52 protein-coding genes and 1 tRNA gene (2 of these 53 cut by a window edge) are annotated in these 56532 nt (G+C 71.8%); 20 read left to right on the top strand and 33 right to left on the bottom strand.

Going from position 1 to position 56532, the window contains the following annotated elements; translation table 11 throughout:
* The 3 genes in view from GKS42_RS19675 to GKS42_RS19685 are tightly spaced (at most 11 nt apart) and all read right to left on the bottom strand, a layout consistent with a single transcriptional unit that may run on beyond the window.
* Window positions 1–349, bottom strand: the start of a protein-coding gene (locus GKS42_RS19675; RefSeq protein WP_232847759.1) for a branched-chain amino acid ABC transporter permease. The gene continues 731 nt to the left of window position 1, outside the view; 349 of the gene's 1080 nt are visible here — the first part of the coding sequence; its start codon is at window positions 347–349; its stop codon lies beyond the left edge, outside the window.
* Entirely contained in the window at window positions 333–1211 is an 879-nt protein-coding gene (locus GKS42_RS19680; RefSeq protein ID WP_154795363.1) for a branched-chain amino acid ABC transporter permease, read from the bottom strand. The genes GKS42_RS19675 and GKS42_RS19680 overlap by 17 nt, the downstream gene beginning before the upstream one ends.
* Window positions 1212–1222: 11 nt before the next feature.
* Window positions 1223–2467 carry an amino acid ABC transporter substrate-binding protein gene (locus GKS42_RS19685; protein ID WP_154795364.1) on the bottom strand — a complete coding sequence of 415 codons (1245 nt, stop codon included), beginning with the start codon at window positions 2465–2467 and terminating at the stop codon, window positions 1223–1225.
* Window positions 2468–2864: 397 nt separating this feature from the next.
* Here GKS42_RS19685 and GKS42_RS19690 point away from each other — a divergent pair, with 397 nt between their 5' ends.
* Window positions 2865–3980 (top strand): MFS transporter, encoded by a 1116-nt coding sequence (locus tag GKS42_RS19690; RefSeq protein ID WP_290368063.1) that lies wholly within the window; start codon window positions 2865–2867, stop codon window positions 3978–3980.
* A gap of 80 nt (window positions 3981–4060) precedes the next feature.
* The gene (locus GKS42_RS19695) at window positions 4061–4879 is read left to right on the top strand and encodes an alpha/beta hydrolase (protein WP_154795366.1); all 819 of its coding nucleotides are present in this window, start codon (window positions 4061–4063) and stop codon (window positions 4877–4879) included.
* 41 nt (window positions 4880–4920) lie between these two features.
* Here the strand turns inward: GKS42_RS19695 and GKS42_RS19700 are convergent, their stop codons facing one another.
* On the bottom strand, window positions 4921–5298 hold the full coding sequence (locus tag GKS42_RS19700) for a MerR family transcriptional regulator (RefSeq protein ID WP_232847760.1): 378 nt from the start codon (window positions 5296–5298) through the stop codon (window positions 4921–4923).
* 53 nt (window positions 5299–5351) lie between these two features.
* On the opposite strand from GKS42_RS19700, the gene GKS42_RS19705 reads away from it, so the two are divergent.
* A complete protein-coding gene (locus GKS42_RS19705; protein WP_154795367.1) occupies window positions 5352–6491 on the top strand; it encodes an alkene reductase in 1140 nt (379 codons plus the stop codon).
* On the opposite strand, the gene GKS42_RS19710 is transcribed toward GKS42_RS19705, so the two are convergent.
* The 12 genes from GKS42_RS19710 to GKS42_RS19765 form a co-directional block, all read right to left on the bottom strand.
* A complete protein-coding gene (locus GKS42_RS19710) occupies window positions 6439–7479 on the bottom strand; it encodes a LacI family DNA-binding transcriptional regulator (RefSeq protein WP_210769223.1) in 1041 nt (346 codons plus the stop codon). The two genes, GKS42_RS19705 and GKS42_RS19710, sit on opposite strands and share 53 nt — an antisense overlap.
* Window positions 7476–8933 carry an NAD-dependent succinate-semialdehyde dehydrogenase gene (locus tag GKS42_RS19715; protein ID WP_154795368.1) on the bottom strand — a complete coding sequence of 486 codons (1458 nt, stop codon included), beginning with the start codon at window positions 8931–8933 and terminating at the stop codon, window positions 7476–7478. Before GKS42_RS19715 ends, GKS42_RS19710 begins: the two co-directional genes overlap by 4 nt.
* 46 nt (window positions 8934–8979) lie before the next feature.
* Complete coding sequence (locus GKS42_RS19720) at window positions 8980–10215, bottom strand: M24 family metallopeptidase (protein ID WP_232847761.1); 1236 nt, start codon at window positions 10213–10215, stop codon at window positions 8980–8982.
* Window positions 10216–10281: 66 nt separating this feature from the next.
* Window positions 10282–11211: an NAD(P)-dependent oxidoreductase gene (locus GKS42_RS19725; protein WP_154795370.1), complete on the bottom strand. Its 930-nt coding sequence runs from the start codon at window positions 11209–11211 to the stop codon at window positions 10282–10284.
* 503 nt (window positions 11212–11714) lie between these two features.
* Window positions 11715–12722, bottom strand: coding sequence for a DMT family transporter (locus GKS42_RS19730; RefSeq protein ID WP_154795371.1), 1008 nt, complete (start codon window positions 12720–12722; stop codon window positions 11715–11717).
* Window positions 12719–13705, bottom strand: coding sequence for a Ppx/GppA phosphatase family protein (locus GKS42_RS19735; RefSeq protein ID WP_290368032.1), 987 nt, complete (start codon window positions 13703–13705; stop codon window positions 12719–12721). The genes GKS42_RS19730 and GKS42_RS19735 overlap by 4 nt, the downstream gene beginning before the upstream one ends.
* A 25-nt stretch (window positions 13706–13730) precedes the next feature.
* Entirely contained in the window at window positions 13731–14210 is a 480-nt protein-coding gene (locus GKS42_RS19740) for a DUF501 domain-containing protein (protein ID WP_354002673.1), read from the bottom strand.
* Between the two features lie 98 nt (window positions 14211–14308).
* Entirely contained in the window at window positions 14309–14929 is a 621-nt protein-coding gene (locus GKS42_RS19745) for an FtsB family cell division protein (protein ID WP_154795374.1), read from the bottom strand.
* A 282-nt stretch (window positions 14930–15211) separates the two neighbouring features.
* Window positions 15212–16501, bottom strand: coding sequence for a phosphopyruvate hydratase (eno, locus tag GKS42_RS19750; protein WP_154795375.1), 1290 nt, complete (start codon window positions 16499–16501; stop codon window positions 15212–15214).
* 74 nt (window positions 16502–16575) lie between these two features.
* A complete protein-coding gene (locus GKS42_RS19755; RefSeq protein ID WP_154795376.1) occupies window positions 16576–17295 on the bottom strand; it encodes a nucleoside triphosphate pyrophosphohydrolase in 720 nt (239 codons plus the stop codon).
* Window positions 17292–17834, bottom strand: a complete 543-nt coding sequence (locus GKS42_RS19760) for a SurA N-terminal domain-containing protein (RefSeq protein ID WP_154795377.1) — start codon at window positions 17832–17834, stop codon at window positions 17292–17294. The genes GKS42_RS19755 and GKS42_RS19760 overlap by 4 nt, the downstream gene beginning before the upstream one ends.
* Before the next feature lie 157 nt (window positions 17835–17991).
* A complete protein-coding gene (locus tag GKS42_RS19765; RefSeq protein WP_154795378.1) occupies window positions 17992–18642 on the bottom strand; it encodes an FMN-dependent NADH-azoreductase in 651 nt (216 codons plus the stop codon).
* A 105-nt stretch (window positions 18643–18747) separates the two neighbouring features.
* Between GKS42_RS19765 and GKS42_RS19770 the strand changes: the two genes are divergently transcribed.
* Window positions 18748–19107, top strand: a complete 360-nt coding sequence (locus GKS42_RS19770) for a winged helix-turn-helix transcriptional regulator (protein ID WP_154795379.1) — start codon at window positions 18748–18750, stop codon at window positions 19105–19107.
* Window positions 19108–19174: 67 nt separating this feature from the next.
* Here GKS42_RS19770 and GKS42_RS19775 read toward each other — a convergent pair whose 3' ends face one another.
* A complete protein-coding gene (locus tag GKS42_RS19775; RefSeq protein WP_154795380.1) occupies window positions 19175–20161 on the bottom strand; it encodes a nucleoside hydrolase in 987 nt (328 codons plus the stop codon).
* Between the two features lie 132 nt (window positions 20162–20293).
* Between GKS42_RS19775 and GKS42_RS19780 the strand changes: the two genes are divergently transcribed.
* From GKS42_RS19780 to GKS42_RS19815, 8 genes are all read left to right on the top strand, one after another.
* Window positions 20294–21025, top strand: a complete 732-nt coding sequence (locus GKS42_RS19780) for an NUDIX hydrolase (protein WP_154795381.1) — start codon at window positions 20294–20296, stop codon at window positions 21023–21025.
* Window positions 21022–22314, top strand: a complete 1293-nt coding sequence (nadA, locus tag GKS42_RS19785; RefSeq protein ID WP_154795382.1) for a quinolinate synthase NadA — start codon at window positions 21022–21024, stop codon at window positions 22312–22314. Before GKS42_RS19780 ends, nadA begins: the two co-directional genes overlap by 4 nt.
* Window position 22315: 1 nt before the next feature.
* Complete coding sequence (nadB, locus tag GKS42_RS19790; protein WP_154795383.1) at window positions 22316–23866, top strand: L-aspartate oxidase; 1551 nt, start codon at window positions 22316–22318, stop codon at window positions 23864–23866.
* Window positions 23860–24711 carry a carboxylating nicotinate-nucleotide diphosphorylase gene (gene nadC, locus GKS42_RS19795; RefSeq protein WP_154795384.1) on the top strand — a complete coding sequence of 284 codons (852 nt, stop codon included), beginning with the start codon at window positions 23860–23862 and terminating at the stop codon, window positions 24709–24711. Before nadB ends, nadC begins: the two co-directional genes overlap by 7 nt.
* A complete protein-coding gene (locus tag GKS42_RS19800) occupies window positions 24711–25856 on the top strand; it encodes a cysteine desulfurase family protein (RefSeq protein WP_154795385.1) in 1146 nt (381 codons plus the stop codon). Before nadC ends, GKS42_RS19800 begins: the two co-directional genes overlap by 1 nt.
* A 66-nt stretch (window positions 25857–25922) precedes the next feature.
* Window positions 25923–26117: a FitA-like ribbon-helix-helix domain-containing protein gene (locus tag GKS42_RS19805; RefSeq protein ID WP_154796856.1), complete on the top strand. Its 195-nt coding sequence runs from the start codon at window positions 25923–25925 to the stop codon at window positions 26115–26117.
* 9 nt (window positions 26118–26126) lie between these two features.
* Window positions 26127–26558 carry a type II toxin-antitoxin system VapC family toxin gene (locus tag GKS42_RS19810; RefSeq protein ID WP_154795386.1) on the top strand — a complete coding sequence of 144 codons (432 nt, stop codon included), beginning with the start codon at window positions 26127–26129 and terminating at the stop codon, window positions 26556–26558.
* Window positions 26559–26624: 66 nt separating this feature from the next.
* Window positions 26625–27107 (top strand): nitroreductase family deazaflavin-dependent oxidoreductase, encoded by a 483-nt coding sequence (locus GKS42_RS19815; RefSeq protein WP_154795387.1) that lies wholly within the window; start codon window positions 26625–26627, stop codon window positions 27105–27107.
* 412 nt (window positions 27108–27519) lie between these two features.
* On the opposite strand, the gene mfd is transcribed toward GKS42_RS19815, so the two are convergent.
* Window positions 27520–31230, bottom strand: coding sequence for a transcription-repair coupling factor (gene mfd / locus GKS42_RS19820; protein WP_154795388.1), 3711 nt, complete (start codon window positions 31228–31230; stop codon window positions 27520–27522).
* Window positions 31231–31407: 177 nt separating this feature from the next.
* Between mfd and GKS42_RS19825 the strand changes: the two genes are divergently transcribed.
* Window positions 31408–32523 (top strand): LCP family protein, encoded by a 1116-nt coding sequence (locus tag GKS42_RS19825; protein WP_154795389.1) that lies wholly within the window; start codon window positions 31408–31410, stop codon window positions 32521–32523.
* 265 nt (window positions 32524–32788) lie between these two features.
* On the opposite strand, the gene GKS42_RS19830 is transcribed toward GKS42_RS19825, so the two are convergent.
* The 7 genes from GKS42_RS19830 to GKS42_RS19860 all read right to left on the bottom strand — a co-directional run bounded on the left by GKS42_RS19830 (window position 32789) and on the right by GKS42_RS19860 (window position 39654).
* Window positions 32789–34744: a hypothetical protein gene (locus tag GKS42_RS19830; protein ID WP_154795390.1), complete on the bottom strand. Its 1956-nt coding sequence runs from the start codon at window positions 34742–34744 to the stop codon at window positions 32789–32791.
* A gap of 47 nt (window positions 34745–34791) precedes the next feature.
* Entirely contained in the window at window positions 34792–35388 is a 597-nt protein-coding gene (gene pth, locus GKS42_RS19835; protein WP_154795391.1) for an aminoacyl-tRNA hydrolase, read from the bottom strand.
* 16 nt (window positions 35389–35404) lie between these two features.
* A complete protein-coding gene (locus tag GKS42_RS19840) occupies window positions 35405–36058 on the bottom strand; it encodes a 50S ribosomal protein L25/general stress protein Ctc (protein ID WP_154795392.1) in 654 nt (217 codons plus the stop codon).
* 231 nt (window positions 36059–36289) lie between these two features.
* The gene (locus tag GKS42_RS19845; protein WP_154795393.1) at window positions 36290–36931 is read right to left on the bottom strand and encodes an SIMPL domain-containing protein; all 642 of its coding nucleotides are present in this window, start codon (window positions 36929–36931) and stop codon (window positions 36290–36292) included.
* 19 nt (window positions 36932–36950) lie between these two features.
* A complete protein-coding gene (locus tag GKS42_RS19850; RefSeq protein WP_154795394.1) occupies window positions 36951–37928 on the bottom strand; it encodes a ribose-phosphate diphosphokinase in 978 nt (325 codons plus the stop codon).
* A 42-nt stretch (window positions 37929–37970) separates the two neighbouring features.
* A complete protein-coding gene (gene glmU / locus GKS42_RS19855; RefSeq protein ID WP_154795395.1) occupies window positions 37971–39524 on the bottom strand; it encodes a bifunctional UDP-N-acetylglucosamine diphosphorylase/glucosamine-1-phosphate N-acetyltransferase GlmU in 1554 nt (517 codons plus the stop codon).
* A gap of 58 nt (window positions 39525–39582) precedes the next feature.
* Window positions 39583–39654: transfer RNA gene (locus GKS42_RS19860), tRNA-Gln, on the bottom strand.
* A gap of 141 nt (window positions 39655–39795) precedes the next feature.
* On the opposite strand from GKS42_RS19860, the gene GKS42_RS19865 reads away from it, so the two are divergent.
* The 5 genes from GKS42_RS19865 (at window position 39796) to GKS42_RS19885 (ending at window position 45166) form a co-directional block, all read left to right on the top strand.
* Window positions 39796–40416, top strand: a complete 621-nt coding sequence (locus tag GKS42_RS19865; protein ID WP_154796857.1) for a TetR/AcrR family transcriptional regulator — start codon at window positions 39796–39798, stop codon at window positions 40414–40416.
* Between the two features lie 92 nt (window positions 40417–40508).
* Entirely contained in the window at window positions 40509–41441 is a 933-nt protein-coding gene (locus tag GKS42_RS19870; RefSeq protein ID WP_154795396.1) for an ABC transporter ATP-binding protein, read from the top strand.
* Window positions 41438–42622, top strand: coding sequence for an ABC transporter permease (locus tag GKS42_RS19875; RefSeq protein WP_154795397.1), 1185 nt, complete (start codon window positions 41438–41440; stop codon window positions 42620–42622). The genes GKS42_RS19870 and GKS42_RS19875 overlap by 4 nt, the downstream gene beginning before the upstream one ends.
* An 89-nt stretch (window positions 42623–42711) precedes the next feature.
* Window positions 42712–43206: a MarR family winged helix-turn-helix transcriptional regulator gene (locus GKS42_RS19880; RefSeq protein WP_154795398.1), complete on the top strand. Its 495-nt coding sequence runs from the start codon at window positions 42712–42714 to the stop codon at window positions 43204–43206.
* Between the two features lie 175 nt (window positions 43207–43381).
* Window positions 43382–45166: an ABC-F family ATP-binding cassette domain-containing protein gene (locus GKS42_RS19885; protein WP_154795399.1), complete on the top strand. Its 1785-nt coding sequence runs from the start codon at window positions 43382–43384 to the stop codon at window positions 45164–45166.
* A 150-nt stretch (window positions 45167–45316) separates the two neighbouring features.
* On the opposite strand, the gene GKS42_RS19890 is transcribed toward GKS42_RS19885, so the two are convergent.
* Complete coding sequence (locus tag GKS42_RS19890; RefSeq protein WP_232847762.1) at window positions 45317–46378, bottom strand: sigma-70 family RNA polymerase sigma factor; 1062 nt, start codon at window positions 46376–46378, stop codon at window positions 45317–45319.
* Between the two features lie 75 nt (window positions 46379–46453).
* Here GKS42_RS19890 and GKS42_RS19895 point away from each other — a divergent pair, with 75 nt between their 5' ends.
* Window positions 46454–46744 (top strand): DUF1905 domain-containing protein, encoded by a 291-nt coding sequence (locus tag GKS42_RS19895; protein ID WP_154795400.1) that lies wholly within the window; start codon window positions 46454–46456, stop codon window positions 46742–46744.
* A gap of 12 nt (window positions 46745–46756) precedes the next feature.
* Here GKS42_RS19895 and GKS42_RS19900 read toward each other — a convergent pair whose 3' ends face one another.
* Entirely contained in the window at window positions 46757–48970 is a 2214-nt protein-coding gene (locus tag GKS42_RS19900; protein ID WP_232847763.1) for an MMPL family transporter, read from the bottom strand.
* A 143-nt stretch (window positions 48971–49113) separates the two neighbouring features.
* Here GKS42_RS19900 and GKS42_RS19905 point away from each other — a divergent pair, with 143 nt between their 5' ends.
* Window positions 49114–49740: a TetR/AcrR family transcriptional regulator gene (locus GKS42_RS19905; RefSeq protein WP_154795402.1), complete on the top strand. Its 627-nt coding sequence runs from the start codon at window positions 49114–49116 to the stop codon at window positions 49738–49740.
* A 116-nt stretch (window positions 49741–49856) separates the two neighbouring features.
* Here the strand turns inward: GKS42_RS19905 and GKS42_RS19910 are convergent, their stop codons facing one another.
* The 6 genes from GKS42_RS19910 to metG form a co-directional block, all read right to left on the bottom strand.
* Complete coding sequence (locus GKS42_RS19910; RefSeq protein ID WP_154795403.1) at window positions 49857–50789, bottom strand: 4-(cytidine 5'-diphospho)-2-C-methyl-D-erythritol kinase; 933 nt, start codon at window positions 50787–50789, stop codon at window positions 49857–49859.
* Entirely contained in the window at window positions 50786–51676 is an 891-nt protein-coding gene (gene rsmA, locus GKS42_RS19915; protein WP_154795404.1) for a 16S rRNA (adenine(1518)-N(6)/adenine(1519)-N(6))-dimethyltransferase RsmA, read from the bottom strand. Before rsmA ends, GKS42_RS19910 begins: the two co-directional genes overlap by 4 nt.
* 85 nt (window positions 51677–51761) lie before the next feature.
* Window positions 51762–53237 (bottom strand): resuscitation-promoting factor, encoded by a 1476-nt coding sequence (locus tag GKS42_RS19920; RefSeq protein WP_154795405.1) that lies wholly within the window; start codon window positions 53235–53237, stop codon window positions 51762–51764.
* Between the two features lie 263 nt (window positions 53238–53500).
* Entirely contained in the window at window positions 53501–54550 is a 1050-nt protein-coding gene (locus GKS42_RS19925) for a resuscitation-promoting factor (protein ID WP_154795406.1), read from the bottom strand.
* A gap of 161 nt (window positions 54551–54711) precedes the next feature.
* Window positions 54712–55617: a TatD family hydrolase gene (locus GKS42_RS19930; protein WP_154795407.1), complete on the bottom strand. Its 906-nt coding sequence runs from the start codon at window positions 55615–55617 to the stop codon at window positions 54712–54714.
* 10 nt (window positions 55618–55627) lie between these two features.
* Window positions 55628–56532, bottom strand: the 3' portion of a protein-coding gene (gene metG / locus GKS42_RS19935; protein ID WP_154795408.1) for a methionine--tRNA ligase. It continues 892 nt past the right edge of the window; 905 of the gene's 1797 nt are visible here — the last part of the coding sequence; the start codon falls outside the window, past its right edge; its stop codon occupies window positions 55628–55630.

Here is a 56532-nt window from a genome sequence, read left to right on the forward strand (position 1 = left end):
GCACCGCGATCACCGCAACGATCAGCGCCGCCAGGGCGAGGGCCAGGAACGGCGAGAGGCCCGCCTTCACCACGAGGATCCCGGTGCCGTACGCGCCGAGCCCGAAGTAGGCGGCGTGGCCGAGCGAGATGTACCCGGTGAACCCGCCCATGAAGTTCCAGCCGGTCGCCGTCACCGCGTAGTTGAGGATGACCACCCCGGTGGAGAGCAGGTACCCGACCTTGGTGGTCTGCGGGAACACCACCAGCACCGCGGCGAGGGCCAGGAGGGCGATCACCCTCGCCGCGGTCAGCCAGCGGGCCCCCGTCAGGGCGCGCTCGAGCTCCAGAGTCTCAGAAGCGTTGCGCAAGGCGACCTCCGAAGAATCCTTGCGGGCGGACCATCAGCGTCACGAACAACGCCACGTAGAACACGGTCTGCGCCCAGGTGGTCCCGAGCGGGATCTGCAGCAGTGACTGCGCGACCCCGAGCACCATCGCCGCGATCGCAGCCCCCGGCACGGACCCGAGCCCACCGACCACGATGATCGCCATCAGCGGACCGATCCAGTGCCAGTGCAGGGACGGGTAGATCGTCGCGTCCATCGCCAGCGCGGTGCCACCGACGGCGGCGGTCGCCAGCCCCAGCCCGAAGCCGTAGCTGGCGACCCGGTCGGTGTTGATGCCGATCAGCTGCGCCGCCTCCTTGTTCTGGATCGTGGCGCGCAGCGCCTGTCCGAACTCGGTCCTCTTCAGGATCAGCCACAACCCACCCAGCGCGAGCACGGCCAGCGCGAACGCGACGAGCTTGACCACCGGCACCTCGGCCCCGAACAGGGGCACGCTCGCTGAGCCGTAGCTGAAGTGGATCCGGCGCTGCACGCCCGTGAACACGAACCCGAGCATGCCCTCGATGATCAACGCGATCGCGAACGTGAGCAGCACCGACATCATCGTGAGCGTGGCGGGCTTCAGCCGGGTGATCAGCAGCCGCTGCAGGCCGACCCCGACCACGAAGAACAGGGGAACTGTGATCACGAGCGAGAGGAGCGCGTCCAACCCGGTGCTGGTCGCGAAGAACCAGGCCAGGTAGGCCGCGAGGATCAGGAATGCGGAGTGGGCGATCTGCACCACCCGCATCACCCCGAAGTACAGCGTCAGTCCCGAGGCCAGCAGGGCGTAGAGCCCACCCAGCAGGATCCCGAGAATGAGGCTCTGGACGAAGAGCGACATGGGGCCTCAGGTCACCATTCCGGCTTGACGTTGATGAACTCCGCCGTGGACTGGTCGACCGGGAGCACGATCTCCGGTTGGCCGGCCACGTACTGCTGGATGAAGTGGGCCCCGTTCGGGCGGCCGGCCTCGTCCCAGGCGAGGTCACCGACCACGGTCGGCACCGTGTTGGAGTGCAGCCAGTCGATCAGTTCCTGCTGGCACTCGCCCTGTTCGGCGCACCCGACCGCCTCGACCGCCGCCTGGACCACCTGCCCGGCGGTGTAGGCGTTGGCCTCGTCCTCGCTCGGCTCGCGGTCGTACAGTTCCGCGATCGCCTCGACGAACTCGGCGTTGCCCTCGTAGTCCGCGGTCGGCGAGTACCCGGTGGGGGCGAGCACACCCTCGACGCCGGCACCGAGTGCGTCCACGAACTCGGGCAGCGTGGGTGCCGTCGTGAACGCGGCCATCCGCGGCTGGTAGTTCAGCTGCTGCACCGCGACGATCATGTTCACGCCGTCCTGGTACTGCGTGCCGCCGACCATGAGGTCCGCATCGGCCTCGGCCAGCGCCGCGGCGATCCCGGAGAAGTCGGTGGTGTTCGGCGGGTACACCTCGTCGACGAGCGTCGTGATGCCGGCCTCCTCGAGCTTGTCCTTGAGTCCGTAGGCAGCGCCCTGGGCGAGCGGGTCGTCCATCGTGGCGTAGGAGGCCGTCTGCGGCCGCTCGTCCTCGGGCATCTCCATGATGTAGTCGAAGAGGTAGTTGTAGTGGTCGTCGGCGATCGCCGGCGCCGCGTAGAAGAGGTTGCCGTAGCCCGCCTCGAAGATGTTCGCGGCGGCACCGGCGGGCTCCACGAAGAGCATCCCGTACTCGTCGACCACGCGGGCCGAGGCGAGTACCAGGCGGCTCGAGAACGGGCCGATCACCAGGTCGACCTCGTCCTGGGTGATCAGCGCCTCGTAGTCGGCGACGACCCGGTCCGCGTTGGACTGGTCGTCCACGATCTTCAGCTCGATCTGGCGCCCGAGGAGGCCGCCGTTCGCGTTGACCGTATCCGCCCAGAGCTCGTAGCCGCGCTGCACGCCCTGGCCCGGTTCGGCGAAGTCACCGGTGAGCGGTAGCGAGATCCCGATCAGGATGGGGTCGTCGCCACCTTCGCCGCCGTCGTCGCCCTCGTCGCCACCGCCACTGCACGCGCTCAGGATCAGCGCCGTGGCACCGATCCCGGCGATCAACGCCGAGGTCCGGCGCCGTCGTGAGGTCCACCTGCTCATCAGTTCCTCCTGTGCATCATTGCCATCGACCGAGGTACTTCGCACTCGAGAGCGCGGAATCATCTGCAATCGTTTGCCGTTCTAGCTACAGTGCTGCGGCGGCGGATCCAGATGTGTTGGAGTGACGCTATCCGACCCCGGCGACATCCGTCAATGAATCGGCCACCCGACTTCGAAGCGGTGTTACCCCTGACATCGCGCCGTTTGTCGACGTCTCCGACGCCGGCGGTGGCGCTCGCGTCGGCAGGTCCGGGTGCGCCGCGCCTGAGTATCGTTCGCCTTGACGAGGGCACACCCCCAGCCTAGATTCAAGCAACCGTTTGCAGTCCGTCGGGGTCGGCGATGACCCAGAAACGAGGCCGCCATCACCGCACCGGGGCGCTCCCTGCGCCTGCTCCTGGCGGCCGCGTTCCTGAGCTCCGTCGACCGGATGCTGATCGCGCCGCTGCTGCTGCCGATCGCCGAGGGCCTGGGCACGACGGTCGCCGCGGTCGCGACCACGGCGACCGTCTACTTCGTCGGTTACGGCTGCACGCAGGTGCTGTGGGCGTTCGTCGCGGACCGGATCGGTCGCGTGAGTGCGCTCCGGTTGGCGCTGACCCTTGGTGGCCTGGCCACGCTCGCCTCCGCGGCGGCGCCCACCATCGAGGTCCTGATGGTGTTGCGGGCGCTGGCCGGGGCCTCGTTCTCGGCGGCCGTGCCGACGGCGCTGACCTACGTCGGGGACTCGGTCGAGTCACGGGACCGGCATGGCCCGCTGGCGGACATCATGACGGCCACGGCGCTCGGCATGGCCGCCGCGACGCTCGGGGCCGCAGCGCTCGCCGACCTGATGTCCTGGCGGCTCCCGTTCGCCGTCGGCGGTGTGTTCGTCCTCGGCCTGGTCGTGGCGCTGCGGCGACTGCCCGAGCCGGAGCGGACCGGCCCGCGACTGCCGATCGGTGCCTCGGTGCGGCGGGTGGTCACGAACACCTGGGCGGTCGCGGTGATCGTCCTGGTCACGGTCGAGGGTGCCCTGTTCCTCGGCGCGCTGCCGTTCCTGCCGACACTGCTGCAGGCCGGCGGGATGAGCACCGCGCTGTCCGGCGTCGTCACGGCCGCGTACGGGGCGTTCATCGTCGTCTTCGCGGTCCTCGTGAAACGCCAGGCCCGACGGCGCAGCCCGGCCTTCCTGATCGGCGTGGGCGGGGCGAGCGCCACGGCGGCGTTCGCCGCGCTCGTCGTCGATCAGGGCGCCGCGGGCGTGTTCGCGGCGTGCGCACTGCTCGCCGCCGCCTGGGCGTTCGCGCACTCCACCATGCAGAAGTGGATCACCGAGGTGGTCCCGGCGGCGCGGGCGGTCGCGGTGAGCCTGTTCGCGTCCGGGCTGTTCCTGGGCAGCGCGCTCGGGACCGCCCTCGGCTCTGGCGCGGTGGCCGGGGGCCACTACCAGTCGTTCGCGTGGGGGTTCGCCCTCGCGACGGCCCCGTTCGCCGTGGCCGTCACGGCTGCCCGGCGGGCGTACCGGGACTGACCCCCAGCACGCCGAGGAGATCCTCTTCCATCCGGCGCCGGAGAGGTGTAGAAAACGAGCACTGAGCATAGGAGCGAGACATGTCGACACCGGCTTCGGAGACCGCCCCGGACACGATCGTGCTGATCCACGGATTCTGGGTCACGCCACGGAGCTGGGAGCACTGGAAACGACATTACGAGGCCAAGGGCTTCACCGTGCTGACGCCCGCCTACCCGGGCTTCGAGGTCGAGGTCGAGGCGCTCCGCGAAGACACGACGCCGATCGTGCAGCTCGAGGTGTCGGAGATCATCGGCTCGTTCGAGAAGCTGATCGGTGAACTCGACCGGCCGCCGATCATCATGGGTCACTCGGCCGGTGGTGCGTTCACGCAGATCCTGCTCGACCACGGATTCGGCGCGGCAGGGGTGGTGATCAACTCGGCGCCCACCGAGGGTGTGAAGGTGATCCCGCTCTCCCAGATCAAGTCCTCGTTCCCGGTCCTGAAGAACCCCGCGAACCGCCATCGCGCGGTCGGTCTGACCCCGGAGCAGTGGTACGAGGTGTTCGCGAACACGTTCGGCGAGGAGCGGTCGCTGGAGCTGTACGAGCGGTACCACATCCCCGCCTCCGGCAGGATCTTCTGGGGAAGCGCCCTCGCGAACATCCACCCCGGCAAGGACGACACGTACGTCGACTATCACAATGACGCCCGGGCGCCGCTGCTGTTCATCTCGGGCAAGCAGGATCCCCTCTTCCCGCCGAAGGTGGGCCACTCGAACGTCAAGCACTACGAGTCGAACACCGTGACCGAGATCGTCGAGTTCGACGGACCCCACCTCCTGCCTGCGATCCCGGAGTGGGAGGACCTCGCGGACTTCGCGCTCGACTGGGCCCTGAAGCACGCGACGTCCGGCTGACGTCCAGTTGACCTGCGGCCCGGCCCGTCCGGACGGCGACGTCAGCTCCCCGACGCGGCCTCGATGACCTCGTCGAGGACCTCCCGGGAGGACGCCAGCTGCGCGATCCGGGCGTCGATCCGGGCCCGCTCGCCGAGCAGGGTCTCCACCAAGGAGGGCGTCGCCACCGCCGCGGGACCGCCGTCACAGTCACGCATGCACGGCAGCACGTCCGCGATCGTCCGGCTGGACAGCCCGGCGGCGAACAGCTCCTGGATATGGATCACCCGATCGACGGCGGACTCGGTGAACTCCCGGTGCCCACCGCCGGTGCGGCGGGCCGCGAGCAGCCCCTGTTCCTCGTAGTACCGCAGCGACCGTTCACTGACCGCGGTCCGTCGCGCCAACTCCCCGATCCGCATCACGCCTCCTGCCGACATCGGCCAACCTCGCACTTGAATCTGACACCAGTGTGAGGCCTTACCGTTCCGACATGTCGAACGACCTGCTCCTGAGCCCGTATTCCCGTGGCCGCCTCGACCTGCCGAACCGGCTCGTCATGGCGCCGATGACACGCTACCGCGCGGCCGAGGACGGCACCCCGCTGCCGATCGTCGCCGAGCACTACGCCCAGCGCGCCTCGGCCGGGCTCATCATCAGCGAGGGCATCTACCCCGACCGTCGCGGCCAGAGCGGGTGGCGGCTGCCGGGACTGACCGACGCCGCCCACGTGGCCGGGTGGCGGCGGGTCACCGACGCGGTGCACGCCCGGGGCGGTCGGATCTGGGCGCAGCTCATGCACGGCGGCCGCAACGGACACCCGCTGGCCGGGTTGGCAGGAGCACTGCCGATCGCGCCCAGCGCCGTGCCGGCGGCCGCCGCGGTGCACCTGCCGGACGGCACCAAGGCGGCGCCGGTGCTCCCCCGGGTCATGTCCGAGCGGGACATCGCGGACACGGTCGCGGCGTACGCCACCTCGGCCCGGCTCGCCATCGACGCCGGGTTCGACGGCGTCGAGCTGCACGGGGCGAACAACTACCTCATCCACCAGTTCCTCGCCGACAACACGAACCTGCGCACCGACGACTACGGCGGCGGACCGGAAGGCCGGGCGCGGTTCCCGCTCGAGGTGACCGCCGCCGTCGCCGACGCCGTCGGTGCGGACCGCACCGCGATCCGGCTCTCCCCCGGGAACCCCCAGTTCGGGATCGTCGAGGCGGACCCGGGGCCGGTCTACCGGCCGCTCGTGGACCGGCTGGACCGCCTCGGCCTGGCCTACCTGCACCTCACCGACGGCGACGCCTACCCGGCCCTGGCGGACCTGCGCCCGCGCTGGCACGGCACCCTGATCGCGAACATCGGGGAGAACCGGGACCAGACGACCCGCGACGCCGGCGAGGAGACGCTGCGGTCCGGGCTCGCGGACCTGGTCTCCTACGGCCGGGCGTTCCTGGCCAACCCGGACCTGCCGGCCCGGTTCGCGGTGCGGGCGCCGCTCAACCCGATCGACCACGCCCACCTGTACACGCCGGGCCCGCGCGGGTACCTGGACTACCCCACACTGAACCGCACCACACTGGTCAGCGCGGCGGCGCCGTCGAGCCCCGCACCACCAGCTCGACGGGCAGACTGATGACGGACGTCGCCGTGTCCTCGCCGGTGAGCAGGCGCAGCATGATCCGCGCCGCCTCGGCGCCGAGCAGGGGGTGCGGCACCCGGATCGTCGTCAGCGGCGGGGCCAGCTTGTCCACGTAGGGCATGTCGTTGTACCCCACCACGCTCACGTCCTCCGGGCAGCGCAGGCCCCGCTCGCGCAGGACGTCGCAGGTGCCGATCGCGATCTGGTCGTTGCCGCAGGCGATCGCGGTCGGCGCGCTCGCGGCATCGGTGGCGTCGAAAAGGGCCGCGGCCGCGGCCGCACCTGCCTCGACCGAGTAGGTCGCGCACTCCAGCACGAGCCCCGGGTCCACGGTCAGCCCGAACTCGTGCATGCTCTGCCGGAACGCCCGCGCCCGGGCTCGGCCGGTGGACAGGAACTGAGGGCCGGCCAGGTGCGCGATCCGGGTGTGCCCGAGCTCGGCGAGGTGCCGCACGGCCATCTCCATGCCGCCGGCGTCGTCGCCGACCACCAGCGGGATCCGGGCACCCTCGACCCGCCGGTTGACCAGCACGAGCGGGCGATCCCCCTCGGCCGCGCGGGCGAGCACCGTGTCCTCGAGCTGCGCGCTGGCCACGATCAGCCCGTCCACCTGGCGGCCGATGAAGGCCTCCAGGACGTCCCGCTCCCGGTCGATGTCGTTGTCGGTGTTGCCGATCAGGCAGGTGTACCCGGCCTCGGTGAGCACGGCCTCGGCGCCCTTGACGATGGGCGGGAACAGCGGGTTCGTGATGTCCGGGACGATGATGCCGACCGTCATGCTGCGTGAGGTCTTCAGGCCACGGGCCATCGGGTTCGGCCGGTAGGCGAGCTCCTTGGCGGCCCGCTGGACCCTGCGCACCGTGTCCGGGTTGACCATGCCCTGGGTGGCCGGGTTGAGCGCGCGCGAGACCGTGCCCGGATGCACCCCGACCCGGTCCGCGACGTCCTTGAGGGTGGCGCCCCGCGCTCCCGGTGGCCTCACCAAGCCACCGCGATGTACTTCGACTCGGTGTACTCCACCATGCCCTCGTGACCTCCCTCGCGCCCAAGACCGGACTGCTTCACCCCACCGAACGGGGCCGCCGGATCAGAGACGAGGCCTCGGTTCAGGCCAACCATGCCAGACTCCAGGGCCTCGCTGACCCGAAGCCCGCGGGCGAGGTCGCCGGTGTACACGTAGGAGACGAGCCCGAACTCGGTGGCGTTCGCCAGGGTGATGGCCTCCGCTTCGGTCTCGAACGTCACCACGGGTGCGACCGGTCCGAAGATCTCCTCCTCGAGCAGCTGCGATCCGGCCGGCACGCCGGCCAGCACGGTCGGTGCGTAGAAGTAGCCGCCGCCGGTGATCGGCCCGCCGCCGGTGCTCACCGTGGCACCGCGTGAGACGGCGTCGCCGACGAGTTCGCTCACCTTGTCCACGGCGGCCTGGTTGACCAGGGGCCCGACGGCGTTGGTCCGGTCGGTCCCGGGGCCGACCGTGAGTGCGCCCATCCGCTGGGCGAGCCGCGCGGTGAACTCCTCGGCGATGCCCGCCTGCGCGTAGAACCGGTTCGCGGCGGTGCAGGCCTCGCCGCCGTTGCGCATCTTGGCCACCATGGCGCCGTCGAGCGCGGCGTCCAGGTCCGCGTCGTCGAACACCAGGAACGGCGCGTTCCCACCGAGCTCCATGGAACTGGAGATGACCTGCTCGGCGGCGGTCCGCAGCAGCGCCCGGCCGACCTCGGTGGAGCCGGTGAAGGAGAGCTTGCGCACCCGCGGATCGCCGAGGATGGCCTCGCCCACGGGACCGGAACGCCGCGACGGCAACACGTTCACCACGCCGTCGGGCACTCCGGCCTGCGACAGCAGGGCGCCGATGGCGAGCGCCGTGAGCGGGGTGTCCGAGGCGGGCTTGAGGATCACCGTGCAGCCGGCCGCGAGCGCCGGGCCGATCTTGCGGGTCGCCATCGCCGCCGGGAAGTTCCATGGGGTGATCAGCAGTGCGATGCCGATCGGCTGGCGGACCACCAGGATCCGGTTCGAGCCCGACGGCGCGGTGGTCAGTTCGCCGTGCAGGCGCACCGCCTCCTCGGCGTACCAGCGGAAGAACTCGGCCGCGTAGCGCACCTCGCCGAGGGCGTCGGCGAACGCCTTGCCGTTCTCGCGCACGATCAGCTCGGCGAGCTGCTCCTCGCGCTCGGTCATCAGGTCGAACGCGCGCCGCAGGATGCTCGAGCGTTCCCGTGGGGCGGTCGCGGCCCAGCCGGCGGCCGCTGCCGCGGCGGCGTCCACGCACCGGCCGGCGTCGGCGACGGTGCCGTTCGCGACCGTCGCGATCACCCCGGCGGTGGCGGGGTCGATCACGTCGAACGTCGAGGCGTCGTCGGCGGGACTCCACCTCCCGCCGATGAGGAGGTCGGTGGGTACCTCGAGTCCGGTCACCAGGTCGGTCAGCATCTGTCGGTCCTCCGTCGGGTCCACGGGCGTGCGTGGGTCTTCGTCCTCAGTATGGGTTCGTCACGAACAGTTCGTCCGCCGGGAACAGGGTGATCACCTTGGGGCCGTCGGCGGTGACCACGATCTCCTCCTCGATCCGGGCGGCGGACACCCCGTCCGAGGCCGGGCAGTACGTCTCGAGGGCGAACACCATCCCCTCCTGGAGCTCCATCGGGTGCTCCAGGGAGTTCAGTCGGGAGATGATCGGCCGCTCGTGCAGGGCCAGTCCGAGTCCGTGCCCGAACTGCAGCCCGAAGGCGGCCATCTCGGAGGCGAAGCCGAAGTCCTCGGCCTTCGGCCACACCCGGGCGATCTGGTCGGTGCTCACGCCGGGCCGGACCAGGTCGATCGCGGCGTCGATCCACTCCCGGCACTGGGCGTAGGCGTCCCGCTGCGGCGTGGTCGCGCGGCCGACCACGAAGGTGCGGTAGTAGCACGTCCGGTAGCCCATGTAGGACTGGATGATGTCGAAGAACGCCTGGTCGCCGGGCCGGATCAGCCGGTCGGAGAAGTTGTGCGGGTGCGGGTTGCACCGTTCCCCGGAGACGGCGTTGATCGCCTCGACATCGTCCGAGCCCATGTCGTAGAGCTGCTTGTTCGCGATCGCGACGAGCTCGTTCTCCCGGATGCCGGGCTTGAGGGCCTCGGACAGCGTCTGGTAGACGCCGTCCACCATCGCGGCGGCCGTGCTGAGCAGGGCGATCTCGTCCGCGGACTTGATCTGCCGGGCGTCCAGCATGACCTGCTGGCCGTCCCGGACGTCGAGCCCGACGCGCTGCAGCTCCAGCACCATCGGCAGCTCGGCGATGTCCACCCCGATCGGCAGGTCCGCGACGCCGGCGGCACCGAGCTCACTGCGGATCTCGGCGACCGCGCGCGCGATCAGGCCGGCGTCCGGGGCCACGGAACCGCGCAGGCCGAGCATGCCCGGCCGGGAGTTGCCCGGTTGCAGCCAGGGCGCGTAGATCTCGTGGTGCAGGGCGGCCGAGCCGAAGTCCCAGACGATCGGCTCGCGGTCGCGCATCAGTAGCGCGTACCGGGCGACCTTGTCCCTGGCCCACTCGCCGATCATCGTCGAGGTGAGATATCGGATGTTGTTGACGTCGAAGACGAGCAGCGCGCCCAGCTCCGAGGCGTCCAGGGCGGCGCGGGCACGGGTCAGCCGGTAGTCGCGCAGCCGGTCGTAGTTGACCCGCTCCTCGAAGTCGACGGCCATCCGGCCGGGGGACGGGGTCAGGCTCATGGTCACCATGTCAGGCCTTCCGTTCGCAGTTGCTGGCAGGTACGCGAGGGATCGGTTCCGCTGGGGTCAGGTGAGGCCGTCGGAGACGGCGGCGTCCTCTGGCTCGAGGGTGAGGCCGGCGGCCCGGGCCTGCAGCTCGAGCAGCACCGCGAAATCCTCGCTGACGTGTCCCTCCCCCACGGCGGCCGAGACGAGCTGGTGCACCAGGGCGGCCACCGGCATCGGCGCATCGAGGCGGCGACCGGCGGCGAGACCGAGGTCGAAGTCCTTGCGCAGCAGCACCGGGGTGAACGTCGGCGTCAGGTCGAGGTTCACGAACGCCGGCGTCTTGTACTTCGTGAAGGTCGAACCCAGCACCGAGTCGTTCAGGAACGCCAGGAAATCGGCCCGGCTGATCCCGCCCTTCTGGGCGAGCACGGTGATCTCCGCCAGGGACTGGGTCACCACGCCGAGGAACAGGTTGTGGCAGATCTTGACCAGTCGTGCCCGCTCGCCTTCGCCGACGTAGGTGACGGCGCGGCCGATGGTCCGCAGCTGGGCCTCGACCTCGTCGTGGACCGGCCGGGGTCCGGAGGTCACGATGGTGAGCCGGCCGGCGTCGATGACCTTCGCGTTCCCGGACACCGGGGCGGCGAGCATCTGGGTGCCGCGCGCGGTCACCTCCGCCCGGATCGCCTCGCCCTCGTCCGGGTCGACGGTCGAGGAGTCGACGAGCAGGCGAGGTCCGGCGCCGGCTGCGAACAGGCCATCCTCACCGAAGAGCACCGCGTGCAGGTCCGCGCCGGTGGAGACCATCGTGTAGACGACGTCCCGGTCCGCGAGGTCCGCGGGCCGGTCGACGACGGTGGCGCCGTCCGCGACCAGCGCCTCGGCCTTCGCCCGGGTCCGGTTGTACACGGCCACGTCGTGCCCGGCGGCGAGCAGGCGCCTGGCCATGGCGGCGCCCATCCGCCCGGCACCGATCCACCCGATCCGCGCTTGTGTCTCCTGGGACATCGTCGTCTCCTGCAATCGTTTGTTGGCTTGCGCCGAAAGTACCAGAGTGGGAATCGAGATACTAGCGACGCAATCCATTGCAGTCGAGCAGGAGTGTCCATGCGGTCGGCCACCGCACGCCCGCGCTCGACTCCGCTGACCCGAAGTGCGGGTCAGCGCCAACGTGACCCGCAACTCGCGCCAGTGGAACGAGGGTGGGCGAACCCGTCGCGACTCCACTGACCCGAAATGTGGGTGAGCGCCTACGTGACCCGCAACTCGGGTCAGTGGAACGAGGGCCACTTTGGGGTTCCGAGCGTGGGGAGCCCGTCGCGACTCCACAGACCGGAAATGTGGGTGAGCGCCTACGTGACCCGCAACTCGGGTCAGTGGAACTAGTGCGACTCGTGGAACGTGGGCGAGACCATCGCGACTCCACAGACCCGAAGTGCGGGTCGGTGTGCGCGTAACCCGCAACTCGAGTCAGTGGAACGAAAGGCGACTCGTGGAAGTCGGCGAGAGTGTCACTTGCCTCTCGAGCGACGTCGGGCGGTGACCAGGGCCACCGTGACTCCGACGACGACGAGCAGGGTGGCGAGCGCGCTCGCCGGCGTGATGGAGCCGCCCGGGGTGAGCGCGTTGAGGACCTCCGCGGCGATCACCTGGCCGGCGATGGTCAGCAGGGCGAGGGTGAGCACGCCGTGCACGTGCACGAGCGCGGCGGCCAGGAAGATGAACGTGATCCCGATGAGCCCGGCCAGGTACATCCACCACTGCGTGGGCCACGCCCCGAGCTCCTCCCCAGGTGCGATCAGGCTCACGGCCAGGAACACGACCACCACCGTGGTCGCGAGGGTCACGTTCAGCACGGTCGACGGGACCGGCCCGGCGATCCGGGCGACCCGGCCGTTCACGGCCTGCTGGAACGCGTTGCCCGCTCCACCGAGGAACGGCAGCAGCACCAGGACCACCACCTCCCAGGAAGCGTCCGGTCCGGTCGCGACCCCGCCGAGGGAGGCGATCAGCACCGCCGCGACGGCCGACCCGGCGGCGACGACGCGGCCCGGACTCAGGGGTTGCGGGCCGCCCGGGGCCAGGGTGGTGCGATCGACCAACAGGGCCGCCGTGGTCTGGCCCGCGACGGCGGCGACGGCGAACAGGGCCACCCCGATCACGCTCACCGACAGCGCCTGGCTGAGCACGAACACACCGCCGACGCAGCCGCCGACGAACGTCCACCACGGGTAGGAGCCGGACCGGATGGCGCGCGCGAGCGTGACCACGCCCCGCCGGGCCGTCGGGATCGAGACCGCGATGATCAGGATCGTCGTCAGCCCGCCGAGCATCGAGATGGTCGCCGCCACTCCGGCCGCACGCATCCCGGTGCCGAGCTCGGCGCGGAACGTGCCGTTGATGAGGGCCTGCACCGACGTCAGCGCCCCGGCGATGACCATGACCGGGATGCTGGCGATCCGCACCCAGCGCGGTGTGGACGCGTAGTCGACGCCGGGCGGACGCCCGCCCGCCGTCATCGCGTATCGGGCGTGGCGGTGTCAGTGGTGTCGGGCGGGCCGGCCGTGAGCGCGATGCCGTCGAGGATGTCGTGCTCGCTGGCCCGCACGTGGGTGAGCGATCCCCCGGCGGCGGCGACCTCGGCGGCCACCCGCGAGATCACCTCGAACCAGATCAGCGCACCGGCGGCGATCACGTCCACCCGGCCGGGGTGCAGGTAGGGCAGGGCGACCCGTGCGGCACGGTCCATCGCGACCAGGTCCTGGCAGGCCGCCAGCGCCTCGTCGACCGGCAGCACGGCCCCGTCGATCCGCTCCGGGCGGTAGGTGTCCAGGCCGAGGGCGTGGGCGGTGACGGTGGTGACGGACCCGGCGACGCCGACCAGGGTGGCCACCTGGCCGAGCGGCACCCGTGCCGCGGCATCGTCGAGGAGCGTGCGGATGACCGCCGCGGCCGCCTCGACCTGCCCCGGGGTGGGCGGGTCGTCGCGCAGGTGCCGCTCGGTCAGCCGCACCGATCCGATGTCCAACGAGATGGACGCCGTCGGGCTCGTCCGCCCGAGGACCAGCTCGGAGGACCCACCGCCGATGTCGACCACGAGGTAGGGGGCCTCGGCCCGCGGCCCGATCCCACTGATCACGCCCGCGAAAGAGAGGGAGGCTTCCTCGGACCCGGAGATCACCTCCGCCGGAACGCCGAGACGGTCCCGGATGCCGTCGAGGAACTCGTCCCGGTTGCTCGCGTCACGGGTCGCCGAGGTGGCCACGAACCGGATCGCCTCGACGCCGTGTTCCCGGCACAGCTGCGCATAGGTCTCGGTCGCGGTGAGGGTGCGAGCCAGCGCGACCGGGTCGAACCGGCCGGTCGCGTCCACGCCCTGCCCGAGCCGGACCATCTCCAGCCGCCGGACCACATGCGTCAGCGAGCGCCGGTCCGGGGATCGGTCCGCGATGAGCAGCCGGATGGAGTTCGTTCCGCAGTCGATGGCAGCCACACGAGTCACCCCCACAGCCTCCCACCTCCGGGCGTCAACAGGTGCAGCGATCCGGTCTCCAGACATCCGCGATGAGCGCGAGGGCCTCGTCGCCGAGCGGATTCACGCCGGGCCCGGCTGCGAGCGAGTGCGCAACGAGCACGTGCAGGCACTTCACCCGGGTGGGCATGCCGCCGGCGGAGATGCCGTCGATCTCGGGGACCTCGCCCAGTTCGGCCCGCTGGGCGAGGTAGTGCTCGTGCGCGCGGCCGTACGCGGCAGCGAGGTCGGAGTCCTGGGTGAGCCGCTCGGACATCTCCCGCATCACCCCGCTCGCCTCCAGGGTGCTCACGGCGGCGACGGCACCCGGGCTGGTCAGGTAGAACGACGTGGGGAACGGCGTGCCGTCCTCCAGGCGGGGGGCGGTCCGGACCACCGTCGGGCGACCGCACACGCACCGGGCCGCCACGGCCACGACACCCCGGGCGGGGCGGCCGAGCTGCTCGGCGAGCACGTCCAGGTCGGCGGCGCTCACGCCGTCCGAGGTCGCGGCAGCAGGTGTCGCGACAGCAGGAGACACAGCGGCAGGGGTCACATCGTCAGGAGACACACGATCACTTTCGGGGCCGGTCATCAGTCGGAGACCTCCCCGGCCACCTGGACGGAGTCCCACACGGTCAGATACCACGGGCCGGTCGGGGGCACGCTCACGGGTCCGTTCTCGGCAGGGTCGGCGGCCGGCTCCTCGCCGGTGATCGTCTCGGGGTCGACCACCCGGTAGGGGGTCTCCCCCGGCATCACGAAGCCGAGCCGGTCGCGCGCTCTTGCCTGCACGTAGGCGTCGTCGTTCCACTGCTCGACGGCGTCGGTCAGTTCGGCGTTGCGCTGCTCGGCGGCCACGATCTGGGCGCTCAGCTCACGGTGGCGTTCCTGCTGGGTGATGTACGCGCGCAGCGTGGGGGCGAGCACGATGAAGGCCATCAGGATCACCACGAACAGCACGAGGGTGCGGACGGTGATCTGCCGCGGCGCCTTGTGCACCTCGGTGGTGGCGCCGGCCTGCTTCGCCGCGCTCGCCCGGCGGGCGGCCGTCGGCTTCGCGGCCGGCTTGGCGGCGGGCTTCGCGGCAGACCTCGTTGCGGGCTTCGCGCCGGACTTCGCGGCGGCCGACCCCGACCGCGGCGTGCGCGCGGAGGTCGCACGCGCACCCGTGGCGGCGCGGCTCGACGTGGCGGGCCGATTCGTCGTCGCCACGGACCCGCTCGAGCGCGGGGCGGCTGGACGTCGGGGACTCACTCCCTCATGTTCTCTCACGGCGCGGGGTTTTCGGCGGAGCAGCAGGGCGTGAGTCGTGCCACAACAGGATAGGGATGCCCACCGACATCGGCCCGGCGTCGGCCCGGCATCGGCCCGGCATCGGGCCGTGAACGCCGACGGCGGGCGGCCCCTCCAGAGGGGACACCCGCCGTCGTTCCGCCTTGCCGGCGGTGCGAACCGAAGCAGCAACGCGCCGCTGCGGCTCAGCCGCGCTGTGACTCAGGCGCTCGGGCCGTTCCAGCGCGGGAACGCCGAACCACCCGCGTACCGGCCCGAGCTGTCCAGCTCGTCCTCGATACGCAGCAGCTGGTTGTACTTGTTGATGCGCTCGCCGCGGGCGGGCGCACCGGTCTTGATCTGGCCGGCGTTCACGGCCACGGACAGGTCCGCGATCGTGGTGTCCTCGGTCTCGCCGGAGCGGTGCGAGACCATCGCGGTGAACCCGTTGCGCTGGGCCAGGGTCACTGCGTCCAGCGTCTCGGTCAGGGTGCCGATCTGGTTCAGCTTGACCAGCAGCGAGTTGGCGGAGCCGAGCTCGATGCCCTTCGCGAGGCGCTCGGGGTTCGTGACGAACAGGTCGTCGCCGACGAGCTGGACCTTGTCGCCGACCTTGCCGACGAGCTCGGCCCAGGAGTCCCACTCGTCCTCGGACAGCGGGTCCTCGATCGAGACCAGCGGGTACTCCGCCACGAGGGTCTCGTAGTAGGCGACGAGGTCGGCCGGCGAGGTGGCCTTGCCCTCGAACTGGTAGGCACCATCGGAGAAGAACTCCGTGGCCGCCACGTCAAGGGCGAGCGCGACGTCCCGGCCCGCGGTGAAGCCGGCCTTCTCGATCGCGACCAGGATCAGGTCGAGCGCGGCGCGGTTGGAGTCGAGGTTCGGCGCGAAGCCGCCCTCGTCGCCGAGGCCGGTGGCCAGGCCGCGGTCCTTGAGCACGGACTTGAGTGCGTGGTAGACCTCGGTGCCCCAGCGCAGGCCCTCCTTGAAGGTGCCCGCACCGATCGGGGCGACCATGAACTCCTGGATGTCCACGTTCGAGTCGGCGTGCGAGCCGCCGTTGAGGATGTTCATCATCGGCACCGGCAGCACGTGTGCGTTCGGCCCGCCGATGTAGCGGAACAGGGACAGGTTGGCGCTCTCGGCGGATGCGCGGGCGGCGGCGAGGGAGACGCCGAGGATGGCGTTCGCACCGAGCTTGCCCTTGTTGGAGGTGCCGTCCAGGTCGATCAGGGTCTGGTCGAGGTGTCGCTGGTCCGCGGCGTCGAGGCCGAGGATCTCGGGGGCGATGACGTCGGTGACCGCGGCGACGGCGTTCTGCACGCCCTTGCCCAGGTAGCGGCCCTTGTCGCCGTCGCGACGCTCCACGGCTTCGAACGCACCGGTCGACGCGCCCGACGGGACGGCGGCGCGTGCGAACGAGCCGTCCTCCAGCGCCATCTCGACCTCGACGGTCGGGTTGCCGCGCGAATCGAGGATCTCGCGCGCTCCTACGGCCTCAATGGTGGCCACAGTGACTCCTTCAATGTTGTGGTGTTCAGGTTCGGTGAGCCACGGTCCACGATAGTGGCCCGGGACGTGTCGGTTCAGAGCGGGAGATCCCGTTCGGCGGCGCGGATCCTGGCCTCCAGGGCCCGGGTCTGCGCCCGCAGTGCTGCCTCGGCGTCGACGTGCTCGGCGTCCGCGCGGCGCACCAGTTCCAGCAGGGCGGCACCGATGATCTCCGACGGCGCAGGCTCGGTCGCCGGGTCCGGTGCGGGCCCGCCGTGGTCCGGTTCGAGACCGGCCGGTTCGAGGCCCGCCTTGCGGGCCCGGCCGAGGACCTTCTGCGCGCGGGCGAGGGCCGGCAGGTGTGGTGGGACGCCGTCGAGGATCGACTCGCGGGCCTTCTCCTGCGCCTTGATCGCGTCCCAGTTCCGGTTCACGTCGGCCGGCGTCAGCGCGGCGTCACCCGCGTCGGCGGCGAACACGTGCGGGTGGCGGCGCACCAGCTTGGCCACGAGCGTGCGGGCGACGTCGTCGATGTCGAAAGCGACGCCGTCGGACGCCTCGGTGGCGACCCGAGCGTGGAACAGCACCTGCAGCAGCAGGTCGCCGAGCTCCTCCTGGAGCGCGGCGGCATCACCGGACTCGGCGGCCTCCGCGACCTCGTGGGCCTCCTCGATCGCGTACGGGGCGAGCGAGGCGTGGGTCTGCTCGGCGTCCCACGGGCAGCCGCCCGGGGAGCGCAGCCGGTTCATCACGGCCACCGCGTCGAGGAGAGCGCCACCTGGGCGGTCGGCCTCGCCGGGACCGGGGATGCTCATCCGGCGACCGGGGCCTCGGGTGCGAGGATCCAGTCGGGAGTGACGGCTGCGATGGCGTTGGTCTCGGCGTCCCACTCACCGTAGCGGGGGCTGATCACGACTTCGGAGGCCGTCAGCCGCGCGTTGGCATCGTCGAGGATCGCCTGGCCGTCCGGGCTCTGGCTGAGGTCGCCCTGGGCGAGGATCATCCGGGTCACCCGCAGGGTGTCCGCGGTGTAGTCGGCGACCGGCACGCCCTGAGCGGCCGCGGTGGCCTCGAGCACCTCCTGCGCCTGCTGATCGGAGTAGGCGATCCCGTTCTCGGAGGCGACCTGGAGGAACTGCGGGGCCGCGATCAGCAGCTGGAGCACCTGCGTGGGCACGGGGTCCGCGGTCAGCATCGGGGAGAGCTGGGTGTCCGTGGTGGCCAGCGTGTTCTCGGTGATGCGGCTGCCGTCCACGACGGCCGCGGCGCCCGGGTTCGCGGAGCAGGCGGTGAGGGCCAGGGCGCCCACGGCCAACGAACCGGTGATCTTGAGGAGGCGAGACGTTGTGACCACCGAGGCGAAACCCTTCACGCGCGAACAGATACCGGAGCCATCGTATCGTCAGCGGTACTCGACGGCGACGACGCGCTCGACCGCCCCGGCCGACCCCGGCCACGGCCTGGGCGGCCGTGGTCCGGATGGCCGCCCGCGGGTGTGCCGAACGCGCAGGTCAGGCCGCCGTGCGTGCACCCTTCGCGAGGGAGCGCCCGTACTCGCGGGCCAGGTCCTCGGCCTCCGCGTGCATACGGGCGGCGACGTCGGAGAACTCGTCGAGGGCCGGGTTCATGCCGACGAGCGTGAACTCCGTCTCGACCACGTCGAGGTCCAGGTTCCAGACATCCTCGAGGATGCGACGCATCCACGGCGTCGCGTGGTCCCATCCCTCTCGCGGGGTCCCCGCGCCGTACGCGCCGCCACGGACCGTGGCGAGCACCGCGCGCTTGCCGGCCAGGCTCGGCGAGTCGCCGGGGGCCAGCCGCGGGTCGGTGAGCGCCAGGTCCGTCCAGGTCTTGAAGTGCTGGGAGACCCCGAAGTTGTACAGCGGCACCGCCAACAGCAGCACGTCCGCGGCGAGGAGCTCGTCGGCCAGCTCGGCCGCGAGGTCGACGGCCCCTTGCTGCTGCGTGGAGCGTCCGGTCGGCGGCGCGTAGGCGGCATGCGGCCAGGCGTCGGCCGGAATCGGGTCGCGCCCGAGGTGGCGGGTGGCCACCTCGCCGTCCGGGTGCTGGGCGCGCCACTCGGACTCGACGATGTCGGCGATCCGGCTGCTGTGCGAGCCCTCGAGTCGAATGCTGGCGTCGAGGCGGAACAGGGTGGGCATGGGACCTCCGTGCAGATCAATGCACTAGCGGGATGCGAGCGCTCGCAGAAACATAGCACTAGCAAAAAAAGAGCACCAGACTTCCGAGCAGGGTAAACTCAGCGGATGTCTGCCGATGCCCACACCCACGCGGAGTGCGACACCGGCGTGCGCCGGGCGTTCGACCTGCTGGGCAAGCGGTGGAGCGGGCCTATCCTCTCGGTCCTGCGGAACGGGCCGATGAAGTTCTCCGAACTGCGCCGAGCCGTCGGTCCGATCACGGACTCGGTCCTGGCCGACCGGCTGGTCGATCTCGCGGACTTCGGGGTGGTGGTGCGATCCGAGACCGATGGTCGCCCGCCCCAGATCGCCTACGCGCTGACCGCGCGCGGAGAGAGTCTGCAGCCGATCCTCGACCAGCTCGGCCAGTGGGCCGCGAGCGAGCTGGGCCGTTCCGAGGCCGACGCGACCGACGTCTCGGCGTAGTCGCCGACGCCTGACCCGTGCGCCGGCAGGTCACCCGACGCCGCCGGCATCCTCGCTCGTCGGATCGTCAGCGGTACTCGTCGGCGACGACGCGCTCGACCTCCGCGGCTGACTCCGGGAACAGGGTGGTCAACAGGAGCCGGTAGAAGCGGGCCGTGTCCGCGCCGATGGCGACGCGGGCGTTGGCCGCGGTGCCCGGGAAGTCGCCGGTGCGGGCCACCAGAGACCTGCCCTCCTGCTCGCCGTCGACGGCGATGGTGACGTCGGCCTCGGCGGTCGCGATCACCTCGGGGTCGAGCAGGTAGGCGGCGGCGAGCGGGTCGTGCAGGTCGAACGACAGGCTTCCGTTGGCAGCGAACGCGAAGTTCGCGTAGGTGCGTGTGATCGCGTGGATGAAGCGGGACACCGGGGTGTCCAGGCGGAGCAGCAGCTCGCCGATGCCCGGCGTCAGGTCCGCCTCGGCGGTCGCGTCCAGGCCGACCATGACCACGTCGGGGAAGCCCGCGGAGAACACGGCCTCCGACGCCGCCGGGTCGCACCAGAGGTTGAACTCGGCCCACTGCGTCATGTTGCCCCCGCCCTCCGCTCCACCCATGAGCACCAGGGACCGGACGTTGCCGGCGAACGCCGGGTCGGCCGCGACGGCTGCCGCGACGTTCGTCAGCGGGCCGAGCGTGAGCAGCGTGACCTCGCCCGGGTGGGCGGCGGTGTGCGAGAGGAGGAAGTCGACGGCGGACTCCTCCCGTTCGCGCATGGTCACCGTCCGGCCACCCTCGCCGCCGAGCCCGTCGGCACCGTGCACGTCCGGGCTGAACTCCCGGCCACGGGCGGCCCTGCCCTCGCTGCCGCGGTACACGCCGATGTCGGTCCGGCCGGCGACCTCCAGGAGACGCAATGCGTTCCCGGTCACCTGGTCCAGGTCGGCGTTGCCGCCGACGGTCGTGACGCCGTCGATCTGCAGCCGGGTCGCCGGCGCCGCCGCGGCGGCGCACAGGAACAGCAGCGCGATCGCGTCGTCGATGCCCGGGTCGGTGTCGATGATGAGCCGCCGCACTGCTGGACCTCCTCGTCAAGGGCGCCCAGCGTATCGCCCGTTGGACCGGACTAGACGTTATTGTCCTTGTGACCTTAAGATCGATCCAGCGTTAACGTCTCAATGACACTTACTCATCCCAGGGAGGTGACCATGGCCCCGACGCTCGCGGTGTCCACGGTGATCTTCGCGCTGCGCCCCGACGAGCGCAGCTCCGCCGCGGTCGGCACCCGGCCCCAGCTCTGGCTGCCGCTCGTGGTGCGCCTGCGGGACCCGTTCGACGGACGCTGGGCGCTGCCGGGCGGTCCCCTGCGCGAGGACGAGGGCCTGGCCGACGCCGCCTCCCGGACCCTGTTGGAGACCACCGGGCTGCGCCCGAACTACCTGGAGCAGCTCTACGCGTTCGGCGACGTGGACCGGCCCGGCGCCGAAGTCGGGCGGGTGGTCTCGGTCGTCTACTGGGCGATGATCGGCGCCGAGGAGGCGCACCTGGCCACCACCGGCCAGAACGTGCGCTGGCTCGCCGCTGACCGGCTGCCGGACCTGGCCTTCGACCACAACCGGATCGTGGAGTACGCACTCTGGAGGCTGCGCACGAAGGTCGAGTACTCCCGGATCGCCCACGCCTTCCTCGGCGAGACGTTCACCCTGCGCGACCTGCGCGAGGTCCACGAGGTGGTGCTCGGCAAGCCGGTCGACCCGGCCAACTTCCGCCGTCAGGTCGAGGCGAGCGGCGCCGTCGTCCCCACCGGTCAGGTCCGCACCGGCGGCCGGCACCGGCCTGCCCAGCTGTACCGCTACGACACCGCCATCGAGCCGGTCGATCTCGGCCCGTTGGCCCTCGAACCGCAGATATCCCACACCTCCACCGAGGAGACCCCATGACGACCATCGCTTCGGTCGACACCACCATCCAGCTGATCGACGCCGGCCGGGCCACGGGCTCGACCTGCAGCCCGGACCTCGCAAGCGGCCCGTGGGCGTTCGACGCCAGTCCCGGCTACGGGCCCGGCGCGTCGCTGGCGGACCCACCCCCCGCCGTCGCCCCCCGTCAGGGCGAACTGCCCAGGGAGTACCGCGAGGCGGACCCGGCCGACCTGGATGCCCGCGTGCGCGCCGCGAAGGCGACGCTCGGCGACCGGGTGGTCATCCTCGGCCACTTCTACCAGCGCGAGGAGGTCGTCACCCATGCGGACTTCGTGGGCGACTCCTTCCAGCTCGCGAACGCGTCGCTGACCCGCCCTGACGCCGAGGCGATCGTGTTCTGCGGCGTGCACTTCATGGCCGAGACCGCGGACCTGCTCTCCGGCCCCGAGCAGGCCGTGATCCTGCCGAACCTGGCCGCCGGCTGCTCGATGGCGGACATGGCGGACATCGACCAGGTCGAGGAGTGCTGGGAGCAGCTCACCGAGCTGTACGGCACCGAGCCCGACGAGAACGGCAAGGTGCCGGTCATCCCGGTCACCTACATGAACTCCTCCGCCGCGCTGAAGGGCTTCTGCGGCCGCAACGGCGGGATCGTGTGCACGTCCTCGAACGCCGCCACGGTGCTGGAGTGGGCGTTCGAGCGCGGGCAGCGCGTGCTGTTCTTCCCGGACCAGCACCTCGGGCGCAACACCGCCAAGGCGATGGGGGTACCGCTCGAGGCGATGCCGATGTGGAACCCGAACAAGCCCCTCGGCGGCAACGACGAGCAGGCCCTCGGTGACGCCCAGGTGATCCTGTGGCACGGGTTCTGCTCGGTGCACCGCCGGTTCACGGTCGGGCAGATCGAGCAGGCCCGCGCCGAGCACCCCGGCGTGCGCGTGATCGTGCACCCGGAGTGCCCGATGCCGGTGGTGGACGCCGCCGACGAGGCGGGCTCCACGGACTACATCCGCAAGGCGATCGACGCCGCCACCGAGCCGACCACGTTTGCGATCGGCACCGAGGTGAACCTGGTCCAGCGCCTGGCCGCGCAGTACCCGCAGCACACGATCTTCTGCCTGGACCCGGTGGTGTGCCCGTGCTCCACGATGTACCGGATCCACCCGGGCTACCTGGCCTGGGTGCTGGAGTCCCTGGTGGCCGGCGAGGTGCCGAACCGGATCACGGTCCCGGCGGACGTCGCCGATCCGGCCAGGCTGGCGCTGGAACGGATGCTCGCCGCCAAGCCGCCCGTGGCGGTGGCCTGAGATGGCGCGCGTGCTGGTCATCGGCTCCGGGATCGCCGGGCTGGTCGCGGCCGCGGAGGCCGCCCGCACCCATGACGTGGTGCTGGCAACGAAGGGCGCCCTCGGGCTGAGCAACACCCGCTACGCCCAGGGCGGCATCGCCGCGGTGATGTTCGCCGAGGACGACGTCGAGGCGCACATCGCGGACACCCTCACCGCCGGCGCCGGGCTGTGCGACCCTGAGGCGGTCCGGGTGCTGTGCACCGAGGGCCCGGCCCGGATCCGGGACCTGGTGGCCGCGGGCGTCGAGTTCGACATGGCCGGCGGCCGCTTCGCCCAGGGCCTGGAGGCCGCGCACTCGTTCCCGCGGGTGCTGCACGCCGGCGGCGACGCCACCGGCGCCCGGATCGAGGCTGCGCTGACCGCGCGGGTGCGCGCGAGCGCGGTCGCAATCCACTCCCGCACGTTCCTGACCGACCTCATGGTCGCCGATGGTCGCGTGGTCGGGGCGAGCCTGCTCGACGGCGAGGCCGGCGTCCTCGAGGTCCGTGCGGACGCCGTGGTGCTCGCCACCGGCGGTGCCGGCCAGCTGTACCCGTACACGTCCAACCCCGCGGTGGCCACCGGTGACGGCGCCGCGGCGGCCGCGCGGGCCGGCGCCGCCCTGGCGGACCTGGAGTTCTACCAGTTCCACCCGACCACGCTCGCCCTGCCCGGGAACTTCCTGGTCTCCGAGGCCGTGCGCGGCGAGGGTGCCGTGCTGCGCGACGCCGACGGCGAGCGGTTCATGCTCGCCGTGCACCCCGACGCCGAACTCGCCCCCAGGGACGTGGTGGCCCGGGCCGTGGCCGACCGGATGGCCGCGACGGGCGCGCCCGTGTACCTGGATGCCACCGCGCTCGGCGCGGACGTGCTCGCCCACCGGTTCCCGAGCATCGACGCCGCCGTGCGCGCCGCCGGGCTGGACTGGGCGCGCACGCCGGTGCCGATCACCCCGGCCGCGCACTACTGGATGGGCGGCGTGGTCACCGACCTCTCGGGCCGCACCTCGCTGCCCGGGCTGTACGCGGTCGGCGAGGTCGCCCGGACCGGCGTGCACGGCGCGAACCGGCTCGCCTCGAACTCGCTCCTCGAGGGCGCGGTGTTCGCCCACCGCGCGGTGCTGGCGCTTGCGGAGGCGGCCGGGCCCTGGCCCGAGGACGGTCCGGTGGCCGCCTCGGCCGCGGGCTCGCTGCGTGCGGTGCCGGCCCCACGCGGCGGCGATGGGCCGTCGGAGGCCGCGCCGTTCTCCCGGGCCGCGGTGCAGGACCTGATGTGGGAAGCCGTCGGGCTGCGCCGGGACGGCGCCGGGCTCGCCCGCGCCGCCCAGACGTTCGACGCCTGGGCCGCGAGCGCACCTGCGCCGCGGTCCCCAGGCGAGCACGAGGACGCGAACCTGCTCCTGCTGGCCCGGCTCACCGCGCGGGCCGCGCTGGCCCGAACGGAGTCGGTCGGAGCGCACTTCCGCACCGACGAGCAGTCGAGCACGCCGTCCGCCGCGCAGCGGACCGCCATGGCGGTGGGCGCATGCTGACCCGAACCGTGATCGAGGCGGCCGTGGCCGCCGCGCTGGCCGAGGACGCGCCCTGGGGCGACCTGACCTGCGCGGCGCTCGTGCCGCCGTCGGCCACCGCGAGCGCCGAGCTGGTGGCACGCACCGACGGCGTCCTGGCCGGCGGCGAGGTGTTCGCGGCCGCGTTCACGCTGACCGACCCTTCGGTCGAGGTCGCGCTGACAGAGCCCGACGGCGCCGCGTTCGCCGCGGGGGCGACGCTCGCCTGGGTGGTCGGCCCGGCGGGCGCCGTGCTGCAGGCCGAGCGGATCGGGTTGAACTTCGCCCAGCGGCTGTCCGGGATCGCGACGGCGACGCGTGCCTACGTCGACGCCGTCGCGGGCACCGGGGCGAGGATCGTGGACACCCGCAAGACCACGCCGGGGTTGCGCGCGTTCGAGCGGCACGCGGTGCGGGCCGGCGGCGGGCACAACCACCGGTTCTCGCTGTCGGACGCGGTGATGGTCAAGGACAACCACCTGGCGGTGCTGGTGAACTCCGGCGTCGGCGTCACCGATGCCCTGCTGGCCGCCCGCGAGCGCCTCCCGCACACCACGCACATCGAGGTGGAGGTGGACGGGATCGACCAGCTCGAGGCAGTCCTCGCGGCCGGGGTGGACACGATCATGCTGGACAACTTCACCCCCGACGAGCTGCGTGCGGGGGTCGCCCTGATCGGTGGCCGGGCGATCGTGGAGGCCAGCGGCAACGTGCGCCTGGACACCGTGCGCGCCATCGCCGAGACCGGCGTGGACGTGATCTCCGTGGGCGCGCTGACCCACTCCTCCCCCGCCCTTGACCTGGGGCTCGACGTGAGCGTGCGCTGATGCTGTACCTGGACGCGGCCGCGACCACCCCGGTGCGCCGGGAGGCGCTGGAGGCCATGTGGCCCTACCTGACCGGCGAGTTCGGGAACCCGTCCAGCCACCACACCGTCGGCGAACGGGCCGCCGCGGCGCTGGCCGACGCCCGGTCCCGGGTCGCGGGCGCGCTCGGCTGCCGGCCCGGCGAGGTGGTGTTCACCTCCGGCGGGACCGAGGGTGCGAACCTGGCCGTCAAGGGACTGGCGCTGGCGAACCCGCGCGGGCGGCACCTGGTCACCACCGGGATCGAGCACGAGGCGGTGCTGGCGTCGGTGGACTACCTGGTGCGGGTGCACGGGTTCTCGGCCACGCAGGTGACTGTGGATGCCCAGGGGGTGGTGACGCCGGGGGCGCTCGCCGAGGCCCTGCGCCCGGACACCACGCTGGTCTCGATCGCGCTGGCGAACAACGAGATCGGCACCGTGCAGGACATCGCGGCCCTGGCCGCGGTGGCCCGCGGTCGCGGCGCCATGTTCCACACCGACGCGGTCCAGGCGGCCGGCTGGCTGCTGCTCTCCGCGCGCGACCTCGGCGTGGATGCGCTCTCGATCTCCGGGCACAAGGTCGGCGCCGGCAAGGGCGTCGGCGCGGTGTACCTGCGCGGCCGGCTGCCGGTGGAGCCGGTGCTGCACGGCGGCGGCCAGGAGCGCGACCGGCGCTCCGGCACCGAGAACGTACCGGGCGCCGTCGCCCTCGGGGTCGCCCTGTCCCTCGCCGAGGCCGAACGGGACGAGCTGGCACCCCGGGTCGGCGCGGCGCGGGAGGCGTTCATCGCCCGGGTGCTGGACCTCGTGCCGACGGCGGTGCTGACCGGGCCGCGGACCGATCGCCTGCCGAACCATGCGTCGTTCTGTTTCCCGGGCACCAGCGGCGAGGCCGTGCTGCTGGAGCTCGAGCGGCTCGGCGTGGTCTCCTCGAGCGGCTCGGCGTGCGCGGCGGGTTCGGACGAACCCTCGCACGTGCTGATCGCGATCGGCGTACCACCCGAGGTCGCACAGACCTCGGTCCGGTTCACGTTCGGGCGGGACGTCACCGGTACGGACCTGGCCGAGGCCGCGGAGTCGGTGGGCGCGGCGGTGGCGAGCGTCGCTTCCGTGGGCATCGTTTGATACCACTGATATCAATCCCGTGGAGGTCGAGGTGGCTCAACTCTTGGTTCGAGATCTGACGAGCGCATCAAGGAACGCCTGCGGCTCCGCGCCGCTGAGCATGGACGTTCCATGGAGGCCGAGGCTCGCGAGATCCTGACGGACGCGGTCTCGCCACCTCGCGAGTCGGTCATGCACGCGTTGCGCGGGGCGGCGCTCGCTCACGAAGGCGTCGACGATCTCGTGCTCGCGCCCCGGACGGAGTTTGCAGCGACCTGTTGACCTGGGCGCATGATCGTCCTGGACACGAACGTCGTCTCGGAACTGGTGCGAGCGAACCCCGAGCCAAGCGTGGTCACCTGGTTCGAACGGGTCGCCGACACCGATCTCGCGATCACCGCGGTGACGACGGCTGAACTCCACTGCGGCCTGGCGCGGTTGCCCGAGGGCCGTCGCAAACTCGCTCTGGCCACCGCACTGGGCGAGGTGCTGACGGCGTATGCCGATGCCCTCCTGCCCTTCACGGCGTCAGCATCAGTGTTCTGCGGAGCAATCGTGAGCAGCCGCGAGTCGATCGGACGACCGATCGCGGTAGTCGACGCGCAGATCGCCGCCATCTGCACGGACCTCGGGTCGACCCTCGCCACGAGAAACGTGCGCGACTTCGAAGGTCTGGACATCGAACTCGTCGATCCCTGGAAGCCGGACACCACCGCTCGTTGACCGCCGCGACGCTGCCCGCGTAGCGTTTCAGGTCGGACCGGACGGGCCGAGCGAAGGAGGCCGGCGATGAGCGGAACTGGCCAGTCCACTCCGCCCCGGCTTCCACCCCGGTGGTTCATCCGCGTGTTCTGGGCGGGCCACCGAGCCGTGTTCCGCGGGACCGGCGGGCGACTCGGGCTCGCCCGACCCAAGCCGGGCAAGGCCGGCCTGATGCGACTGCGGACCGTCGGTCGACGCAGCGGCGACCCGCACGCCGTCATGCTCGCGTACATCGAGGACGGCCCGAACCTGGTCACGCTGGCGATGAACGGCTGGGGCGATCCGCCGCCGGCATGGTGGCTGAACCTGCAGGCGAGCCCGCAGACCACGGTCGACCTGCCCGGCGAGGAGCGCGCCGTGCGCGGCCGCGTCGCTCAGGGCCACGAACGCGAACGCCTCTGGGCCCGGTACGCCGAACTCTTCGATGGCGATCTCGACGAGTACGCGGCGATGCGCTCGCGGGAGACACCCGTCGTGGTGCTCGAGCCGGCGTCAGCCGGTCCGACGTGATCGCGCCGGGAGTCCGAGGCCGGCGCAGCGCGTCGTCCGGTTCGCCGCTGGAGCCCGAGATCGGGTTCGCGCGAGCGGTCCGCGTCGGGTGACCACGTGGCGGTCCCGGGCACCGCACCGATCGGGCCCGACGCCGTCACCCTGGGTCGCGCAGACGTGGCCGCTCAGGTCCGGCGTTGCCTGGAGATCTCGGTCGAGACGTGGCCGTCACCGATCGGACGGACCGACAACGACCTCGAACTGGTCCCTATCATCCCGGCCAGCGTCACCCACGCCGAACTGGGCGATCGGGTCGCTCACGCAGTACCCGCGGCCTGAGGAAGGACGATCTACATTCCTTCCTCAGGCGGCAGGTTCTGCTCGACGGCGGGAGGTACTTCCTCACGGCGGGGCGCCTGTCCTCGTGGTGGCGCTATGACGAGGAAGCAGCCACCTTCGCCGCGGCGGCGACCGTCGCACCCGGGGCCAGCACGGCGTCGATCAGGTCACCGACCCAGGTGATCAGCTGCTCGTCCCGCAGTGAGGCCCCGCCGACGCGCGACGTCGTCGGGGCCGGCACCAGGGCGGTGCGCACGGCCGGCTTGAGGATGGTCCCGGGGTAGAGCCGCTTCAGCCGCATCCCCGCGGACTCGGCCAGGTCGACCGGCGCGAACCGGATGTACTTGCCCTGCGCGGTCATGTCCGCGAGCCCGGCGGCACGGGCCTTGACCCGCAGCCCGGCGACGGCGAACAACCGCTCGACCGGCTCCGGCACCGGGCCGTACCGGTCCACGAGTTCCTCCCGGACCGCATCGATCGCCGCCTGGTCACCGGCCTTCGCGATCTTCGTGTACGCCTCCAGCCGGAGCCGTTCGTGCGCGATGTAGGTATGCGGCAGGTGCGCGTCGATCGGCAGCTCCACCTTCAGCTCGGGCAGCTCCTCGGGCACCTCGCCGCGGAAGTTCGCGACCGCCTCGGAGACCATCCGCACGTACAGGTCGAAGCCGACGCCTGCGATGTGCCCGGACTGCTCCCCGCCGAGCAGGTTCCCGGCTCCGCGGATCTCCAGGTCCTTCATGGCGATGGCGGTGCCCGAGCCGAGGTCGGTGTGCGCGGCGATGGTCTGCAGCCGGTCGTGCGCGGTCTCGGTGAGCGGGCGTTCCGGCGGGTACAGGAAGTAGGCGTAGGCGCGCTCGCGCCCACGGCCCACCCGGCCCCGGAGCTGGTGCAGCTGGGACAGCCCGAGCACGTCCGAACGCTCGACGATCAGGGTGTTCGCGTTCGAGATGTCCAGGCCGGTCTCCACGATCGTGGTGCAGACGAGGACGTCGAACCTCTTCTCCCAGAAGTCCATGATGACCTGCTCGAGCTGGTGCTCGCCCATCTTCCCGTGGGCGACGGCGATCCTCGCGTCGGGCACGAGCTCGGCGAGTTTCGAGGCGGTCCGGTCGATCGACTCGACCCGGTTGTGCACGTAGAAGACCTGCCCCTCGCGCAGCAGCTCGCGCCGGATCGCGGCGGCGATCTGCTTCTCCGCGTAGGCGCCCACGAACGTGAGCACCGGGTGCCGCTCCTCCGGCGGGGTGGCCAGGGTGGACATCTCCCGGATCCCGGTGACGGCCATCTCCAGGGTCCGCGGGATCGGGGTGGCGCTCATCGCGAGCACGTCCACGTTCGTGCGCATCTGCTTGAGGGTCTCCTTGTGCTCCACCCCGAAGCGCTGCTCCTCGTCCACGACCACCAGGCCGAGGTCCTTGAAGCGCACCTCGCCGGTGAGCAGCCGGTGCGTGCCGATGACCACGTCGACCGTGCCGTCGCTGATGCCCTCCTTGATGGCCCTCGCCTCGGCGTCGCTCTGGAACCGGGACAGGCCCTTGACCACCACGGGGAACCCGGCGTACCGCTCGGAGAACGTGTCGAAGTGCTGCTGCACGAGCAACGTCGTGGGGACCAGCACCGCCACCTGCTTGCCGTCCTGGACCGCCTTGAACGCGGCCCGCACGGCGATCTCGGTCTTGCCGTAGCCGACGTCGCCGCTGATCAGCCGGTCCATCGGGACCGCCTTCTCCATGTCCGCCTTGACCTCGTCGATGGTGACCACCTGGTCCGGGGTCTCAACGAACGCGAACGCGTCCTCCAGCTCACGCTGCCACGGGGTGTCCGGCGCGAACGCGTGCCCCTTCGTGGCCATCCGGGCCGAGTACAGCCGGATCAGCTCGCCGGCGATCTCCTTGATCGCCTTCCGGGCGCGGCCCTTCGTCTTGGCCCAGTCCGAGCCGCCCATCTTGTTCACCGACGGCGACTCCCCACCGGTGTACTTGGTCACCTGGTCGAGGGCGTCGCTGGGCACGTAGAGCCGGTCCCCCGGCTGACCGCGCTTGGAGGCCGCGTACTCGATCACCAGGTACTCGCGGGTGGCGGCCGTGCGCCCGGTCCCGATGGTCCGCTGCACCAGTTCCACGAACTTCCCGACACCGTGCTGCTCGTGCACCACGTAGTCGCCGGGGCGCAGCGCGAGCGGGTCGACGACATTGCGTCGCTTCGACGGCATCCGGCGCATGTCCCGGGTGGACGTGCCGGCCCGGCCGGTGAGGTCCGCCTCGGTGAACACGGCCAGCTTGAGCGGTTCCGAGACGAAGCCGCGGCCCACGCTCGCGGTGGTCACGAGCACGACACCGGTCGGCGGCAGCTCGGGGGCCTCGCCCGGGCGGGCGTCGCCCTGCGCCGGTTCGACGGCGGAGACGAGCCGGGCGGGCACGTCGCCATCGAGGAGCTGCTCCACCATGCGGCGGGCCGGCCCGGCACCTTCGGTGACGAGCACCAGGCGCCAGGCGGCGCCGGTGAGGTTGCGCAGGTCCGCGACGGCCCGTTCGGTCTCGCCGCGGTAGCCCTCCACGTCCCGCGAGGCGACCGTGACGGTGCGGGCGTCGAGCTCGTCATCTTCGTCGAGGAGCTCCTCGAGCTCCGCGTCGCCGGCGAACGAGCCGAACGTCCACCAGCCGAGCCCGCGGCGCGCGGCGACATCGCGCACCTGGGCGATGGTGGCGAAGCTGGCCTCGGACAGGTCGAGCGGGGTGTGCGCCCCGGCCGCGGCCGAGGTCCACGCGGCGGCGAGGAACTCCTCCGTGGTCGCGACCAGGTCGTGGGCGCGGCGGCGGACCCGTTCCGGGTCGTTGATGATCAGCAGGGAATCGTCCGGAACCAGGTCCAGCACCGGCTCCATCCGGTCCACCAGAACCGGGGCGAGGGACTCCATGCCGTCGACGGCGATGCCCTGGCTGAGCTTCTCGAGCATCTCGGCCGCCCCGGGCAGCCGCTCGACGAGATCCGCGGCCCGGGCACGCACGGCGTCGGTGAGCAGGATCTCCCTGGTCGGCGGCGCCCAGATGCCGTCCTCGCTCACCTCGAGCGAGCGCTGGTCCGCGGCCGAGAACCAGCGGATCTCCTCGACGTCGTCGCCCCAGAACTCGATCCGCTGCGGGTGGTCCTCGGTGGGCGCGAACACGTCCAGCAGGCCACCGCGGACAGCGAACTCGCCGCGGCGCTCCACCATGTCCACCCGGGTGTAGGCGGCGGCCACGAGCCGCTCCACGACGTCCTCCATCGGCGCGGTGTCGCCCGCGCGCAGCGCCACCGGCTCCAGGTCACCGAGCCCGGCGACGACCGGCTGGAGCGCCGCACGCACGGGCAGGATCAGCACCCGGATCGGGCGGGTCGAGCCACCCGCCCCGGTGCGCACCGTGCCGGCGGAGGCTCCGCCGTCGGGCGTTGGCGCTGCCCCTCCGCGGGCGAGTGGCTCCGCATGGGCGAGCCGGCGCAGCACGGCGATGCGGCGCGCGACGGTGTCGCTGCGCGGCGAGAGCCGCTCGTGCGGGAGGGTCTCCCAGGACGGGAACACGGCCACGTCCGCGGGATCGAGGTAGGCGGCCAGTGCGGCGGCGAGCTCGTCGCCCTCGCGCCCGGTCGCCACGACCACGACCAGCGGCCGAGTACCGCGACCGGCGAGCTCGGCGAGCAGGGGGGCACGGACCCCGACGGACGCGGAGACGTCGATCGCGCCGCGGGCGGACAGCGACTCCAGGAGCTCGCGCACGCCGTCGTCGGCACGCAGCGCAGGCAGGATTCCGGTGAGGTTCTTGGGCACGCGAGGCTTCCTTCCAGGGCGGTGCGGGAGAGGAACTGGCTCCCGTTTGCCGCACACGTCGAGCCCGAACCGAATCTCGGGCCGGGTCAGGTGCGCCCTCAAGCGTACGCCCGCCGCGGGAAGTCGCTTGTATCCTGAGCGCTGGGCCGGTTGTGGCCAGAATCCGAGGTTGCAGACATGGCCACAGATCCACCGGTCGACGGCGAGACCGACGCGCGTCCCGAGCCCGAGAGCGGACCGCGTCCGAAGCGGAAGCGGCTCAGCCGCACGCGGGTCGCCCTGATCGTGGCCGCCGGCCTGGTCGTCGTGCTGTTCGGCGGGCTCATCGCCACCATCGCGGTGATCCAGAACCGGGTGGCGGCGAACATCGACTGGATCGACGACCCGTTCGAAGGCCTGACCGATCGGCCCAGCGCCGGGGCCGGCGCCACGGAGGGCGCCACCGAGGCGCCGGCGGGGGCTGCCGTGAACATCCTCATGCTCGGGTCGGACAGCCGCATCTCCGCCGGTGATCCGAGTCAGTGGTCCTACGGCGCGCAGCGCACCGACGCGATCATGCTCGTCCACATCGCCGGCGACCGCCAGTCCGCCCAGGTCATGTCGATCCCCCGGGACTCCTGGGTGCCGATCCCCGGTCACGGCGAGAACAAGATCAACGCCGCATTCTCCTTCGGCGGGCCCGCGCTGCTGATCCAGACCGTCGAGGCCCTCACCGGTGTGCACATCGACCACTTCGCCATCGCGGACTTCGAGTCCTTCGCGATCCTCACCGACGAGCTCGGCGGCGTGGAGATCAACCTGCCGAACGGTCTCGACAACGCCGGCGTGACCCTGGCGCCGGGGACGCACACCCTCACCGGGGAGCAGGCGCTGGCCTACGCCAGGCAGCGCTACGACCTGCCCGGCGGCGACTTCGACCGGGTGGCCCGGCAGCAGAACTGGATGCGGGCGATGGTCTCGCAGGCGTTCCGCACCGATGTCCTCGCGGACCCGATGCAGCTGACGAGCCTGCTCGACGCCGTCTCCTCGAGCCTGTCCCTCGACGAGGGCTTCACGGTCGCGACCATGCGCGACCTCGCGCTCAGCCTGCGGGACCTGCGCCCGGGCTCGATGGACTACCTGACGGTCCCGGTGGAGGGCACCGGCCGCAGCCCGGACGGGCAGCAGTCGATCGTGGTCCTCGACCAGGCGCGTTTCGACGCCCTCATGAACGCCGTGGCCACCGATGCGGTGTCGCAGTACCTGGCCGAGCACCCGGACGACGTGACCATACTCGGCTCGGCAGTGAACTGAGGACGGGCGGGAACCACCGTCCCTCGATGTCGCCGAGCAGGGTGTCGACGGCGTGCAGCCGCCTGCTCAGGATCCGGGTCTCGGTGGGATCCGGGCTCGTGTTGACGCCGATCAGCAGCTGATCGCGGTATCGGCGAACCTCCTGGATGCGAACCTCGTCGTTCACGGACATCTACGCCTCCCTTCGTAGCCTCCCCGGGCGGCCCCCAGCCGGGCGAGGAGTGGTGGTGCTTGGACTGATTGTGTGCCGAACACCTCGATTGCATCAATGGGTCGGTGCGGATGGACCTTCGGGTGCAGGGCCGGCCGGCGGCCGCGGGCCGAAGTTCGGGGCGGCCGGGTTCGGCGGAGCGCCGTTAGGGCCGGGCTGCGCGGGGTACGGACCTGGCTGCGCTGGGTACGGGCCCGGCTGGGCGGCGTACGGGCCGGGCTGCACCGGGTACGCACCGGGCTGCGCGGCGTACGCACCGGGCTGCGCGGCGTACGCACCGGGCTGCGCGGCGTACGCACCGGGCTGCGCGGCGTACGGACCCGGCTGCGCGGCGTACGGGCCGAGCGCACCCTGGCTCGCCGCGTCCGCACTGACGATCCGCACGCGCGCCAACTGCGAGGCCAGGTACGCGAAGGCGGCTGCGAACAGCACCACCAGCGGCACCGGCGTGAGCAGACCGAGCACGGATCCGCCGTCGAACAACCGCTGCGAGAACAGCTGCGACAGCACCAGGACGGCGTGCTGGGTGTCCGGGCTGAACGAAGTCAGGTACGGCCACAGCGCGCCCTGCGGACCCAGCCACGTCTCAATGGCGAACACCCCCAGCACGGCCACGCCGGCGATCCGCAGGGCGCCGCGCCGGTCCGGGCTGCGACGGGCCGCAGCGAAGACGAACGTGAACAGGAAGAGCGCCGGGATCGCGACGAACGGCGGCTCGAGCGTCGGCCGGTTCAGCCAGTTCACGTCCCGCAGGATCATGAAGTAGGCGGGCGCGAGGACGCCGAGTCCCACGAAGAGCCACGGCGCGAAGAACCAGAGCACCCGTTCGCTTCGCCGGCCGAACGGGCGCAGGTAGCCGATGGCGTACCCACCGGCGGCGGCGATCGCGGTACCCACCAGCGCGTTGATCAGGGCGCTGCCCCATGTCGTCACGACCACCCCGGCCACCGAGACGCCGAGCTCGTCGTCCGGCAGTCCGAGGCTGGTGAGCCAGGGCAGTGCGACAACGATCAAGCCCACGAGCGCGACCGCCGCGATGACCACTCCCACGATGCCCGCCGAGCCATCGGTGCGCGGGAGCGGCTGTGGTTCCATGCGGTAGCGCGTTCCCATCACCAGAGCGGTCCCGAGCAGCCCGAAGAGCACGAGCGGGATCAGCACCACGATCGCGATCGCGCCGGCCACCCCTGAGTCCGCGTAGAGGAAGGCGGCCTCATAGATCAGGGCGCCAGGCAGCTCGCGGCCGGCCCCCACGATGTAGGGCGTGAAGGCCTGCCAGCCGACGGCGATCCCGGCGAGCCCGGTTCCGACGAGCGCCAGCGCGGTGGCGCGACCGCGGCCGGGTCCGTCCGCGAGGCGTCCCACGAGCGCTCCGACGAGCAGGGCGGCTCCGAGCCCGACCGCGAGGAAGCCGAGGACGACCCCGCCGCCATCGCCCGGCTCGAGCCGGCCGACGCCGAAGCCGTACGAGAACGGCGCCATGGTGACGAGACCGGCGCCGAGGATGCCGAGGCCGATCGCGGCCGTGCGCGTCGTCGCCGTGGCGAGGAGCCGGCCGATGAGCAGCCCGACGCCGAAGCCGAGGAGCGCCGGCGCGAGACCGGCGGCGGCGCCGAGCAGCAGACCGGTCAGCAACTCGGGTGGGATCTTCGCGTAGTTGTCGAGGCCGACGAAGCCCCCGCCACCGAGGAGCGCACGGTCCTGGAGGCTGACGATGAACAGGCGGACGGTGGGGATCACTTGCCCCAGGAGCAGTGCGATGGCGGCCGGCGCGAGGAGCAGCAGGCCAAGGCCGGTGCGGGCCGGCGGCTCGGCCGAGGTGCCGAGCGGCGACGGCGCGTAGGGGCCCGGGTGCGGTGCTGGCGGGTCCGGGTCCGGGTCCGGGTGTGGCGCCTGAGCGTTCGGGCCCGGTGGCGGCGCATAGGTGCCCTGCCCAGCCGGTGGCTGCTGCTGACCGGCATGCTGGTGCGACGGCGTACTCGTCCACGGCCCCTGATCTGACGTCCCCATGCAGGGGAGGGTAGCAAGCCCCGATTGCCGGCCTCGGCCGGGCGAGGTCAGGCGCGCGCGGTGTGCAGCGTCGTCTGGGCCTTCTCGAGGCCGAGGGACAGCAGGTCTCGGACGGCGTCGGCCGCCTCCTCGAGAGTGACGCCGAGTTCGGCGCGCTCGGCGGCGGAGAAGTCCCGCAGCACGTAGTCGGCCGGGTCCATCCGGCCGGGCGGGCGGCCGATGCCGACGCGCAACCGCAGGTAGTCACGGTCGCCGAGGGCCTGCGAGACGGACTTCAGCCCGTTGTGGCCACCCTCGCCCCCGCCGCGCTTGAGGCGCAGCGTGCTGGCGGGCAGGTCGAGCTCGTCGTGGATGACCAGGAGGTGGTCCGGTTCCACGTCGTAGAACCGGCAGAGCCCGGCGACTGGCCTGCCGGAGACGTTCATGTAGCTGGACGGCTTGGCCAGCACCACACGCGGGCCGGGGGCCCCGCCGGGCAGGGTGCCAAGGCGCCCGTCCAGCACGGTGGCGCCGGCCTTGTGCGTGGTGAAGGAACCCGGCACGTCCCGGGCGAGCACATCGAGAACCATCTGGCCGACGTTGTGCCGGTTCCCGGCATAGGTGGGCCCGGGGTTGCCCAGGCCCACCACCAACCAGACGCTCATGAGGGTGCCGAGAGGCTCAGGCCTGCTCGTCGGCTCCGGCCGGAGCCGCAGCCTCGCCCGCCGCACCGGCAGCCTCGCCGGCGGCCTCGGCCTCGGCGTCGGCCTCCAGGTCCTCAGCGGAGGCGCGCGGCACGGTCACGTTGATGACCACGGACTCGGGGTCGACCTCGAGCACCGAACCCGCCGGCAGGGTGAGCTCGCCCACGCGGATGATGCTGCCCTCCTCGAGACCCTCGATGTTGACCTCGACGTGCTCGGGCAGGTTGGTGGCCTCGGCCTGCAGGCTGATGGTCTGCATGTCGAGGGTGTGGATCGTGCCGGGGGCGGTCTCACCGACGATCACGACGGGCACGTCGACGACGACCTTCTCGCCACGACGGACGAGGATCAGGTCGAGGTGGTCGATGGTGCGGCGGATCGCGTCGCGCTGCACGTCCTTGACCAGCGCCAGCTCGTGGTTGTCCCCGAAGTCCAGCGTGAGCAGGGCGTTCGCGTTGCCCTTCAGCGCCAGGAACGTGTCGTGGTCCGGCAGCGACAGGTGCACCGGGTCGGTGCCGTGGCCGTACAGGACGGCGGGGATGCGTCCCGCACGGCGGGTGCGGCGAGCGGCGCCCTTGCCGAACTCGGTCCGGACGGTGGCCTTCAGGACGTTCTCGTTGCTCTCAGACATGGGTGTCTTCTCCAAAGATGGTGGGGCGGCGGGTGGCCTCAGCGCGGGACGTCGGGCGGGCGGCTCACGGTCGCGCTCCACCACGTCGATCACGGACCCGGCGGCTGCGCGTGCGGCCGCCCGGCATCCCTCGCCGAGGCAACCTGGACATCCTACCCGCACAGGCGAGGTGGCGGAAACCGGGTCGATCCGGTCTTCGTCACAGTGCTGAGCGCCGTACCGGCGCCCGGGTCAGGCGCCGGCGCCGTCCGCCCAGTCCCAGTGCACCGTGACGCTCGCCCCCACGGTCTGCTCGCCACCCTCGACCGGCATCGACGCCGCGGCGAACGCACGCGCCTTCGGCAGGCCCGGCACCACGTCCGAACCGCCCTCGTGGACGGCCACCACGGCACCCAGGGCACGACCGGCCAGATCCGCGTACTGCTCGGCCCGGCGGCGCGCGTCGGCGAACGCCGCCGCGCGGGCCTGGGCCTGCGCCTGCGCGGGCTCGGAGATACCGAAGGTGAGCGAATCGATCCGGGCGACCGGGCCGCCGTCGGCCAGGGCGGCATGGACCTGCCCGCCCGAGGCGGCCACGTCCCTGAGCACGGCGCGCAGCCCCAGGCGCACGTGGACCCGGCTGGGCGCGGGCTCTCCGGCGTCCGTGGTGCGGTCCTCATGCCAGATCGAGGTCTGGGTGGTGCGCAGGTCGCTCCGGTCCACACCGCGCTCCAGCAGCCCGTCGCGGATCCGAGCCAGGCCCTGCTCCGCCGCGGGCAGGGCCTCGGACAGATCCGGCCCGCTCACGGTGACGCCGAGGTCGGCGTGCACCACGTCGGGCTGTACGTCAACGCCACCGGTCCCGGTGACGACGATGCCGCCATCGGTCGTCATCCCCGCAGCCTAGTGGGACTCAGACCCCGTCGAACAGGCTGGTGACCGAGCCGTCGTCGAACACCTCGCGGATCGCACGGCCGAGCAGCGGGGCGATGGACAGGACGGTCAGCTTCGCGAACCGCTTCTCGACCGGGATCGGCAGCGTGTCGGTGATGATGACCTCGCGCGCACCGCTCTCCTGCAGCCGGCTCACGGCCGGGTCGGAGAGCACCCCGTGGGTCGCGGCGACGATCACGCTGCGGGCTCCGGCGGCGGTGAGTACCTTCACGGCCTCGGCGATGGTTCCGCCGGTGTCGATCAGGTCGTCGACCAGCACGCAGTCGCGGTCCGCGACCTCGCCGACCACCCGGTTGGCGACGGCCTGGTTCGGCCGGTTGATGTCGCGGGTCTTGTGCACGAACGCCAGCGGCACGCCACCGAGCTTGGCGGCCCACTGCTCGGCCACCCGGATCCGGCCGGCGTCCGGCGAGACCACGGCGGCGTTGGCGACGTCGACGCGGGTCCGGACGTAGTCGGTGAGGATCGGCATCGCCCACAGGTGGTCGACCGGGCCGTCGAAGAAGCCCTGGGTCTGCGCGGCGTGCAGGTCGACGCTCATGATGCGGTCGGCCCCGGCGGTCTTGAACAGGTCCGCCATCAGCCGGGCGGAGATCGGCTCGCGGCCGCGGTGCTTCTTGTCCTGACGGGCGTATCCGTAGAACGGCACGACCGCGGTGATCGACTTCACGGAGGCCCGCTTGAGCGCGTCGACCATGAGCAGCTGCTCCATGATCCACTCGTTGATCGGGGCCGTGTGGGACTGCAGCACGAACGCGTCGGCGCCGCGCACGCTCTCGGCGAACCGGACGTAGATCTCACCGTTGGCGAAGTCGTAGGCCGTGGTCGGGACCACCTCGATGCCCAGCTCGTCGGCCACCGCGGCCGCGAGCTCGGGGTGCGCACGGCCGGAGACGAGGACGAGTCGGTTCTCGCCGTGGCTGGTGATACCTGTCATCGATCGTGGCTCCTCGCGCCTCGTGGGGGGAATGACGGACTCTCAGGAGGTGGCGCCGCGCTCGCGCTCGGCGCGGGCCTGCGCGGAGAGCGCCTCGGTCGCCGGGTCGGCGGCAGCGGTGGCGGCCTCCGCCGCGGGTGTGCCCGGCCGGCGGCTGGTCACCCAGCCCTCGATGTTGCGCTGCGACCCCTGGCTGACGGCGAGCGCGCCCGGCGGGACGTCCCGCCGCACCACGGTGCCGGCGCCGGAGTAGGCGCCGTCGCCCACGGTGACGGGCGCCACGAACATGTTGTCCGCGCCGGTGCGGGCGTGCGAGCCGATCACCGTGCGGTGCTTGCGCACGCCGTCGTAGTTCACGGTGACGCTCGCGGCGCCGACGTTCGAGTCGTGGCCGATCGTGGCGTCCCCGATGTAGGACAGGTGCGGCACCTTCGAGCGCTCCCCGATCTCGGAGTTCTTCACCTCGACGAACGTGCCGATCTTGCCCTCCGCGCCGAGGATCGCACCGGGGCGCAGGTAGGCGAACGGGCCCACGCTGGCACCGTCGCCGATCTGGGACTCGGACCCGTGCGTGCGGACCACGCTCGCGTTCGCACCGACCTGCACGTCCCGCAGTGTCGTGTCCGGGCCGATCGTGGAGCCGACGCCGATCTGCGTGGACCCGTGCAACTGGGTGCCCGGCAGCAGTGTGACGTCCGGGGAGAGCTCGACGTCGACGTCCACCCAGGTGCTCGCCGGGTCCACCACGGTGACCCCGGCGCGCATCCACTCGGTGAGGATCCGGCGGTTCAGCTCGGCGCCGAGCGTGGCGAGCTGGACCCGGTCGTTGACGCCCTCGACGAGCAGCGAGTCCTCGGCGATCACGGCCCGCACGTGCTGGCCGTCCTCGCGGGCGACGGCGATCACGTCGGTCAGATACACCTCACCCTGGGCGTTGTCCCGGCCGAGCCGGCCGAGCGCGTTGCGGAGCACGGCGGCGTCCATGACGTAGACGGCACTGTTGATCTCGTCGATCTCCGCCTGCTCGGGCGTCGTGTCCTTCTGTTCCACGATCCCGACGACGTCGCCCGTGCCGTCCTCGCGAACGATCCGTCCGTAGCCGGTCGGGTCGGGCACGACCGTGGTGAGCACGGTCACGGCGTTGCCGTCCTCGACGTGGGCCTCGAGGAGCGCGGCCAGCGTCCCGGTGTCCAGCAGCGGCACGTCACCGGCGACGATGACGACCGGCCCGACCAGGCCCTCACCCGCGCCGCCCAGCGGCGGCGGGCCGACGGAGTCCGCGACCGTGCGGCTCTGCGCTGCCGCGTCGGCAACCTCCAACGCGCACTGCGCCGCGCGGCCGGTGCCCGGGATCTCGTCCTGGTCGGCGATCAGCGCCCCGGGGTCGAACTCCTGCACATGGGCGGCGACCAGGTCACGTTCGTGGCGCACCACGACGACGAGGTGTTCGGGATCCAGGCCCCGGGAACTGGCGATAGCGTGGCCCACGAGGGATCGTCCACCGATGCTGTGCAGCACCTTCGGGACGCCGGATTTCATCCGGGTGCCCTGGCCCGCGGCGAGTACCAGGACGGCGGCGGGACGCTTCAGACTCACCCGCCCACTGTAGCCGCGGCAAGGGGTCCGGCACGCCGCGGTCGCACGCCGGTGGCGGCTCCGCCCCCAGGATTCGAACCCGGACTGCACGGCACCAAAGGCCGGCGTGCTGCCATTACACCAGGGCGGAACGGGCCTGCACCGGCGAGGAACCGCGGGCGAAGACCGGGGACCAGTCTGCCAAACTTCCGGAAGTGCTCCATCACGCCCGTGGGCCGCACGGCATGATGGACTCATGGCCGACACCCCGCGACGCCCCAGCCGCCCCCGGATGACGGGCAGCGAGCGTCGCGAGCAACTCCTCGTGGTTTCCCGGTCGTTGTTCGCCGAGCGCGGCTTCGAGGGCACCAGCGTCGAGGAGATCGCGGCCCGGGCGCAGGTCTCGAAGCCGGTGGTCTACGAGCACTTCGGCGGCAAGGAGGGCGTGTACGCCGTCATCGTCGACCGTGAGGTGCAGACCCTGCTCACGGCGCTGATCGGACCGTTGAAGCGGGGCGGCCACCCGCGGGTCACCGTGGAGGCCACCGCCCTTGCGCTCCTCGACTACATCGAGACGAACACCGACGGGTTCCGGATCCTGGTGCGGGACTCCCCCGTGGCGCAGGCCACCGGGACGTTCTCCTCGCTGATCGGGGACGTTGCGACCCAGGTGGAGTCGGTCCTGGCGGACCAGTTCCGCCGGCAGGGCTTCGACCCGGCGAACGCCCCGATGTACGCGCAGATGCTGGTGGGCATGATCGCGCTGACCGGGCAGTGGTGGCTGGAGGCCCGATCGCCGGAGAAGCAGGTGGTGGCCGCGCACCTGGTGAACCTCGCCTGGAACGGCCTGCGCGCCCTCGAGGTGGAGCCGAAGCTGACCCCGGCCGCGGTCCGGCGACGCCAGGGCGGCTGACCACGCCTGGTGTCCGAGGACTTAGGCACACCTTTCCCGGGTGCGCTAGCGTCGGAACCGACCCCACTGCACCCACCGGAGGACCCGGCCCCGTGGCAACCCTTGAGATCGACCACCTGAACAAGAGTTACGGAACGCTGCGAGCGCTGAAGGACATGACCTTCTCGGTGGAGTCCGGTGAGATCTTCGGCTTCGTCGGCTCGAACGGTGCCGGGAAGACCACGACGATGCGGATCGCCCTCGGCGTACTTCGCCCGGACTCCGGCGAGGTGCGCTGGGACGGGCGCCCGCTCGATCTCCAGATGCGCCGCCGGGTCGGCTACATGCCGGAGGAGCGCGGGCTGTACCCGAAGATGAAGGTGGCCGAGCAGCTCACCTACCTGGCCCGGCTGCACGGGATGTCCGCCGCGGACGCACGCACCGCCGTCGACCATTGGACCGAGGTGCTCGGGGTGGCCGCTCGCCGTGGCGACGAGGTGCAGAAGCTCTCGCTCGGGAACCAGCAGCGGGTGCAGCTGGCTGCCGCGCTCGTGCACGATCCGCAGGTGCTGGTCCTCGACGAGCCGTTCTCCGGCCTTGACCCGGTCGCCGTGGACGTCATGAGCGGCGTGCTCCATGAGCGCGCCGCCGCCGGGGTCCCCACCGTGTTCTCCTCGCACCAGCTCGACCTCGTCGAGCGGCTCTGCGACCGGGTCGGCATCGTCCGCGGCGGCGAGATGGTCGCGCTGGGCACCATCGACGAGCTGCGCACCACCGACTTCTCACGCTGGCGGGTGGTGGCCCCGGACGCCCCGCCCGGATGGGCGGATGCGATACCCGACACCACGGTGCTGGAGGTCGACGGCGCAGCAACGGTCCTCGAGCTGACCTCCGCCGAGGCGGGGGCCGAGCAGGCGATCCTGCGGGCGGCGCTGGCCCAGTCCCCGGTGCGGGAGTTCACACAGGTGCGCCCCACCCTGACCGACCTGTTCCGGCACGTCGTCTCCGCGGACGAGGCCGCCGCCACCGAGGAGAAGGCCGCGTGAACGTCGTCTGGCAGGTCGCCGCCCGCGAGGTCCGTACCCGTCTGTTCGCCAAGGCGACCATCATCTCCACCCTCGTCGTGCTGGTGCTGATCGTCGCCGGGGTGGTCGCCGTCAAGATCATCGGAGACAACGACGCCGGCTCCGAGGCCGAGCAGGTGGGCATCGCGGCCGAGACGGCGGAGCTGGGGCCGGGGCTCGTCGCAGCCGCGGAGGCCGCCGGCTACCCGATCGAACTCACCGAGACCACCTCAGGCGACGCCACCACCGCGATCGAGGCCGGCGACCTCTCCGCGTTCGTGTCCGGCGACCCGCAGACCCCGGTGCTGCTGGTCGAGGACTCCCCCGCCCCGGAACTGCTGACCGCGCTGACGACCGCGGCGCAGCAGTACGTCATGTCGAGCGCGATCAGCGACCTGGGCGGGGATCCGGCCCAGATCGGCGCCGACGTCGCCGCCGCCGCGCCGGCCGTCGAGTCGCTGTCCACCGACGAGTCGGAGTTCGACCCGTACGCGTTCATCGTGGCCATCGTCACCTGCTCGCTGCTGCTGTTCACGCTCCTGCAGAGCGGTTCGCTGATCGCGATGGGCGTGGTGGAGGAGAAGGTGAGCCGGGTCGTGGAGATCCTGCTCGCCACGATCCGGCCGGCCCAGCTGATGGGCGGCAAGGTGCTCGGCATCGGGATCGTCGGCCTCGTGCAACTGGTGGTGTTCGGTGGTGCCGCGGCCATCGCGGCCGCGGCCACCGGTCTGCTCGACGGCGTGGACCTCAACCTCGGCACCGCGTTCGTCTGGATGCTGGTCTGGTTCTTCCTCGGCTTCGCCCTGTACGCGGTGCTGTTCGGCGGGTTCGCGGCCCTGGTGTCCCGGCAGGAGGACATCGGTGCGGTCACCACCCCGATGATCTTCGGGATGATGGCACCGTTCTACCTCGCCATCTACCTGGTCCCGAGCCTCCCGGACTCGCCGGTGGTGCGGATCCTGTCGCAGGTGCCGTTCTTCGCGCCGTTCATGATGCCGGTACGGCAGGCGTTCGACTCGGTCGAGGTCTGGGAGCTCGCGCTCTCGATCGCGCTCTGCATCGCCTTCGTTCCGCTGCTGGTGTGGCTCGCGGGCCGGGTCTACTCCCGGGCCGTCCTGAACACCGGTGGCCGGATGAGGCTCAAGGACGCGTTGGCCCGCTGAGCCGCTTGCCGCTCAGGCGAGCCCGGTTGCGTGGGGCTCCTCGGTTCGGCATGCCCGGGAAGTCTCTCGATGTCGAGTAATCTCTGGGCATGACCGGACATGACGAGGTCGATCGGATCGTCGAGGCGTGGGAGCGTGAGCGCCCCGACCTCGACGTGGACCCGTTGCGGGTGTTCTCCCGGGTCTCCCGGCTGTCCCGGCACCTCGACCTGGCCCGCCGGGCCGCGTTCGCCGAGCACGGGCTCGAGGTCTGGGAGTTCGACGTGCTGTCGGCGCTGCGTCGCGCCGGCGCCCCCTACGAACTCACCCCCGGCACCCTGCTCACCCAGACCCTCGTCTCCTCCGGAACCATGACGAACCGGATCGACCGGCTCGTCGACCACGGCCTCGTGCTGCGGCACTCCGGGCCCGGGGACCGCCGCGTGGTGCTGGTCCGGCTGACGCAGCGCGGTCAGGAGATCGTCGACGCGGCCATGACCGACCTGCTCGCGCGCGAGGCGGCGCTGCTCGAGCGGCTGCGCCCGGACGAGAGCGCCGAGCTCGCAGCGACCCTGCGCACCCTGCTCACGCCGTTCGAGAGCTGACGCACGCCCTACGAGCGGTGCCGCCGGCGCCCCGGCTGCACCCTCGCCGTCGGGCATCGACCCACCCCGCCGGCCCCGGGGCGCCGACCGCGCGGTTGCCACGTTCCAGGCCGCGTCGGACCGGGGCAGACCGCGCGTTCGGCGACGGGCTCGGCCGCGTCTACCCTTGGTTCTGATGGCGCATCTTCTGGGGGCCGAGGCCCTCCACCTCGAATATCCGACTCGGGTCGTGTTCGACTCGGTGACCGCCGGGATCGACGAGGGCGATCGGATCGGGATCGTCGGCCGCAACGGCGACGGCAAGTCGAGCCTGCTCGGCATGCTCGCCGGAAGGATCCAGCCCGACGGCGGCCGGGTCACCCGGCGCGGCGGCGTGCGGATGGCGGTGCTCGACCAGGGCGACACGCTCGACCCCGCGCGGACCGTCGGCGCGTCGATCGTCGGGACGCGGCCGGAGCACGAGTGGGCCGGCGACGCCCGGGTGCGGGACGTCATCGCGGGCCTGGTCTCGGACATCGGGTGGGACGCGACGGTGGGCTCGCTGAGCGGTGGGCAGCGGCGCCGGGTCGCGCTGGCCGCGCTGCTCGTCGGCGACTGGGACATCGTCGCGCTCGACGAGCCGACCAACCACCTCGACGTCGAGGGCATCACCTGGCTGGCCGGGCACCTGCGCACGCGGTGGGCGCCGAACGCCGGCGGGCTGCTGGTGGTCACCCACGACCGCTGGTTCCTGGACGAGGTGGCGACCGCCACGTGGGAGGTTCACGACCGGGTCGTGGAACCGTTCGAGGGCGGCTACGCGGCGTACGTGCTCCAGCGGGTCGAGCGGGACCGGCAGGCGGCCGCCGTCGAGAGCAAGCGGCAGAACCTGATGCGCAAGGAACTGGCCTGGCTGCGCCGCGGCCCGCCGGCGCGGACGTCGAAGCCGAAGTTCCGTATCGATGCCGCCAACCAGCTGATCGAGGACGTGCCTCCGATCCGCGACCGGGTGGCACTGTCCCGGTTGGCGACCGCCCGCCTCGGCAAGGACGTCGTCGACCTGCTCGACGTGTCCGTGTCCTACGGCGACACGCCGGTGCTGCGCGACATCGAGTGGCGGATCGGCCCGGGTGAACGCACGGCGATCCTCGGCGCGAACGGCGCCGGCAAGTCGACCCTGCTGGCCGTCATCGCCGGCACCCTGCAGCCCGACTCGGGCCGGGTCAAGCGCGGCAAGACCGTGCAGCTGGCGATGCTCGACCAGCAGTTCACCGAGCTCGCGGAGATCGGCGGGGACCGGGTCCGCGACGTGCTCGCTCGGACGCGGACCACCTACGTGGTGGACGGCAAGGAGATGACTCCGGCCCAGCTGCTGGAGCGCCTCGGTTTCGCCCGCGAGCACCTGTCCGCCCGCGTCGGCGAGCTGTCCGGTGGCCAGAAGCGGCGCCTGCAGTTCCTGCTGATCCTGCTCTCGGAGCCGAACGTGCTGGTGCTCGACGAGCCCACCAACGACGTCGACACGGACATGCTCGCGGCCATGGAGGACGTGCTGGACTCCTGGCCCGGGACGCTCATCGTGGTCTCCCACGACCGGTACCTGCTGGAGCGGATCACCGACCAGCAGTACGCGATCATCGACGGCGGGCTGCGGCACCTGCCCGGCGGGGTGGACGAGTACCTGCGGCTGCGCCAGGCTCAGGCTGCCGCGCCGTCCGGCGCCAAGCAGAGCCCCACGCCAGAAGCGGCCGCGACGCGACTGTCCGGCGCCGAGGAGCGCGCAGCGCGCAAGGAGCTCACCGCGACGGAACGCAAGCTCGAACGGCTGGGCGCGCGCATCGCTGGTATCCACGAGCGCATGGCCGCGCACGATCAGGGCGACTACGAAGGCATCGGGCGGCTGAACGACGAGCTGCGCGAGGCCGAGTCGGAGAACGCGGCGCTGGAGGAACGGTGGTTCGAGCTGTCCGAGCTCGGCGGCTGAGCGTGCCGTGACCGGCTCCGGACCGCTCGACGGGGCCTGCCCCGCGCAGGCGGCCGCGCTGACGCGTGGATCATCGACCGCCTCGTCCTCGCCCTGCTCCGAGCCTGACCGACTGCTCGGGATGCGCATCGAGGGGCGTGGCCCTCGAGGTCAGGGCACCGAGGTGGGCAGGTGGAAGAGGGCGAACTGACCGCTGTCGAGGAACGAGGTGATCGCCGCGATCCGGTCCCCACGGAGGGTGAGCACGGTGATCGACCAGGCCTCGTGAGGGCTGGTCGTGTCCTGGCCGACGTAGCACGCGACGGCTGCCTGCCCGTTGGCGCCGATGATCCGGGTGCGCCAGCTCGGACACCGTGTCATGGGGACCTCGACGGCGAACTCGGTGACCGCGTCGATGCCCTGGTACCAGTGCGGCGCGGGCGGCATCGACCAGGTGACATCCTCGGTGAGCAGGGCGACGAACGCGTCGATGTCGCCGTGCTCGAGGGCGGTGGCGAAGCGGGCGGCGATCCGCCGTGCCCTCGCGTCGTCAGCCGTGGGCCGGGTGGCCCGGTCGCCCCGGTCGGACGTCCTCTCGGTGATCACGCGGCGGGCTCGCGCCAGGGCGGAGTTCACCGAGGCGGTCGAGGTGTCCATCATGCCGGCGATCTCGGCGGCGGAGAACCCGAGGACGTCGAACAGCAGCAGGGCCGCACGCTGGTTGCCGGGGAGGTGCTGCAGGGCAGCGACGAAGGCCAGCTCGACCGCCTCTCGCTGGTCGTAGCGCGCCTGCGGCTCCATGGCGCCGCCGGTGGCACCAGCATCCGGATACGGTGTCAACCACGCGACATCGGAGCGTGGGGTCGAGTCGAGCACCGTCTGCGTGCTTGCGGGGCCGAGGTCCATCGGCAGCGCTCGCCGGGCGCGGGACGCTGCCGCGTCCAGGCAGACCCGAGTGGCGACGGTGTAGAGCCAGGATCGCAGCGAACTTCGACCCTCGAAGCGGGCCAGGCCCCGCCAGGCGCGTACGAGGGCCTCCTGGAGCGCGTCCTCGGCGTCGTGGACCGAGCCGAGCATCCGGTAGCAGTGCGCGTGCAGCTCCCGCCGGTACGGGGCGACCAGGCGAGCGAACGCCCGGTCGTCACCGTCGCGGGCCAGGGCCAGGGCCAGGTCGGCCTCGGCGCGACCGAGCGAGGGCACCGGGGCGAGGTGTGCCGAGGAACTTTCGCTCACAGCGACGATTCTCCCACCCTCGCGACGGTCCTATCTGATACCCGCACGTTCTCCGATCGCTCTGAGGGAGCCAGCATGACGACCGAACCAAGGCCACTCGACCACACGTTCACCGCGCCGATCGGCGTCGACGTCAAGGGCGACACCTGGTCCTGCGTCGAGGTGCCCGGCTCAGCCGAACTCCTCGGGACCGGGAAGGCCGTCCGTGTCGATGCCACCGTGGACGACATCCCACTGGCGAACGCCGGCCTGATGGTGACCGGAACCGGCGGACACATGCTCTCGGTCAGCGCCAGACTCCGCAAGCAGCTCGGCAAGGACATCGGTGACACCGTCACCATCCACCTGCGACGTCGACTGACCTGAGACGCGCCGGGCTCAGAGTGTCGCGGATGCCGGCTCCTCCTCGCGGAGCCCGAACCGGCGGAAGACCGGCGTGAGGAACGTCGGCGCCCACCAGTTGGCCTCGCCGGCGAGGCGCATCAGGGCCGGGACGAGAATGCCGCGGATGACGGTCGCGTCGATGACGATAGCAACGGCGACACCGATCCCGATCATCTGCAGGTACATGACCGACCCGGTCGCGTAGACGCCGAACGAGACCGCGAGGGTGAGCGCCGCGGCGGTGATCAGCGGGGCGCTGCGCTGCAGGCCGGCGAGCACGGCACGGTCGTTGTCCCCCGTGCGTTCGTACTCCTCCCGGATCCGGGACACCATGAACACCTCGTAGTCCATCGAGAGCCCGTACACGACGCAGAACATCAGGATCGGGAAGGCCGGATCGAGGGTGCCGACGGGCGTGAAGCCGATCACGTCCGCGAGGAGGCCGTTCTGGAACACTGCGGTCAGCACTCCGAACATGACCCCGATGCTGAGCAGGTTCAGCACCGTGGCCTTGAGCGGGATCAGCAGGCTCCCGGTGAGCAGGAACAGCAGCACGAAGGTGACGAGCAGGATGAGGCCAGCGACGAGCGGAAGCCGCTCCAGCAGGGCCGCCCGGAAGTCGACGAGCTGCGCCGGGTAGCCGCCCACGAGGGTCTCCTCGAACGGGCTCTCCAGCGCGCGCACCTCACCGACGATCCGGTCCGCGTCGTCGTCGAGGTCCGCGCGCACGGGAATCACCTCGAGACGCTGCCATGACGCTGACTCGAGCCGTTCGTCACCGTCTCCGATCCTGGCTCCGTCGACGAAGACGCCGACGGAGGAGTTCACCTGGGCGATCCCGGCGATCCGGGACATCGCCGTGGCATAGGCCGCCACCTCGGCGTCCGCGGGTGCGGCGTCACCGGTCTCGATCACCTGGAGCGCGTCGTTGGCCTCGGTGCGGAAGTCGGTGCGCAGCTGCTCGTAGGTGGCGCGCACCGAGGAACCCTGGGCGAGCACCCGGTCGTCGGGGACGCCGATCTGTACGCCGAGAGCGGGCGCAGCCAGGGCAGCCAGCGCGAGCAGGGCGACCCCGCCCCACCTGACCGGTCGGCGCATGACCCGCTGACCGAGTCGGTACCAGCGGCCCTGCTCCATCGGCTTCGGCGGCGCCACCGTGATGCCCCGACGCGTCATCCGCTCGCCCAGGACCGCGAGCGCGGCCGGGAGGATGACGAGCGCACCGACGGCGGCCGTGATGACGGTGAGCACCCCGGCGTAGGCGAAGGAGCGCAGGAACGGGAACGGCAGGGCGAGCAGCACCGCGACCGAGGCGGCCACGGTCAGTCCGCTGAAGACGACCGTGCGTCCCGCCGTGTTGAGCGTCTCCCGTAGGGCCAGGCGGACGGTCGCACCCCTGCCGAGGGCCTCGCGGAACCGGGAGATCACGAACAGGCTGTAGTCCACCCCGAGCCCGATTCCCATGACGAGTACGATGTTGGAGGCGAAACTCGCGATCTCCACCGCCGCGGTGAGCGCCCGCAGCCCGGCCAGCGTCGCGATCACCGAGAACAGGCCGACACCGAGCGTGAGCAGTGCCGAGCTCACGCGTCGGTAGATGAACACGAGCAGGACGAGCATGAGCGGGATGATGATCAGTTCCGCCCGTACGAAGTCCTGCGTGGCCCGGGCGCTGATCTGCGTCGAGGCCGCCTCCGAGCCCGCCACCTGGACGGTGACCGTTGCGTCCTCGCGGGTGTAGTCCGGGATGTACTCGGCGATGGCCGCGCGGGCCTCGGTGGCGTCGCCGGTGACGTGGGCGAGCACCAGCGCGGACGCGCCGTCGTCGCTGCGCAGCGTCACGTCGCCGCCCAGCGACCAGTAGGACCACACGTCCCCGACGGCGCCCTCGCCGGCCAGCTCGTCGGCGACGGCGTTCGCGGACTGCACGACGGCTGCATCGTCGACGTCGCCGTCAACGGCCGTGATGAGGAGGATCAGGTTGGCGTTGCCGGTGGCGAACTCCTCCCGCAGCACGTCCTGCGCGGCGACGGACTCGCTCCCGGCCGCCTCCCAGCGGTTCAGCACGAACGACGACAGGGCGCCGGCGGCGACGGCGACGAGTCCGGCGAGCACGAGGAGCGCCCCGATGAGCACCGGCCAGCGGCGTCGATAGGTGGCCTCGCCGAGTCGTTCGAGGGCGGTGTCGGACGGCGGTGCGTCGGTCACGGGGTCATCTCCAGTGGTCTCCGGGTGGCGCACCCGACGGCGATGCCGCGGCCCACCCCTGCTAAGGTTGTGCGAGCAGATGCTCGCGTTTGACAATACGAGTAACTGCTCGTGTTTGTCCAGGCTTCGGGAGGCGGGGGTTCATGGTGGACGAGAGCACGGTCACCGGGGGCACGTCCGCGCAGCCGCGGCGGCAGGCCCGCGGTCAACAGCGGATCGAGGAGATCCTGCACGCTGCCGCGGCCGTCTTCGGCGAGCAGGGCTATGACGCGACCACCACCAACGCGATCGCGAAACGGGCCGGCATCTCACCGGGCTCGCTGTACCAGTTCTTCAAGAACAAGGACGACATCGCCCGCGCCCTGGCCGATCACTACGCCACCCAGCTCACCGCCCTGCGGGCAGGAACGTTCACGATCGAGAGCATCGACGGCGCAAGCGTCGAGGGCGCCGTCGATGCCGTGCTCGGACCGCTCGTGGCCTTCAACCTGGCCCACCCCGGCTTCAAGGCGCTCTTCGCCAGGACGGACATGCCCGCCGGGCTCCGCGACGCGGTCGCCCCCATCCAGGCGACGATCCATCACCGCGTGGCAGACCTCATCGCGCTCCTGATGCCGGATCGCACCAAGCATGACGTCGCGCGCACCGCGACCGTCGCCATTCAATTGGTGCGCGCCATGACCCCGCTGATCACCGAGGCGGGAGAGCCGGAACGCGACGCCCTGACCGCGGAGCTCCGCGCGGTCCTCGTCGCCTACCTGCGCGCGTAGGTGGCCTGACGCACCCGAACGCCATCCCCTGACCGAGCTGGCCGCCGTACAGGACCGCGCAGTCGCCGGCCAGCTGCTCGGCAAGACCATCATCATTCCCTGAGCGACGCGAGCGCCTACTCGGAGTCGCGCACGGATTCCACCAGCCGGGCACCGTGCGCCGGGCCGCTCACCACGAGCACCTCGTCCGCCACGTCGGCCTGCTCGACGGCGGCGGCGATGGCGAGCGCGGTCGCGTGGTCCGGGGCCAGCGCGGCCACGGTGGGTCCGGATCCGGAGACGAGGGCGCGCAGGGCGCTGGTCTCGTCGAAGGCCGCGAACACCTCCCGCAGCCGCGGCTGCAGCTCGATCGCGGCGATCTGCAGGTCGTTGCGCAGGTGCCCGGCGAGCCGGCGCGGATCTCCCGCGACCAGGGCCTGCATCAGGGCGTCGGAGATCCGGGGCGCGAACCGGGCGCCGGAGTTCAGCTGGTCCCAGGCGCGGAACACCTCGGGGGTGGTCAGCCCGTCCTCGATGATCGCGAGCACCCAGTGGAACCGGCCGCGAGCCAGCGCCGGGGTGAGCGCGTCACCGCGCCCGAGCCCGACGGCGGTCTGCCCGGTGAGCGCGAACGGCACGTCCGCGCCGAGCTCGCCCGCGAGGTGACCGAGCTCCTCCCGGGCGAGCCCGGTGCCCCAGAGCAGGTCGCAGGCGAGCAGCGCCGCGGCGGCGTCCGCGGACCCGCCACCCATGCCGCCGGCCGTGGGCACACCCTTCGTGATCTGTAGGTGCACGCCCGCGTCGATGCCGGTGGCCTCGGCGAGCAGGGTCGCCGCGCGGTGCGCAAGGTTGCGGGAGTCGGTGGGGACCCGGTCGGTGTGCCGGCCGGTGACGCTGACCCGGATCACTTCGTCCGGGACCGCGAGCACCTCCTCGTACAGCGTGACCGCCTGGAACACCGTGGCGAGCGGGTGGTAGCCGTCCTCCCCCTTCGACCCGACGGCGAGGGACAGGTTGATCTTGCCGGGGGCGCGCACGTGCACGGCGCCCGCCGGGCGCGGGTCAGTCATCGCGGGAGGTCCTGGGCCAGCGGCCGGTGCGCGGCGATCGCGGCGAACTGCGTGATGTCGAGCCGTTCCCCCCGTAGTTCGGGGTCCACCCCGGCGGCCCGGATCGCCTCCTCGGCGGCTGCTGCGGAGCCCGCCCAGGTCGCCAGCGCCGAGCGCAGCATCTTGCGACGCTGGGAGAAGGCGGCGTCGATGCAGGCGAACACGGCCGCCCGGTCCACGGTCGCCGCCGGCGGGTCCCGGCGCACGAGCCGCACCAGCGCGGAGTCCACGTTCGGCACCGGCCAGAAGATGCTCCGCCCGATGGACCCGGCCCGGGTGGCCTCGGCGTACCAGGCCGCCTTCGCGGACGGCACCCCGTAGGTCCGCGAGCCCGGCCCGGCGGCGAGCCGGTCGGCCACCTCCGCCTGCACCATCACCAGCACCTCGCGCAGCGTGGGCTGGTGCTCGAGGAACGTGAGGAGCACCGGGACGGCCACGTTGTAGGGCAGGTTGGCCACCATCGCGGTGGGCGGCGTGGGCAGCTCGCGAACGGTCATCGCGTCGGCGCCGATCACCGTGAGCCGATCCGCGGCGTCCGGCGCGTGCTCGGCGATCGTCCGGGGCAGCCGGGCCGCGAGTGCGGGGTCGATCTCGACGGCGGTCACCCGCGCGCCGGTCTCCAGCAGCCCGAGCGTGAGGGAGCCGAGCCCGGGACCGACCTCGACGATCGTGTCCGCGGCGCTCACGCCCGCGACCCGCACGATACGTCGGACCGTGCCGCCGTCGATCACGAAGTTCTGCCCGAGGGTCTTGGTGGGCCGCAGCCCGAGCTCGCCGGCGAGGGCGCGCACGTCGGAGGCCGTCAGCAGCCGCACACCGGAGTCGGCAGGGGCCGCTGGCTCAGTCACGACTGAGAGCCTAGGGGAAAGTCCGCGGAACGCGACGCGGGCCGCCCCCGCTTGTGCAGGGACGGCCCGGGTCGGTGGAGGTCGGTCAGCGCAGGCCGAGCACGCTCGAGCAGTGCGGCCACTGGCCCCAACCGGAGCGCGCCTGCAGGATCTGCGCGCGCTGGGTCTGCTCGGCCGCCGAGGCCTGGGACGGCAGGCCGGAGCCACCGACCGACTGCCAGGTGCCCACCGAGAACTGGTACAGCCCGTGGTAGAGCCCGTTCGAGCTCACGATGGACGGGTTGCCGCCGGACTCGCACTGGGCCAGGGCAGCCCAGACGTCGCCGCCCACGGTGCTCGCCGGCGGGTCGGGCTCGCTGGACCCGGAGCCCGAGCCGGAACCGGACGAGCCCCCCGAGGACGGGGCGGGCGCCGGTGGTGCGACCGGTCGCTCGGCCGTGCCCACCTCGGTGACCTCGGCGACCGCGTCGGTGACCTCGGTCCGCAGGAGTTTGGTGGAGACCACCATGCCGTCCACGATCTGGTTGGTGAAGGTCGAGGTGGTGACGCCGTCCACACCCTCCTGGACCACGCGGGACTGACCCACGTAGAGGTCGTCGGTCTCCCGCTCGACGCTCTCGAAGGCGATCGGCGCGGTGGTGACGGAGGGCTCGTAGGACCGACGCGTGATCGTGACCACCGGGGTCCCGTCCTCGCGGGCGGTCACGGCGACGGTGTCCTGCAGGGACAGGGTGAGCCCGGCCTGCGCGAGCGCCTCGTCGAGGGTGGCCTCACCCTCGATCTCGACCGTGGTGCTGGTGCCGTCGACCTCGAACACCACGGGGCCGTCGGTGACGAGCGGGAGTTCGAGCTCGGCCCGGCCGTCCACGGAGCGCGAGGCGGTGATCTGGATGTCACGACCCGCGCCGGCGACGTCGGCGACGGCCTGCCCGGCGGTGGTCGCGGTGGTCCACAGGTCGGTGGTCTCGCCGTTGACCTCGAAGGTGACCTGCTGGGCGGTCCGGACCACGACGTCGGAACCGTCGACGAGTGCCTCCTCGAGCGACGGCACGATCAGGTCGTGCTCACCGGTGGTGATGCCCTCCTGCTCGAGCAGGCCCCCGATGTCACCCGAGTAGGTGGTCACCGTGCGGATCTCACCGTTGACGTCCACGTCGATGGTCTTATGGGCCGAGGCGAACACGGCGCCACCGGTCCCCACGACGAGCGCGAAGGCGGCGGCGATCCCGATGATCGCCCGGCGGGACCGGCGGCGGGGCGTCGCCGTGGCAGCCGCGGCATCGTCCTCGGAGCCGGAGCCGGCGTCCTCGGTGCCGAACTCGGCGGTCGTGCCGGAGTCCGGCTGCGCGGATGCGGCGTAGCCGGCGACGACGTCGTCGAACGAGCCGGCCGGCGCCTCGGCGCCGGTGTCGTCTGCCGCGTCCACGGCCGCATCGGCGGACGACGCCTCGCCGACGGGCGCTGCGCCGTCGGGCCCGACGGCGGAGGTCGCCTCGGTCTCGGCCGTCTCGTCGGTCGGCTCTGGGGTGGGATCGGGTTGCTTCTTGGAGAACAGGCTCACAGACGTCCTAGGTCAGGCGGGTCCGATCGGGGGAGGGAGGATCCGCACTCGGTGCGCTCGCGCGGGTCGTCCGGTCGCCTCCTCGGAGCGAGGGAGGAACGCTCCGGCGGTGGTGACCGACCCGTGGTCACGCATGGTTCGACCCGTAGGGCCGGGTTGACTGTAACTCAATCGTTATGCAACGCGCCAGAAGGGTTGCTTGTGAGCCGACACACGTCGTGATACGGAGACCGGTGGCGGGTGTCCGCCGAACCCGATTCCGGTCAGTACCACCCGACCGACTGTGAGTGGCCCCAGGCGCCGCAGGGGGTGCCATAGCGACCCGCGATGTAGTTCAGGCCCCAGGTGATCTGGGTGGCCGGGTTCGTCTGCCAGTCCGAGCCGGCACTGGCCATCTTCGACCCGGGCAGGGACTGCGGGATGCCGTAGGCGCCGGAGGACGGGTTCTGCGCGTACGGGTTCCAGTTGCTCTCCCGCTGCCACAACCTATCGAGGCAGGACCACTGGCTGGAGTCCCAACCGCGGGCCGTGACCATCTGCTGGGCGATCCCGCGCGGGTCGCTGCCGCTGTAGCTGCCGCTGGGCGCCGTGGACGACGAGGAGGAGCCCGAGTCCTCGGGCGCGGCGGCAGTGGTGGTGGAGCCGGTGCCGACCAGCACGACCTCGTCCACGGGCTCGGAGACGAGGATCACGGCGCTGTTGGTGCGCGAGACCTCGACGCCGTTCTCGTACGTGGCGGTGAACGCGGTGACCTGGGAACCCTCGACGCCCTCGGTGTCCACGCGGGTGGTCCCGGCCGGCAGTGCGGACGTCTCCCGCTCGACGGTCTCGAACGGGATCGCCACGGTCTCGGCCCCGTACTGGGTGCCGACCCGGGCGATCGTCACGGTGTCGCCGTCGGTGGCCTGGCGATTCATCTCCGAGCTGACCTGGTCGTCGACACCGACGACGATGCCGTTGTCGATCAGGGCGTCGGCGAGCGTGAGTGCGTTCGAGGTGATCTCGAGGTCCTGCCCGTCGACGGTGACGGTGAAGGTGACCTCGTTCTCGGCCTCGAGCGCCGTGCGCGGCAGTTCGCCGCGGGAGACCTGGGCCCAGACGTTGTCGCGACCGGTGACGTCGGGGGCCGCCCCGGCGTCGCCGACGATGCTCTGGGGGTCGAGGTCATCCGCCTGGATGGTGGCGAAGGCGAGGCTGCCGGCGAGGACGACGACCAGGCCACCGACACCGATCAGGCGGCGAAGCGGGCGGGGAATCTCGGTTGTTGCGGGTGAATCGGCGCGGTGGCGCGACCCAGTATTCTCAACTGACACAGGGAGTCCTCTTCTGACTGCATTCGGCCTAGGAGGGGTTGGCCGAGCCTCGACCGTAACCGATCCGTGACCTCGTTGGCCACACCGGAGGGGTCAGGGTGTGGACGTTCACACCTCCTCCACAGGCCCGAAATGCTGCCCGCGGATCCCGCTCCGGCGCCTCACCAGGGCCCGTAGAGCTCCTCCGAGGTGGCCGTGAGCGCCTCGCACAGCGTGGCCGGATCGACGTCGCGCACCCGCGCCAGCGCCCGCACGGTGAGCGGCAGCAGGTAGGGCGCGTTCGGGCGGCCCCGCCACGGATGCGCGGTCAGATACGGCGCGTCGGTCTCCACCAGGAGCAGCTCCTGCGGGACCACCCGGGCCGCCTCGCGCAGGCCCTCGGCGTTACCGAACGTGAGGGTGCCGGCGAAGGACAGGTAGTAGCCACGGTCGGCGCAGTGGCGGGCCATCTGCGCGTCACCGGAGAAGCAGTGGAACACCGTGCGCAAGGGGGCGCCATCGGCCTCGAGCACCTCGAGCACGTCGGCGTGGGCGTCCCGGTCGTGGATCTGCATCGGCAGGTCCAGCTCCTTCGCCAGGGCGATGTGCGCGCGGAACGCCTCCCGTTGCGCGGCCCGCCCGCGCGGGCCGGCCCGGAAGTGGTCCAGTCCGGTCTCGCCGATCACCCGCACCCGGGAGTCGGCGGCGAGGCGGGCGATCTCGGCGATCGCGTCATCGAGCCCGACGTCATGGCGGGCCAGCGGTGCCGGTGCCATCCCGTCCGGTGCCACCTCGTGGATCCCGGCGTGCAGGACCGCCTCGTTCGGGTGGATCGCCACGCCGGCCACGACCTGCGGGTGCGCCCGGGCCATCTCGACGCTGACCCCCGCCGAGTCGAGGTCGCACCCGATCTGCACGATCGCGCGCACGCCCACCCCGGCCGCCCGCTCGAGGTGACCGGCCACGCCGGGGTCGGGGACGCCGTCGGCCAGCACCCCGGCGATGGACTCGAGGTGGGTGTGGTTGTCGATCACCGCGGCCGGCAGTGGCTCGGGTGCCTCCGGCCAGTCCCGGCGTCGCTTGCTCATCGCCGTCGGCCTACGCCCGGCTCCGCAGCCGGTCCAGCTCCTCCTCGACGATGCCGTCGTCCAGCTTGGTGAACACCGGGGTCGCGGGCCCGACCGGGGTGCCGGCCACGACCGGGCTGCGCTCCCACGCGGCCAGCGTCTCGCCGAGCCGGTAGTCGCCGGTGATGATCGGGTAGTGCCGGCTCGGGTCGTCCAGGTCGGTCACCTCGTCGATCCGCGGCTGCGGGGCGACGGCGGAGGTTCCGCCGAACGCGGCGTGCACGGCCTCGGCGGAGTGCGGCAGGTAGGGGGCCAGCATCGTGTTCAGGTCACCGATCGCCTGCGCCGCCGTGTGCAGCACGGTGCCCTGACGCTCGCGATCCTCCTTGAGCTTCCAGGGGGCGGCCTCGGACAGGTACCGGTTCGCCTCTCCGACCAGCCGCATCGCCTCGTTGATGCCGGCGCGCTGACGCTGACCGGCGATCGCCGTGCCCACCGTGTCGAAGCCGGCGGACGTCTGCGCGAGCAGGTCCCGGTCGAGCTGGGTCAGCTCACCCGCGGCCGGGATCTCGCCGAAGTTCTTGTGGACGAGGTTCGCGGTGCGGTTCACCAGGTTGCCCCAGCCCGCGACGAGCTCGTCGTTCGTGCGGCGCTTGAACTCGGCCCAGGTGAAGTCGCTGTCCGCGGACTCCGGCCCCGCGACGGCGATGAAGTACCGCAGCGCGTCCGGCTGGTACCGGGCGAGCATGTCCCGCACGTAGATGACCACGCCGCGCGAGGACGAGAACTGCTTGCCCTCCATCGTGAGGTACTCGCTGGAGACCACCTCGGTCGGCAGTTGCAGGGTCCCGAACTCCCCCGGCGCGCCGCCCTTGTCACCGAGCCCGTCGTAGGCGAGGAGCTCGGCGGGCCAGATCTGGGAGTGGAAGGTGATGT

It is taken from the genome of Occultella kanbiaonis, from assembly GCF_009708215.1.
GTDB classification, from domain to species: Bacteria; Actinomycetota; Actinomycetes; order Actinomycetales; family Beutenbergiaceae; genus Occultella; species Occultella kanbiaonis.

What these genes read in the sequence shown, in the direction of transcription:
- GKS42_RS19850 (WP_154795394.1), bottom strand. Translation starts at nt 37,928, where the DNA reads ATGACAGGTATCACCAGCCACGGCGAGAACCGACTCGTCCTCGTCTCC.
- GKS42_RS19865 (WP_154796857.1), top strand. Translation starts at nt 39,796, where the DNA reads ATGACGGGCAGCGAGCGTCGCGAGCAACTCCTCGTGGTTTCCCGGTCG.
- GKS42_RS19700 (WP_232847760.1), bottom strand. Translation starts at nt 5,298, where the DNA reads ATGTCGGCAGGAGGCGTGATGCGGATCGGGGAGTTGGCGCGACGGACC.
- GKS42_RS19755 (WP_154795376.1), bottom strand. Translation starts at nt 17,295, where the DNA reads ATGAGCATCCCCGGTCCCGGCGAGGCCGACCGCCCAGGTGGCGCTCTC.
- pth (WP_154795391.1), bottom strand. Translation starts at nt 35,388, where the DNA reads ATGAGCGTCTGGTTGGTGGTGGGCCTGGGCAACCCCGGGCCCACCTAT.
- GKS42_RS19880 (WP_154795398.1), top strand. Translation starts at nt 42,712, where the DNA reads ATGACCGGACATGACGAGGTCGATCGGATCGTCGAGGCGTGGGAGCGT.
- GKS42_RS19930 (WP_154795407.1), bottom strand. Translation starts at nt 55,617, where the DNA reads ATGAGCAAGCGACGCCGGGACTGGCCGGAGGCACCCGAGCCACTGCCG.
- GKS42_RS19815 (WP_154795387.1), top strand. Translation starts at nt 26,625, where the DNA reads ATGAGCGGAACTGGCCAGTCCACTCCGCCCCGGCTTCCACCCCGGTGG.
- GKS42_RS19715 (WP_154795368.1), bottom strand. Translation starts at nt 8,933, where the DNA reads ATGCTGACCGACCTGGTGACCGGACTCGAGGTACCCACCGACCTCCTC.
- GKS42_RS19840 (WP_154795392.1), bottom strand. Translation starts at nt 36,058, where the DNA reads ATGTCTGAGAGCAACGAGAACGTCCTGAAGGCCACCGTCCGGACCGAG.
- nadB (WP_154795383.1), top strand. Translation starts at nt 22,316, where the DNA reads ATGGCGCGCGTGCTGGTCATCGGCTCCGGGATCGCCGGGCTGGTCGCG.
- GKS42_RS19895 (WP_154795400.1), top strand. Translation starts at nt 46,454, where the DNA reads ATGACGACCGAACCAAGGCCACTCGACCACACGTTCACCGCGCCGATC.
- GKS42_RS19780 (WP_154795381.1), top strand. Translation starts at nt 20,294, where the DNA reads ATGGCCCCGACGCTCGCGGTGTCCACGGTGATCTTCGCGCTGCGCCCC.
- GKS42_RS19825 (WP_154795389.1), top strand. Translation starts at nt 31,408, where the DNA reads ATGGCCACAGATCCACCGGTCGACGGCGAGACCGACGCGCGTCCCGAG.
- GKS42_RS19730 (WP_154795371.1), bottom strand. Translation starts at nt 12,722, where the DNA reads ATGACGGCGGGCGGGCGTCCGCCCGGCGTCGACTACGCGTCCACACCG.
- GKS42_RS19810 (WP_154795386.1), top strand. Translation starts at nt 26,127, where the DNA reads ATGATCGTCCTGGACACGAACGTCGTCTCGGAACTGGTGCGAGCGAAC.
- GKS42_RS19705 (WP_154795367.1), top strand. Translation starts at nt 5,352, where the DNA reads ATGTCGAACGACCTGCTCCTGAGCCCGTATTCCCGTGGCCGCCTCGAC.
- GKS42_RS19830 (WP_154795390.1), bottom strand. Translation starts at nt 34,744, where the DNA reads ATGGGGACGTCAGATCAGGGGCCGTGGACGAGTACGCCGTCGCACCAG.
- GKS42_RS19695 (WP_154795366.1), top strand. Translation starts at nt 4,061, where the DNA reads ATGTCGACACCGGCTTCGGAGACCGCCCCGGACACGATCGTGCTGATC.
- nadC (WP_154795384.1), top strand. Translation starts at nt 23,860, where the DNA reads ATGCTGACCCGAACCGTGATCGAGGCGGCCGTGGCCGCCGCGCTGGCC.
- GKS42_RS19845 (WP_154795393.1), bottom strand. Translation starts at nt 36,931, where the DNA reads ATGACGACCGATGGCGGCATCGTCGTCACCGGGACCGGTGGCGTTGAC.
- nadA (WP_154795382.1), top strand. Translation starts at nt 21,022, where the DNA reads ATGACGACCATCGCTTCGGTCGACACCACCATCCAGCTGATCGACGCC.
- GKS42_RS19770 (WP_154795379.1), top strand. Translation starts at nt 18,748, where the DNA reads ATGTCTGCCGATGCCCACACCCACGCGGAGTGCGACACCGGCGTGCGC.
- GKS42_RS19765 (WP_154795378.1), bottom strand. Translation starts at nt 18,642, where the DNA reads ATGCCCACCCTGTTCCGCCTCGACGCCAGCATTCGACTCGAGGGCTCG.
- GKS42_RS19720 (WP_232847761.1), bottom strand. Translation starts at nt 10,215, where the DNA reads ATGAGCCTGACCCCGTCCCCCGGCCGGATGGCCGTCGACTTCGAGGAG.
- GKS42_RS19885 (WP_154795399.1), top strand. Translation starts at nt 43,382, where the DNA reads ATGGCGCATCTTCTGGGGGCCGAGGCCCTCCACCTCGAATATCCGACT.
- GKS42_RS19905 (WP_154795402.1), top strand. Translation starts at nt 49,114, where the DNA reads ATGGTGGACGAGAGCACGGTCACCGGGGGCACGTCCGCGCAGCCGCGG.
- GKS42_RS19680 (WP_154795363.1), bottom strand. Translation starts at nt 1,211, where the DNA reads ATGTCGCTCTTCGTCCAGAGCCTCATTCTCGGGATCCTGCTGGGTGGG.
- GKS42_RS19800 (WP_154795385.1), top strand. Translation starts at nt 24,711, where the DNA reads ATGCTGTACCTGGACGCGGCCGCGACCACCCCGGTGCGCCGGGAGGCG.
- GKS42_RS19685 (WP_154795364.1), bottom strand. Translation starts at nt 2,467, where the DNA reads ATGAGCAGGTGGACCTCACGACGGCGCCGGACCTCGGCGTTGATCGCC.
- GKS42_RS19725 (WP_154795370.1), bottom strand. Translation starts at nt 11,211, where the DNA reads ATGTCCCAGGAGACACAAGCGCGGATCGGGTGGATCGGTGCCGGGCGG.
- GKS42_RS19910 (WP_154795403.1), bottom strand. Translation starts at nt 50,789, where the DNA reads ATGACTGACCCGCGCCCGGCGGGCGCCGTGCACGTGCGCGCCCCCGGC.